At 66.1% G+C, this 54,409-nt stretch carries 57 protein-coding genes (2 of these 57 only partly in view); 20 read left to right on the forward strand and 37 right to left on the reverse strand.

Going from position 1 to position 54,409, the window contains the following annotated elements:
- The 4 genes from VFG17_RS06715 to VFG17_RS06730 all read right to left on the reverse strand — a co-directional run.
- Nucleotides 1-2,291 carry the 5' portion of a hypothetical protein gene (locus VFG17_RS06715; RefSeq protein ID WP_325028676.1) on the reverse strand. Its footprint begins 193 nt before the window's first position, so only the first 2,291 of its 2,484 coding nucleotides appear in the window; its start codon is at nt 2,289-2,291; its stop codon lies off the left edge, out of view.
- 140 nt (nt 2,292-2,431) lie between these two features.
- Nucleotides 2,432-3,235 carry a fimbrial biogenesis chaperone gene (locus VFG17_RS06720; protein ID WP_325028677.1) on the reverse strand — a complete coding sequence of 268 codons (804 nt, stop codon included), beginning with the start codon at nt 3,233-3,235 and terminating at the stop codon, nt 2,432-2,434.
- Nucleotides 3,236-3,332: 97 nt separating this feature from the next.
- Nucleotides 3,333-4,100 (reverse strand): hypothetical protein, encoded by a 768-nt coding sequence (locus tag VFG17_RS06725; protein WP_325028678.1) that lies wholly within the window; start codon nt 4,098-4,100, stop codon nt 3,333-3,335.
- A gap of 140 nt (nt 4,101-4,240) precedes the next feature.
- Nucleotides 4,241-4,765, reverse strand: coding sequence for a hypothetical protein (locus tag VFG17_RS06730; protein WP_325028679.1), 525 nt, complete (start codon nt 4,763-4,765; stop codon nt 4,241-4,243).
- A 526-nt stretch (nt 4,766-5,291) separates the two neighbouring features.
- Here VFG17_RS06730 and VFG17_RS06735 point away from each other — a divergent pair.
- The gene (locus tag VFG17_RS06735; RefSeq protein ID WP_325028680.1) at nt 5,292-5,972 is read left to right on the forward strand and encodes a helix-turn-helix domain-containing protein; all 681 of its coding nucleotides are present in this window, start codon (nt 5,292-5,294) and stop codon (nt 5,970-5,972) included.
- Nucleotides 5,973-6,045: 73 nt separating this feature from the next.
- Nucleotides 6,046-6,798, forward strand: a complete 753-nt coding sequence (locus VFG17_RS06740; protein ID WP_325028681.1) for a MerR family transcriptional regulator — start codon at nt 6,046-6,048, stop codon at nt 6,796-6,798.
- On the opposite strand, the gene queA is transcribed toward VFG17_RS06740, so the two are convergent.
- The 5 genes from queA to VFG17_RS06765 all read right to left on the reverse strand — a co-directional run bounded on the left by queA (nt 6,777) and on the right by VFG17_RS06765 (nt 10,438).
- Complete coding sequence (gene queA, locus VFG17_RS06745; protein ID WP_325028682.1) at nt 6,777-7,823, reverse strand: tRNA preQ1(34) S-adenosylmethionine ribosyltransferase-isomerase QueA; 1,047 nt, start codon at nt 7,821-7,823, stop codon at nt 6,777-6,779. The genes VFG17_RS06740 and queA overlap by 22 nt on opposite strands.
- Before the next feature lie 24 nt (nt 7,824-7,847).
- On the reverse strand, nt 7,848-8,654 hold the full coding sequence (locus VFG17_RS06750; RefSeq protein WP_325028683.1) for a peptidylprolyl isomerase: 807 nt from the start codon (nt 8,652-8,654) through the stop codon (nt 7,848-7,850).
- An 87-nt stretch (nt 8,655-8,741) separates the two neighbouring features.
- Nucleotides 8,742-9,248, reverse strand: coding sequence for a pantetheine-phosphate adenylyltransferase (coaD, locus tag VFG17_RS06755; protein WP_325028684.1), 507 nt, complete (start codon nt 9,246-9,248; stop codon nt 8,742-8,744).
- Nucleotides 9,248-10,168 (reverse strand): farnesyl diphosphate synthase, encoded by a 921-nt coding sequence (locus VFG17_RS06760; protein ID WP_325028685.1) that lies wholly within the window; start codon nt 10,166-10,168, stop codon nt 9,248-9,250. The genes coaD and VFG17_RS06760 overlap by 1 nt, the downstream gene beginning before the upstream one ends.
- A 6-nt stretch (nt 10,169-10,174) precedes the next feature.
- Nucleotides 10,175-10,438: an exodeoxyribonuclease VII small subunit gene (locus VFG17_RS06765; protein ID WP_325028686.1), complete on the reverse strand. Its 264-nt coding sequence runs from the start codon at nt 10,436-10,438 to the stop codon at nt 10,175-10,177.
- A 265-nt stretch (nt 10,439-10,703) separates the two neighbouring features.
- Between VFG17_RS06765 and VFG17_RS06770 the strand changes: the two genes are divergently transcribed.
- From VFG17_RS06770 to VFG17_RS06780, 3 genes are all read left to right on the forward strand, one after another.
- The gene (locus VFG17_RS06770) at nt 10,704-11,000 is read left to right on the forward strand and encodes a hypothetical protein (RefSeq protein WP_325028687.1); all 297 of its coding nucleotides are present in this window, start codon (nt 10,704-10,706) and stop codon (nt 10,998-11,000) included.
- A 350-nt stretch (nt 11,001-11,350) separates the two neighbouring features.
- Nucleotides 11,351-13,594 carry a phosphoribosylformylglycinamidine synthase subunit PurL gene (gene purL / locus VFG17_RS06775; RefSeq protein ID WP_325028688.1) on the forward strand — a complete coding sequence of 748 codons (2,244 nt, stop codon included), beginning with the start codon at nt 11,351-11,353 and terminating at the stop codon, nt 13,592-13,594.
- A gap of 142 nt (nt 13,595-13,736) precedes the next feature.
- On the forward strand, nt 13,737-14,474 hold the full coding sequence (locus VFG17_RS06780; RefSeq protein WP_325028689.1) for a DUF72 domain-containing protein: 738 nt from the start codon (nt 13,737-13,739) through the stop codon (nt 14,472-14,474).
- A 6-nt stretch (nt 14,475-14,480) separates the two neighbouring features.
- Here VFG17_RS06780 and VFG17_RS06785 read toward each other — a convergent pair whose 3' ends face one another.
- A complete protein-coding gene (locus VFG17_RS06785; RefSeq protein WP_325028690.1) occupies nt 14,481-14,819 on the reverse strand; it encodes a helix-turn-helix domain-containing protein in 339 nt (112 codons plus the stop codon).
- Nucleotides 14,820-14,956: 137 nt separating this feature from the next.
- On the opposite strand from VFG17_RS06785, the gene VFG17_RS06790 reads away from it, so the two are divergent.
- On the forward strand, nt 14,957-15,604 hold the full coding sequence (locus VFG17_RS06790; RefSeq protein WP_325028691.1) for a flavodoxin family protein: 648 nt from the start codon (nt 14,957-14,959) through the stop codon (nt 15,602-15,604).
- A gap of 45 nt (nt 15,605-15,649) precedes the next feature.
- Here the strand turns inward: VFG17_RS06790 and VFG17_RS06795 are convergent, their stop codons facing one another.
- The gene (locus VFG17_RS06795; RefSeq protein WP_325028692.1) at nt 15,650-16,429 is read right to left on the reverse strand and encodes a Coq4 family protein; all 780 of its coding nucleotides are present in this window, start codon (nt 16,427-16,429) and stop codon (nt 15,650-15,652) included.
- A 155-nt stretch (nt 16,430-16,584) separates the two neighbouring features.
- On the opposite strand from VFG17_RS06795, the gene VFG17_RS06800 reads away from it, so the two are divergent.
- Nucleotides 16,585-17,841: a DUF418 domain-containing protein gene (locus VFG17_RS06800; protein ID WP_325028693.1), complete on the forward strand. Its 1,257-nt coding sequence runs from the start codon at nt 16,585-16,587 to the stop codon at nt 17,839-17,841.
- On the opposite strand, the gene VFG17_RS06805 is transcribed toward VFG17_RS06800, so the two are convergent.
- From VFG17_RS06805 to panB, 6 genes are all read right to left on the reverse strand, one after another.
- Nucleotides 17,835-18,242, reverse strand: coding sequence for an Hpt domain-containing protein (locus VFG17_RS06805; RefSeq protein WP_325028694.1), 408 nt, complete (start codon nt 18,240-18,242; stop codon nt 17,835-17,837). The genes VFG17_RS06800 and VFG17_RS06805 overlap by 7 nt on opposite strands.
- Nucleotides 18,243-18,359: 117 nt before the next feature.
- Nucleotides 18,360-18,590, reverse strand: coding sequence for a sulfurtransferase TusA family protein (locus tag VFG17_RS06810; RefSeq protein WP_325028695.1), 231 nt, complete (start codon nt 18,588-18,590; stop codon nt 18,360-18,362).
- Nucleotides 18,580-19,965 carry a ribosome biogenesis GTPase Der gene (gene der, locus VFG17_RS06815; protein ID WP_325028696.1) on the reverse strand — a complete coding sequence of 462 codons (1,386 nt, stop codon included), beginning with the start codon at nt 19,963-19,965 and terminating at the stop codon, nt 18,580-18,582. Before der ends, VFG17_RS06810 begins: the two co-directional genes overlap by 11 nt.
- A gap of 48 nt (nt 19,966-20,013) precedes the next feature.
- Complete coding sequence (locus tag VFG17_RS06820) at nt 20,014-21,363, reverse strand: PQQ-binding-like beta-propeller repeat protein (RefSeq protein ID WP_325028697.1); 1,350 nt, start codon at nt 21,361-21,363, stop codon at nt 20,014-20,016.
- A gap of 1 nt (nt 21,364) precedes the next feature.
- A complete protein-coding gene (locus VFG17_RS06825; protein ID WP_325028698.1) occupies nt 21,365-22,138 on the reverse strand; it encodes a tetratricopeptide repeat protein in 774 nt (257 codons plus the stop codon).
- Between the two features lie 113 nt (nt 22,139-22,251).
- On the reverse strand, nt 22,252-23,115 hold the full coding sequence (gene panB, locus VFG17_RS06830; protein WP_325028699.1) for a 3-methyl-2-oxobutanoate hydroxymethyltransferase: 864 nt from the start codon (nt 23,113-23,115) through the stop codon (nt 22,252-22,254).
- A 127-nt stretch (nt 23,116-23,242) separates the two neighbouring features.
- Between panB and VFG17_RS06835 the strand changes: the two genes are divergently transcribed.
- From VFG17_RS06835 to VFG17_RS06845, 3 genes are read left to right on the forward strand one after another with little or no spacing between them, the layout of a single operon-like run.
- On the forward strand, nt 23,243-23,665 hold the full coding sequence (locus VFG17_RS06835; RefSeq protein WP_325028700.1) for a hypothetical protein: 423 nt from the start codon (nt 23,243-23,245) through the stop codon (nt 23,663-23,665).
- 39 nt (nt 23,666-23,704) lie between these two features.
- A complete protein-coding gene (locus VFG17_RS06840; RefSeq protein WP_325028701.1) occupies nt 23,705-24,130 on the forward strand; it encodes a hypothetical protein in 426 nt (141 codons plus the stop codon).
- Nucleotides 24,123-24,344 (forward strand): helix-turn-helix transcriptional regulator, encoded by a 222-nt coding sequence (locus tag VFG17_RS06845; protein ID WP_325028702.1) that lies wholly within the window; start codon nt 24,123-24,125, stop codon nt 24,342-24,344. Before VFG17_RS06840 ends, VFG17_RS06845 begins: the two co-directional genes overlap by 8 nt.
- Before the next feature lie 59 nt (nt 24,345-24,403).
- Here the strand turns inward: VFG17_RS06845 and VFG17_RS06850 are convergent, their stop codons facing one another.
- Genes VFG17_RS06850 through VFG17_RS06865 form a run of 4 tightly spaced genes read right to left on the reverse strand, consistent with a single transcriptional unit; the run spans nt 24,404 to nt 27,486 of the window.
- Nucleotides 24,404-25,333: an aldo/keto reductase gene (locus tag VFG17_RS06850; RefSeq protein ID WP_325028703.1), complete on the reverse strand. Its 930-nt coding sequence runs from the start codon at nt 25,331-25,333 to the stop codon at nt 24,404-24,406.
- Nucleotides 25,330-26,406, reverse strand: coding sequence for a glycerophosphodiester phosphodiesterase (locus VFG17_RS06855; protein WP_325028704.1), 1,077 nt, complete (start codon nt 26,404-26,406; stop codon nt 25,330-25,332). Before VFG17_RS06855 ends, VFG17_RS06850 begins: the two co-directional genes overlap by 4 nt.
- On the reverse strand, nt 26,403-26,753 hold the full coding sequence (locus tag VFG17_RS06860; RefSeq protein WP_325028705.1) for an ArsC family reductase: 351 nt from the start codon (nt 26,751-26,753) through the stop codon (nt 26,403-26,405). Before VFG17_RS06860 ends, VFG17_RS06855 begins: the two co-directional genes overlap by 4 nt.
- A gap of 55 nt (nt 26,754-26,808) precedes the next feature.
- Nucleotides 26,809-27,486, reverse strand: coding sequence for a cyclic nucleotide-binding domain-containing protein (locus tag VFG17_RS06865; RefSeq protein WP_325028706.1), 678 nt, complete (start codon nt 27,484-27,486; stop codon nt 26,809-26,811).
- Between the two features lie 268 nt (nt 27,487-27,754).
- On the opposite strand from VFG17_RS06865, the gene VFG17_RS06870 reads away from it, so the two are divergent.
- Nucleotides 27,755-29,128 carry a class II 3-deoxy-7-phosphoheptulonate synthase gene (locus VFG17_RS06870; protein WP_325028707.1) on the forward strand — a complete coding sequence of 458 codons (1,374 nt, stop codon included), beginning with the start codon at nt 27,755-27,757 and terminating at the stop codon, nt 29,126-29,128.
- Nucleotides 29,129-29,240: 112 nt separating this feature from the next.
- Here the strand turns inward: VFG17_RS06870 and VFG17_RS06875 are convergent, their stop codons facing one another.
- Both VFG17_RS06875 and VFG17_RS06880 read right to left on the reverse strand, forming a co-directional pair.
- A complete protein-coding gene (locus tag VFG17_RS06875; RefSeq protein ID WP_325028708.1) occupies nt 29,241-30,749 on the reverse strand; it encodes a M28 family peptidase in 1,509 nt (502 codons plus the stop codon).
- A gap of 66 nt (nt 30,750-30,815) precedes the next feature.
- Entirely contained in the window at nt 30,816-31,640 is an 825-nt protein-coding gene (locus tag VFG17_RS06880; protein WP_325028709.1) for a CoA ester lyase, read from the reverse strand.
- 84 nt (nt 31,641-31,724) lie between these two features.
- On the opposite strand from VFG17_RS06880, the gene VFG17_RS06885 reads away from it, so the two are divergent.
- Both VFG17_RS06885 and VFG17_RS06890 read left to right on the forward strand, forming a co-directional pair.
- Complete coding sequence (locus tag VFG17_RS06885) at nt 31,725-32,639, forward strand: SPFH domain-containing protein (protein WP_325028710.1); 915 nt, start codon at nt 31,725-31,727, stop codon at nt 32,637-32,639.
- A gap of 1 nt (nt 32,640) precedes the next feature.
- The gene (locus tag VFG17_RS06890; RefSeq protein WP_325028711.1) at nt 32,641-33,087 is read left to right on the forward strand and encodes an NfeD family protein; all 447 of its coding nucleotides are present in this window, start codon (nt 32,641-32,643) and stop codon (nt 33,085-33,087) included.
- Between the two features lie 20 nt (nt 33,088-33,107).
- Here the strand turns inward: VFG17_RS06890 and VFG17_RS06895 are convergent, their stop codons facing one another.
- From VFG17_RS06895 to VFG17_RS06915, 5 genes are all read right to left on the reverse strand, one after another.
- Nucleotides 33,108-33,698, reverse strand: coding sequence for an OmpA family protein (locus VFG17_RS06895; RefSeq protein ID WP_325028712.1), 591 nt, complete (start codon nt 33,696-33,698; stop codon nt 33,108-33,110).
- Complete coding sequence (locus VFG17_RS06900; RefSeq protein ID WP_325028713.1) at nt 33,695-34,258, reverse strand: hypothetical protein; 564 nt, start codon at nt 34,256-34,258, stop codon at nt 33,695-33,697. Before VFG17_RS06900 ends, VFG17_RS06895 begins: the two co-directional genes overlap by 4 nt.
- A 91-nt stretch (nt 34,259-34,349) precedes the next feature.
- Complete coding sequence (locus VFG17_RS06905) at nt 34,350-34,892, reverse strand: GNAT family N-acetyltransferase (RefSeq protein ID WP_325028714.1); 543 nt, start codon at nt 34,890-34,892, stop codon at nt 34,350-34,352.
- A 32-nt stretch (nt 34,893-34,924) separates the two neighbouring features.
- Nucleotides 34,925-35,485: a hypothetical protein gene (locus VFG17_RS06910; RefSeq protein WP_325028715.1), complete on the reverse strand. Its 561-nt coding sequence runs from the start codon at nt 35,483-35,485 to the stop codon at nt 34,925-34,927.
- 134 nt (nt 35,486-35,619) lie between these two features.
- A complete protein-coding gene (locus VFG17_RS06915) occupies nt 35,620-36,510 on the reverse strand; it encodes a metal-dependent hydrolase (RefSeq protein ID WP_325028716.1) in 891 nt (296 codons plus the stop codon).
- Nucleotides 36,511-36,568: 58 nt separating this feature from the next.
- Between VFG17_RS06915 and VFG17_RS06920 the strand changes: the two genes are divergently transcribed.
- From VFG17_RS06920 to sppA, 6 genes are all read left to right on the forward strand, one after another.
- Nucleotides 36,569-37,177 (forward strand): TetR/AcrR family transcriptional regulator, encoded by a 609-nt coding sequence (locus tag VFG17_RS06920; RefSeq protein WP_325028717.1) that lies wholly within the window; start codon nt 36,569-36,571, stop codon nt 37,175-37,177.
- 171 nt (nt 37,178-37,348) lie between these two features.
- Nucleotides 37,349-38,389 (forward strand): GTPase ObgE, encoded by a 1,041-nt coding sequence (gene obgE, locus VFG17_RS06925; RefSeq protein WP_325028718.1) that lies wholly within the window; start codon nt 37,349-37,351, stop codon nt 38,387-38,389.
- A 64-nt stretch (nt 38,390-38,453) separates the two neighbouring features.
- On the forward strand, nt 38,454-39,236 hold the full coding sequence (locus VFG17_RS06930) for a MipA/OmpV family protein (protein ID WP_325028719.1): 783 nt from the start codon (nt 38,454-38,456) through the stop codon (nt 39,234-39,236).
- Between the two features lie 53 nt (nt 39,237-39,289).
- On the forward strand, nt 39,290-40,396 hold the full coding sequence (gene proB, locus VFG17_RS06935; RefSeq protein ID WP_325028720.1) for a glutamate 5-kinase: 1,107 nt from the start codon (nt 39,290-39,292) through the stop codon (nt 40,394-40,396).
- Nucleotides 40,397-40,413: 17 nt separating this feature from the next.
- The gene (locus tag VFG17_RS06940; protein WP_325028721.1) at nt 40,414-41,310 is read left to right on the forward strand and encodes an NAD-dependent epimerase/dehydratase family protein; all 897 of its coding nucleotides are present in this window, start codon (nt 40,414-40,416) and stop codon (nt 41,308-41,310) included.
- Nucleotides 41,311-41,388: 78 nt separating this feature from the next.
- Entirely contained in the window at nt 41,389-43,371 is a 1,983-nt protein-coding gene (gene sppA / locus VFG17_RS06945; protein ID WP_325028722.1) for a signal peptide peptidase SppA, read from the forward strand.
- Nucleotides 43,372-43,400: 29 nt separating this feature from the next.
- On the opposite strand, the gene VFG17_RS06950 is transcribed toward sppA, so the two are convergent.
- From VFG17_RS06950 to VFG17_RS06960, 3 genes are read right to left on the reverse strand one after another with little or no spacing between them, the layout of a single operon-like run.
- Nucleotides 43,401-44,306, reverse strand: a complete 906-nt coding sequence (locus VFG17_RS06950) for an alpha/beta fold hydrolase (protein WP_325028723.1) — start codon at nt 44,304-44,306, stop codon at nt 43,401-43,403.
- A gap of 23 nt (nt 44,307-44,329) precedes the next feature.
- Nucleotides 44,330-45,640: an oxygenase MpaB family protein gene (locus VFG17_RS06955; protein WP_325028724.1), complete on the reverse strand. Its 1,311-nt coding sequence runs from the start codon at nt 45,638-45,640 to the stop codon at nt 44,330-44,332.
- Nucleotides 45,641-45,694: 54 nt separating this feature from the next.
- Nucleotides 45,695-46,306, reverse strand: a complete 612-nt coding sequence (locus VFG17_RS06960) for a trimeric intracellular cation channel family protein (RefSeq protein ID WP_325028725.1) — start codon at nt 46,304-46,306, stop codon at nt 45,695-45,697.
- A gap of 53 nt (nt 46,307-46,359) precedes the next feature.
- Here VFG17_RS06960 and VFG17_RS06965 point away from each other — a divergent pair, with 53 nt between their 5' ends.
- The gene (locus VFG17_RS06965) at nt 46,360-46,821 is read left to right on the forward strand and encodes a GFA family protein (RefSeq protein ID WP_325028726.1); all 462 of its coding nucleotides are present in this window, start codon (nt 46,360-46,362) and stop codon (nt 46,819-46,821) included.
- 4 nt (nt 46,822-46,825) lie between these two features.
- On the opposite strand, the gene VFG17_RS06970 is transcribed toward VFG17_RS06965, so the two are convergent.
- From VFG17_RS06970 to sucD, 6 genes are all read right to left on the reverse strand, one after another.
- Nucleotides 46,826-48,163 carry an amidohydrolase gene (locus VFG17_RS06970; protein WP_325028727.1) on the reverse strand — a complete coding sequence of 446 codons (1,338 nt, stop codon included), beginning with the start codon at nt 48,161-48,163 and terminating at the stop codon, nt 46,826-46,828.
- 26 nt (nt 48,164-48,189) lie between these two features.
- Nucleotides 48,190-49,587, reverse strand: a complete 1,398-nt coding sequence (lpdA, locus tag VFG17_RS06975; protein ID WP_325028728.1) for a dihydrolipoyl dehydrogenase — start codon at nt 49,585-49,587, stop codon at nt 48,190-48,192.
- Nucleotides 49,588-49,626: 39 nt separating this feature from the next.
- A complete protein-coding gene (odhB, locus tag VFG17_RS06980) occupies nt 49,627-50,871 on the reverse strand; it encodes a 2-oxoglutarate dehydrogenase complex dihydrolipoyllysine-residue succinyltransferase (RefSeq protein WP_325028729.1) in 1,245 nt (414 codons plus the stop codon).
- A gap of 34 nt (nt 50,872-50,905) precedes the next feature.
- Complete coding sequence (locus VFG17_RS06985; protein ID WP_325028730.1) at nt 50,906-53,728, reverse strand: 2-oxoglutarate dehydrogenase E1 component; 2,823 nt, start codon at nt 53,726-53,728, stop codon at nt 50,906-50,908.
- 82 nt (nt 53,729-53,810) lie between these two features.
- Entirely contained in the window at nt 53,811-54,101 is a 291-nt protein-coding gene (locus VFG17_RS06990) for a GIY-YIG nuclease family protein (RefSeq protein ID WP_414712934.1), read from the reverse strand.
- 68 nt (nt 54,102-54,169) lie between these two features.
- A protein-coding gene (sucD, locus tag VFG17_RS06995) for a succinate--CoA ligase subunit alpha (protein ID WP_325028731.1) crosses the window boundary here: on the reverse strand, nt 54,170-54,409 show its 3' portion. Its footprint extends 651 nt past the window's final position; only the last 240 of its 891 coding nucleotides appear in the window; its start codon lies off the right edge, out of view; the stop codon is at nt 54,170-54,172.

Consider the following 54,409-nt stretch of genomic DNA (forward strand, 5'->3'; position numbering starts at 1 on the left):
GTCTCGGTTGACTGCACATCGAGCAAGGTAACGCGACCGCCGATCAGCGACACGGGCTTGTCCGGCGCCAGAATCAACGTACCCATCGCGCTGGCGAACGCATCGGTGCCGATGCGCGCAGTATAGCCGCTCTTGTACGGCGGATGGACGCGGAACACGCCCGGACCGGTGTCATAGCCCGTCGGCGGGTCTTCGACGTCATATTGCACCGACTGGGTGGCGTAGGAGCCGAGGAAGTTGTTGACCGCTGCGCCGAGCGCCCCGCTCTTGCTGATATAATTATTCTCGGCGAGCGACTGGCCGGCGACCACGCTGCGCTTGCCGAGGTTCTTGTGCGGCGACAACAACATGAAGCTGTCGTTGATCCGCCGCCCGATGCCGAAGCTTCCGTCGGCAAAGGCCAGCGAGGTGCCGACCCGCACCGTCGTGACGTTGAGGTCGGCGACGTCCGACAAGCTGGGTCCGAATGTCGCGTGGCTGATCGACGCATCGAAGCGATTGGCTGAATAGGTCGCATAGCCCAGCGCGCGCGCGCTGTTGTCGTCGCGCGTGACGACCCCGCCGAAGCCGACGCTGTTAAGCTGATTGAGGCCGCTCTGATTGTACGAAATCTCACTCAGATTGTCGCGGCTCTCATATCGAGCCTCGGCGCGGCGGCGATAGTCGGGCTGGAACACGATGCCGATATTGAAGCTGACCCCGTTGCCGCGCGAGAAGGCCGACGGGAATTTGGCGTAATCGACTCCGGCGCGGAGAGTCCAGCGCCGGTCGAGGCGATAAAAGCCCGTCGCGCCGACGCGATAGCTATCGCCGACGTCGCCGCGCCCCTTGAGATAGGAAGCCGATGCCGTCGCGGTCAGGCGCATGGAAAGCTGCCGCGAATATTGTCCCGTCACCGTTGCCGAAGTGGTGTTGATCCCGTCGATATTGCCCAGGTTGGCAAAGCGGGGCGACAAATAATCGGCGCGCAGCGTGAAGCTGTCGGACAGCCCTTCGCGATCGATGAAATGTTCATAGCTGACCCCGCCGGCGAAACCCTCGCCCGCGGTTTTCGAATGGCTGCCGCCGGCATCGAGCAGCAGGCGGCCGCCGTTGGGAAGGACGAACTGGGTCTGTCCCGTCAGCGTCTGAACATCCTTGCTCGCCTGAAGGCCGACCCCGATCGCGGGACGGTTGAAAAAGGCCTTGCGAAAGAAGCCGGAGAAAGCGACCGGGCCGCGATAGTCGGGCGCGCCGCCGAAGGTCCGGCTGGTCGGACCGAAAAAGGCGCCATATTCATAATCGCCGGGATCGAGATCGATCGGGTCGAGATATTGCTGATACGAAAGGTTTTGAACCGCGCCGCTGTTGTCGGTGACCTGAATATCGACGTCGTTGCTGCCCGCGATCAGCGGCAGCGAACTGAAATCGTAACGGCCGGGCTGCAGCCGGACCTCGCGATAGAGCGACCCGTTGCGCAAGAAGCGGACGGTCGATTCGCGTTGCAGGATGAGCTGGCGATTGGCCTGAAGGATCGCCGAGCGGAAACTGTTGAAACGGCGGCGCTGGCGCAGCACGCCGATGCCGCCCATTTCGACGAAGGATTGCTGGCCGCGAATTTCGGGATCGAGATCGCCGAGATACCAGCGCCGGAAATCCTCCGGTTCGTCGTAAACGAGGCGCGCATAGTTGCGCGTGAATTTGTAGCTGTCCCCGGTCACGCCGAACTGTTGCCCCAGCTGGGCGTCGCCCTCGAAAACGAACCGGCCGAGCCGCACGGCGCCGTCGAAGTTGATCGTGGGCGGATCGGCCTGACCACCCTCCCACAAATAGCTCTGGATCGCGCTGAGGTTAAGGAATGCCGAAAACCCTGCGGGCTGCAACGACACATCGTTTGCGTCTTCGCGCGGCGGCGCGAAAATGTCCTTGATGGCGCGCTGTTCGGCCGACACCTCGACCACGACGACCGCCAGCGTGCTGGGGTCGTATGTCAGCTGAACCCCGGTCTTGCCGAGATCATCGGGACCGAAATTGGGCAGCGACACGAGGTGCGACGACAGTTCCGCATGCGCCTCTTCGTTCAGCACCGGCTGCATCAAGCGCAGAAAGGTCGCCGATTCGAGCAGAAAGCGGTCGTCCGCGGTGAGCAGCATCGGGATATCGCCCAGGCTGCTGCTCTGAAATGTCAGCGGCACCGTCATTTCGATGTCGCGGTCGTACGGATTGATGTCCGGCCGACCATGAGGTCCGATCGGAAGCTGCGGCATCACGGGCGTGGGTGCGGGGATCGGCGGAATCTGGGTGCCCGGCAACGGAATGGTCGTTGGTGCGCCGGGGTCTTGCGCGGGCGGTGAAGATCGCGGACCCTGCGGCAACGGAATCGACACCTGCGCAGCGGCGGTGCTTGCGCACAGCGCTGACAGCGCGACCGAGCACAGGGCGAATCCGGCTTTCACTGTTTGAACGAAAGCTTGATCGGGCCGGGGCCAAAGCCGGGAACCGGCACGCGAAAGACCCGTTCACCCTGGGCGGGCACATAACCGGTACCGACCGCCTGATTGAGTTCCTCGGGCGAGATATCGACGCGCAGCCATTTGCCGTCGGTGCCCGTGCCTTCCAGCTGCCAGCCGAAATTCGACATCATCGCGTGACGGCGGCCGTCGTTGCGCAGGGTGATTTCCACCCCGTCCTGCATCGGCGGCAATTCCTTCGATCCCGGCGGCGCGGGCGGCTGATACATCACCTGCTTGACCGTGGTCGCCTTCACGTCGGGTTTCGCGCCGGGAGGTGCCACGACCACCAGCGCGCGCATGTTGTAGAGCACTTGCACCTGTGCCCCGATCGCGTCGGCGGCGCCGGGTTCGAAGGCGACCGGCAATTGCTCGACCGAAACATAATAGGCCTGCGACGACGCGAGTTCGGCGCCACCCACCCATTGCAGGCGGACGACCTGACGACCGCCGGCCGGCAGCACGCCCTGCGGCGGGAAAACGAGGAAATCCTGGTCGGCGGGCGTTTCGACGATATTCCCGTCCTTGTCGATTTCCATTCGGAAAACGCGCGTCTGGAACGCCAGATTGCCGGGATTGATGTTCTGGACCTCGATCCGCGCCACCGCGTTGGTGCCGCGCGATTCCATTTCGACGACCATCGGCGACACGCGCATCGCCAGCGCCGGGGTGACAATCAATGCCAGCGCCGCAAACGCGGCCAACAGCGCGCGTGCATGACGCTTCATCGTCGCCAAAGCGGTCATGATCCCCATCCCCCTGTCCCGATCTGCGGACATAATCGCATTAAACCATAAAGAAAGGGGAAAGATCGCTCTTTCCCCTTTCCCTATTCAGCTACGCTTAGAGAGCGCGAAGCGTCAGCGTGGTCGTGCCGGTGTAGTCACCAGCGACCAAGCCCTTGTTCGTCACGGCCGGAGCGACAATGTCGATGTCCATGCGCGAACGCCATGCGCCCTGCTGCTTCTGGCCGGCGTTGCCGGTGGTCGGAACGTTGAGCGACTGCGGCGTGCCGGTGGTCTGCGCGTTCAGCGCAACGCCGGTCCACGAAGCGGTCACTTCATACGGGATGTTCGCCTGGAACTCGTCGGTGTCATAACCGCCCGGGTTCAGGTTCACGAGACCGCGAATGTCGTCCTTGTTGATTTCGACGACATTGTTGGTGTTGCAGCCGGCGGTCAGCGTGTCGATGTTGGCTTCGGCCGGGCCGACCATTTCGAACGCCGAGTTGACGTTTTCATTGTCGCCGGTGCGAACGCCGATGACACCGAAATCGATGTTGCGGGCGTTCGAGTTGTTGCCGGCGTAGAACGAGCAGTCACGGTTGACGGTGCCGCTCAGCGCGAATTCGACGTCGACGGTCGGGGTCGCCGTTTCGCTGTCGGCGGGAGCGTCGGCCTGGGCGCGGTAGCGCGTGCCGACTTCGGCTGCGACGCCAGCTTGGCCAGCGGCAATGCCGATCACGTTGAGCGGGAACGGAGCGTTCTGCGGGTTGGTGATCGTGTACGGGATCGGCGCCGTGCCAGCATAGTGAAGCTGGTTCGTCTGCGCGACGGCCGGCGTCGCGATAAGCGCGATGGCGGCGATGGTGCCGCTAAGGATCTTCTTCATAATCTTCTTCCCTCTATTATACCGCTTCGGCCCACTTGCCGGATTGCGGCCTAATACCTGCACCGGTCTGGTCGGAGACCGGGAGAGCAGCGGTGCCTGCCCTTCCGGCTACCGTCCGCGGTCGCCCGCGGACGAATTCGCTAAATCGGAGAGACGGTGATCGTGATCGTCTCCGAATATTCGCCGGCGAGCAGCCCGGCTTCGCCCGAAGGCTCGCCCAGTTCGACCGCCAGACGCATGCCGTCGGTGGCGATGCCGCCGTTGCTGGAAATGACGCCGCCGGCCAAAAGCTGACGACTGTTGAAGGACCGGCTCACCAACTGCCGCGACGGGTATCGCACCGGCATTTCGACGGCCAGATTATAGGGGAGAACGCCGCTGTACGGGCCCTGCCCGTTCGGCATCGTCGTGTGGGTCAGCCCGCCGCGAGCGCCCTTGATCGTCATCGTGAAAGGGACATTGCAATCGAACGCGACGCGCGTTTCGATACCGAGACCACGGCGTTCCAGATTGCCGAAATCCATGTCCTGGACGCTGCCCATCGCGCAATGCTGGCGGATGGCGCCGCTGACCGCGATGTCGAGCGATCGGACGTTCTGGATTTCTTTCGCGTTCGCGGGCACGGCGACAGCCGCCGCGGCGAGCGCAAAGAGCATGAACCTCATGACTCAACCCCCCAAAAAACCAAACGGTTTCCGGTCCCGCTTTGCGGATGACCTTTGGGCATCCCCCGACGCCCGGGGAGTCGCGACCCGACTCACCCCCCTCCGTTAAGAAAAACTTACTACAGAGATTAAGTTCGGTTCACACCCATAAAATGGTGCCGATCGAAAATCCGCCGGACGCCGATGCCCTTCAACTTCCAAGGAAATGCTGGATTCTAGCGGTTATCGAGGGTTAACTGCACCCGTGCGCCAGCGACCTCGAACCCAACAGCGTCCAAAATCGGGACAACGCGCTAGAAAATCTTAACTTTATTTTTCGATATAAGTTAACTTTTGACGGGCTGACAAAGCGAAAATCGTTGAAAATCTGCGGAAACACGGCGGTTGACCGGTCGCAATCGGCGCACGGTTCGGCTCGCGGGCGGCGGATCGATCTTGCTGAGCCATATCCCCGGGCGCATGGCTCCGCACTGCGCCCCCGCGCCTTAACCACTCCACAACCGATTGCCCCGCATAGGGCTGGCCCATGCCCATTCACGCTATGATCGAACAGAAAAAGGACGCCGGAGCACGCGGCGCCGCACGCATGCACATGCGGCTGGAAACCTTGGGATCGCTGGGCGGCCGGCAGGGCACCGCGGTCATCATCCACAATCTGTCGGCCACCGGCATGCTGATCGAAACCACCTCCGACCTCGACATCGGTCAGCGGATCGCGGTGACCCTGCCCGAAGCGCTCGACTGCACAGCCACCATCGTGTGGCGCAGCGAGGCGCTCGCCGGCTGCCGTTTCGACCGGCCGCTCTCGCGCGCCGCGCTCAGCGCCGCGCAGCTACGCAATCCGCTCCCGCAGGATGTCGATCCCGCCGGCGTCGCGGAGAATGACGAGATGCTGGCCGATCGGCTGCGCCGGTTGCGACAGGAACGCGGTCTCAGCCGCGTCGAACTGTCGAACCGGACGGGTTTCAGCAAGCCAAGCATCTGGGCGTGGGAAAGCGGCAAGACGATGCCGCGGCGCAGCAACCTGATCGCGCTCGCCGAGGTTTTTGGCCTATCCGAACGTGAACTGCTCGCCGGCGAGCCCGCCTCGGCCGATGCGCCGGGGGGAGCAAAGCGGCTGCACGCGCTGATCGAGACGAGCCGCGAAGAAATCGCCATGCTCGCCGGCGTAGAGCCCGGCAAGGTCCGGATCACGATCGAATATTAGGCGCGCGCAAAAAGGCTTGACCCTCACGCTGCGTCATCCCCGATAGACCCGTCCCACGATGAGGAGACGGTGAATGCGGACGGTTCGGCAGGTCGCAAGGGCGGCGGGCATCAGCGTCAGGACGCTGCATCATTATGATGCGATTGGCCTGCTGAAGCCCGGCCATGTCGGCGCCAACGGCTATCGCTACTATGGCAAGGAGGAGTTGCTGCGACTGCAGCAGATCCTCTTTTATCGCGAGCTCGGCCTGCCGCTCGCGGAGATCGCCGCGGTGCTTGACGACCCCGCGTTCGACCCGCTCGCGGCGCTGCATCGGCACCGTGCGGCGCTCGAAGACCGGATCGGCCACTACCACACCCTCATCCGCACCATCGATCGCACGATCGCATCACTGGAAAAGGACGAGGATATGGAAGACAACGACTATTACGCCGGCATCGCACCCGAGACGCGCGAGCGCTGGCAGCGTGAGGCCGAGGCATTCTGGGGCAAGGACGCCGTCGCGGCAGCACAGGCAAAGGCGCGCGCGTTCAGCAAGGAACAGGTCGCCGCGATCCAGGCCGAAATGGAAGTGATCCGCGCCGACTTCCAGCGCCTGTTCCGCGAAGGCGCCGATCCGGCGTCCGCCGCAGTGCAGGTGGTGACCGGCCGCCACTATCGGTGGGTCTCGCACAGCTGGAACCCCGACGCCGCGGCGTTCAAGGGCCTCGGTCGCCATTATGTCGAGAACCCCGAGTTCCGCGGCACCTATGATGTCGGGGAGTTGCCCGGCTGCCCCGAATTCATCGCGGAGGCGATGGCGATCTATGCCGACCGGTCGCTCTGACGCGGCAGCAGCAGGCTGGCATCGCCATAGCTGTAGAAGCGGTATTCGGCTTCGATGGCATGGGCGTATGCCGCCTGCATCGTCTCCAATCCCATCAGCGCGCTGACCAGCATGAACAAGGTCGAACGCGGCAGGTGAAAATTGGTCATCAGCCCGTCGATCGCCTTGAAGCGGTAGCCCGGAGTGATGAAGATCGCGGTGTCGCCTGCGAAGGGCGCGATCGTGCCGTCGTCGTCGGCGGCGCTTTCGAGCAAGCGCAGGCTGGTCGTGCCGACCGCGATCACGCGCCCCCCATTTGCACGCACCGCGTTCAGCCGGGCGGCGGTGTCGTCATCGATCCGTCCCCATTCGGCGTGCATGACATGGTCTTCGGTGTCGTCGGCTTTGACGGGCAGGAATGTGCCCGCGCCGACGTGCAAGGTCAGCGTCTCGGTCGCGATCCCCGCCGCGGCCAGCGCCTCCAACAGTCCGGGCGTAAAGTGCAGCGCCGCGGTCGGCGCCGCGACCGCACCATCCTCGCGCGCGAACATCGTCTGATAGTCGCTGCGATCGTCGGCGTCGGTCGCGCGCTTGCCCGCGATATAGGGAGGCAGCGGCATCGTGCCCGCGCGTTCGAGCAGCAGCTCGACCGGCTCGTCGCCGGCGAAGGCGAGGATGAAGCTGCCATCGGCCAGCCGCTCTTCGGCGACCGCCACGACCCCGGCGCCGAAATCGACGCTCTCGCCGACGCGCAGCCGCTTGGCGTTGCGCACAAACGCCTGCCAGCGGCGAAGGTCGATGCGCTTGTGCAGGGTGGCGCCGATTTTCGCGTCTCCGCGCCGTCCTTCGAGTTGGGCGGGAATGACGCGGGTGTCGTTGAAGACGAGGCAGTCGCCGGAGCGTAGCCACGCCGGCAGATCGCGCGCACCGGCATCTGTAATGTCCCCGCCATCGACGACGAGCATGCGCGCCGCATCGCGCGGCCGCGCGGGGCGCAGCGCGATGCGCTCATTGGGCAGTTCGAAATCGAAGGCGTCGACGCGCATAGGGGTTCGCGCGCCTCCCCGGGATTACTGGCTGATCGGCGCGTTGAGCTCGTCGACGCTCACGGTGGGCACCACGGCCGGTGCGGGCACCGTCTCGGTCAGCATCGATGCCGGTGGCACCGGCTTGTTGTCGGCGGCGACCGAGACCTGGACCATGCGCGACATCACTTCGGGCGGCTCGCCCTTATGGATCGCGTCGACATATTGCATCCCCGACACGACGCGGCCGAACACGGTATAGCGCCGGTCGAGCGAGAAGCGCGGCTGGAACATGATGAAGAACTGGCTGTTCGCGCTGTCCTCGCTCTGCGCGCGCGCCATCGACAGCGTGCCGCGCAAATGCGGGGTCGGGTTGAATTCGGCCTTGAGGTCGGGAAGCTGCGAGCCGCCCTGCCCGGTCGCGGTCGGATCGCCCGTCTGCGCCATGAAGCCGTCGATCACGCGGTGGAACTTGATCCCGTCGTAAAAGCCCGCGCGCGCGAGCTGCTTGACGCGCTCGACATGGTTCGGCGCGACATTGGGATAGAGCTGGATCACCACGCGTCCGCCCGTCGAAAGGTCGAGGTTAAGCATATATTCGGGGACGCCCATATATTGCTCGGCCGGCATCGCCGGGACCGCGGGCGCTTCGGCCGCCGGCGTTCCGTCCTCCGCCGCATCACCTGCGGGCGGGGCCTCGACCGGCGCGGGCGGCGGCGTATCAACGGGGGGAGCCGGCTGGCTCGTTTCGGGATTCGGCGAGGGCGCGGGCGGCGCGTCCTGCGCCACGGCCGCCGACGCGAGACCGAACACCATCGCCGTGAGAATCATGGGGCGGAAGGAAAATTTCATGCTGGATCGGCCCTTGTGTAACATTCCGGAATTGCGCCCCGTCCGGCGCGCCCTAGCTGGAAAAAGCTGAACGCTCAATGGATGGTGTCACCCTTCGCCTTGGCGAAGGCCGCGTTCGGCGATGCGCGTCGTGACCGCATCGCGAACCGCTGGCGTCACGAATTTATGGATGTCGCCGCCGAAGATCGCGATTTCCTTGACCAGCCGCGACGCGATCGGCTGCAAACCGACGTCGGCCATCAGGAACACCGTCTCGATCCGGTCGTTGAGTTGCTGGTTCATCCCCGCCATCTGATATTCATATTCGAAGTCGGCCACCGCGCGCAGCCCGCGCACGATCACGCTCGCGCCCTCACGTGTCGCAAAGTCCATCAGCAGCGAGTTGAAGCCGACGACGCGGATATCGCCCTCGATCGACGCGACCTCGGCCTTCACCATCGCGATGCGTTCGTCGTCGTCGAACATCGGCGATTTGGTGATGTTCGTCGTCACCCCGATGACCAGCCGGTCGACCAGCTTCGCCCCGCGCCGGATGATGTCCATATGCCCGAGCGTGATCGGGTCGAACGTGCCCGGATAAACCCCCACCCGCATCAACGGTCCCTTTCCACGACATAGCGCGCGATCGCGCGCAGCAGCGCCGCCTCTTCGCCGAAGCCGCCGAGATGCGCAATCGCCTGCTCGACGAGCAGCCCCGCCTGTTCGCGCGCGCGTTCGATCCCCATCAATGTGACGAAGGTCGCCTTGCCCGCCGCCACGTCCTTGTGCAGCGCCTTGCCGGCGAGCGCCTCGTCGCCCTCGATGTCCATGATGTCATCGGCGATCTGGAAGGCGAGCCCGATATCGCGGGCATAGCCGCGCAGCGGCCGGCGCCCCTCGGCCGGAATACGCGCGAGGATCGCGCCCGCCTCGACCGAGAAGGCGATCAGCGCGCCGGTCTTCAATTGCTGGAGCCGCGTCACGGTCGGCAGGTCGAAATTGGAGGTTTCGGCGGCAAGGTCCATCATCTGCCCCCCCGCCATTCCCGCCGGACCGGCAGCGCGCGCGAGTTCGCAGCAGAGCTCGGCGCGCACGAACGGGTCGGCGCTGGTTACCGGGTCGCACAGCCATTCGAACGCGAGGGCATGGAGCGAATCGCCCGCCAGCACCGCGGTCGCTTCATCGAACGCTTTGTGCACCGTCGGCTTGCCGCGGCGCAGGTCGTCATCGTCCATGCACGGCAAATCGTCGTGGATCAGCGAATAGACGTGCATCGCCTCGACCGCCGCACCGACGCGCAAGCTGAGCGCGCGATCGACGTGGAACAGGTCACCCGCCGCGCGAACGAGAAGCGGGCGCAGCCTTTTGCCGCCCGCGATCGCCGCGTGACGCATCGCTTCATAGAGCGGTCCGCGCGGATCGGCGGGCACGGGCAGCAACTGGTCGAACAGCCGGTCGATCCCGGCCACGACCTCGGCCTGCGTCGACAGCAGCAATTGCGTGCCCCGCGAAAGCTGATCGTCGGCGAGCGCCATCGTAGATCAGCTTTCGCCGAAGGGGGTGGTTCCCGTGGGCCGGCCGTCGGCGCCCAGGCTGACCTGCTCGATCCGCGCCTGCGCCGCGGCGAGCCGCGCTTCGCAATGGCCGCGCAGCGCATGGCCGCGCTCGTAGAGCGTCACCGATTCCTCAAGGCTGACGTCGCCGCTTTCGAGCCGCCGCACAATCGTTTCGAGCTCGCCCATCGCGGCTTCGAAAGAGAGCGAGGCGATGTCCGCGGCGACTGCGCTGTCGGGGGTATCCGTCATGGCCCTGCTTTGGCCTCTTCGGCCCCCTCCGGTCAAGTGCGGTCGAGTTTTACGCCCCTGCGCCGTGCCCGGTTCCATCGTCTTTGCCGCTGCCACGGCTGCGGCGGCTTGGAAGGGATGGGGCGATCGTCCCCCGGCATTCGCCCCCGCGCAATCCCGTTTCCATTTTTTGCAATTGCAGCCTGCCGCCGCGCCGGCCATGCTGCACCGCACAAGAAGAGAGGGGCTCGAAGGCAAGTTTTGTTCATTGACAAGGACTTGCACCATGAAAAACTATATTCTCCCTGCCCTCGGCCTGCTCGCGCTGGCGCCGACCGCCGCGCTCGCTCAGGACGAACCGGTCAAGCGTTTCGAACATGAAGGCGCGACCTACAGCTACACGATCACCAAGGTGGGCGACACCCGCGTGATCCACGGCGTCGAGGAACGCACCGGCAAGCCGTTCACGCTCCGCGTCGGCAGCCACCGGGTCCGCGGCACCGTCGGCTCGCAGCAGGTCAGCTTCTCGCTCCGCGACGTCGAACCGCTCAAAGTCGAGACGACCACCCTCGCCGCGCGCTGAACCCTCTCTCCGACCGCAGACCCCATGATGTTTTCGCATCATGGGGTCTGTTCGTTTTGCGCGGGTGCCAAGAACTTCCCCTCCCGAATTGGAAACGCCGTGATCGAGCCGGGCCGTTCGCTGGCAAGGAGTGGGGCGCCGCGCGGGCTGGTAGCCCGTGCAAGCGCCGCGACGCCGTCCAGCGGGCGGCCCGGCTCGACCCCGGAGGGGCGGGCCGATTTTGGCCCATTGCAGCGTTACTCGTCGGTCACAATGCAGCAACATTGCTCCCTCCTCGCGCCTTGCACTGGGCCAAAATCGACTCCGTCACGGCGCTTCCAATTCGGAAGGGGAAGCTCTAAAGGCGCGCCATGACTCAGCCCGCAACCGCCATCACCCCCGAAATCGTCGCCGAGCACGGCCTGTCTCCCGAGGAATATGATCGCGTATTGAATGCGATCGGCCGCGAGCCAAACCTCGTCGAACTCGGCATCTTCTCGGTCATGTGGTCCGAGCATTGCAGCTATAAAAGCTCGCGCCTCCATTTGAAGAAACTGCCGACCGAGGCACCGTGGGTGATCTGCGGCCCCGGCGAAAATGCCGGCGTCATCGACATCGGCGAAGGGCCGGACGGCAAGAAGCTCGCCGCGATCTTCAAGATGGAGAGCCACAACCACCCCTCGTACATCGAACCCTATCAGGGCGCGGCGACCGGGGTCGGCGGCATCCTCCGCGACGTCTTCACGATGGGCGCGCGCCCCGTCGCGAACCTCAACGCGCTGCGTTTCGGCCGCCCCGATCATCCGAAGATGAAGCATCTCATCTCGGGCGTCGTCCACGGCATCGGCGGCTATGGCAATTGCGTCGGCGTCCCGACGGTCGGCGGCGAGGTCAATTTCCACAAGGCCTATGACGGCAATATCCTCGTCAACGCGATGACCGTCGGCGTCGCCGAGCAGGACAAGATCTTCTATTCGGCCGCATCGGGCGTCGGCAATCCGATCGTCTATGTCGGGTCGAAGACCGGCCGCGACGGCATCCACGGCGCGACGATGGCGAGTGCGGACTTCGGCGAGGATGCCGAGGAAAAGCGCCCGACGGTTCAGGTCGGTGACCCCTTCACCGAAAAATTGCTGATCGAGGCATGCCTCGAGCTGATGGCGTCGGACGCGATCGTCGCGATTCAGGACATGGGCGCAGCCGGGCTTACGTCATCGTCGGTCGAAATGGCGTCGAAGGGCGGCGTCGGCCTCCACCTCAAGATGGACGACGTGCCGCAGCGCGAAACGGGCATGACGGCATACGAAATGATGCTGTCCGAATCGCAGGAACGCATGCTGATGGTGCTGAAGCCCGGCAAGGAAGAGTTCGCCAAGGCGATCTTCCACAAATGGGAACTCGACTTCGCGGTCATCGGCACCGTCACCGACACGGGCCGCATGGTGCTCGAACACCATGGCGAGATCGTCTGCGACATCCCGCTCGCGCCGCTCGCCGACGACGCGCCGCTCTATGACCGCCCGCACGTTCCGACCCCGAAGCAGGCCGAGCTGACGAACGTCCCCGAGACGAAGGACGTCGCCGCCGACCTCAGGACGCTGATGGGCACCCCCGACATCGCCAGCCGCCGCTGGATCTGGGAACAATATGACAGCCAGGTCGGCGCCGACACGGTGCAGACCGGCGGCGACGCCGCGCTCGTCCGCATCCACGGCACCAACCGCGCGCTCGCCATGTCGACCGACTGCACCCCGCGCTATTGCTACGCCGACCCGGTCGAGGGCGGCAAGCAGGCGGTTGCCGAAACCTGGCGCAACATCAGCGCGGTCGGGGCCACGCCCTTGGCGATCACCAACTGCCTGAACTTCGCCAACCCGCAGCGCCCCGAAATCATGGGTCAGATCACCGGCTGTCTCGACGGCATGGCGCAGGCGTGCCGCGCGCTCGACTATCCGATCGTGTCGGGCAACGTCAGCCTCTACAATGAATCGAAGGCTACCGGCGGCGGCAGCGCGATCCTGCCGACCCCCGCGATCGGCGGCGTCGGCGTGATCGAGGATCTGAACAAAGCCGTCGGCATCGGCTTCAAGCGCACCGGCGACATCATCCTCGCGGTCGGCGAACGCGCGGGCCATCTCGGCCAGTCGGTGTGGCTGCGCGAAATCCATGGCCGCGAGGAAGGCCCGCCGCCGCCCGTCGATTTGAAGGCCGAAAAGCGCACCGGCGACTTCATCCGCGGCGCGATCAACGCGGGCTGGATCACCGCCTGCCACGACGTCTCCGACGGCGGCATGGCAGTGACGCTCGCCGAAATGGCGCTGAAGTCGAACATCGGCGTGCTCGTCAGCGAAGAACAGCCGTTCGGCGTCGCCGAAAGCTTCTTCGGCGAGGATCAGGGGCTCTATCTGGTCACCGTCTGCGACACCTGCCTCGCCGACTTCCTCGACGCCGCGGGCCGTGCCGATGTGCCGGTCGATCCGGTCGGCCGCACGATCAAGGACCGCATCGTCTTCGAACTGGAAGGCAGCGACCATCAGGTAACGCTCGCCGAACTCCGCGAAGCGCATGAGGGTTTCTTCCCGAATTTGATGGGAGCCGACGCGGCGCTGGCGTAAGTCCCTAAGCCCCGCCGAACACTCTAACCCCGTTCGCCCTGAGCTTGTCGAAGGGCCGTTCTTTCTTTAGCCGTTGCAAAGAAGAACAGTGCTTCGACAAGCTCAGGGCGAACGGGTTTGGGGCGCTGAGGAGGAGAAGCCCATGAGCATCCATATCGGCATCGGCGGCTGGACCTTCGAACCGTGGCGCGGCCCCTTCTACCCCGCCGGCCTCCCGCAAAAACGCGAGCTCGAATATGCCGGGCAGCACCTGACAGGCATCGAGATCAACGGCACCTATTATGGCAGCCAGAAACCCGAAACCTTCGCCAATTGGGCGGCGTCGGTACCCGACGGCTTCAAGTTCAGCGTCAAGGCGTCACGTTTCACGACCAACCGCAAAGTGCTGGCCGAGGGCGCGGCGTCGATCGAGAAATTTCTGACGCAGGGGCTGACGCGGCTCGGCGACCGGCTCGGCCCGATCCACTGGCAGTTCATGGCGACGAAGAAGTTCGACCGCGACGATTTCGCGGGCTTCCTCGACCTGCTTCCCGACACGCAGGACGGGCTGAAGCTGCGTCACGCGATCGAGGTCCGCGACGAAAGCTTCCGCGATCCGGCCTTCATCGACCTGCTGCGAGAACGGAACATGGCGGTCGTCTATGCCGACAGCGACGAATTCCCGTGCATCGACGAACAGACCGCCGACTTCACCTACGCGCGGCTCCAGCGCAGCCAGGAAGACGTCGAAACCGGCTATGACGACAAGGCCCTCGACAAATGGGCAAAGCAGGCGCGCGAGTGGGCCAAGGGCGACCGCGATGTCTATCTCTTCTTCATATCGGGCGCGAAGGTCCGCAACCCGGCCGCCGCGCAGGCGCTGATCGCGAAGCTCGCCTGACCAACCTCACCGACCGCCGGTGCTCGGCGGTTGCAGATTATGTTTCCCCCATTCGCATAGCGGCGTCAGCGCTTCGTTGAGCGACGCCCCCAGCGGGGTGACCGAATAATCGACGCGCGGCGGGACCTGATGGAACATCTCGCGGTGGACAAGGCCATCGGCTTCCATTTCGCGCAATTGCTGGATCAGCATCTTTTCGCTGATCCCGGCGATGCGGCGCTTGAGTGCCCCGAAGCGCACGGGCGTATCGTGAAGCTCCCAAAGAATCAGGGCCTTCCACTTCCCGCCGATAATCCCGAACACCGGCCCGAGGCCGTCATTATAGGGTTGATTGCGTGTCGTCATGATCGCCGATTCTTACATGAAGGTGAGTATATGACAAAATAGTAGGTAGTTGATCAATCGAAAGTATCACGCCACCCCCTTTGCGATCAACCGGAGGCGGCAGCCATGCCGCATCCAACGCGAAAGGATCGGTCGATATGCCCGAAAAACTGCTCATTCTTGTCGGAAGCCCGCGCCGGAACGGAAACAGCGCGACGCTTGCCGACGCCGTCCGGCGCGGCGCCGAGGCGGCGGGCAGCGATGTCACGCTGCGATTTCTGGACGACCATATTTCGGGGTTTCTGCGCGATTGCCGCCAATGCCGCCGTTCCGACGGCGAATGCGCCATCGACGACCCGTATCGCGCGCTGTTCTTCGAGGAGTTTCTGCCCGCGCGCGGCGTGATTTTCTGCTCGCCCATCTATTGGTACGGCGTGTCCGCCCAGATCAAGGCGTTCTTCGACCGCAGCTTTTGCTATTATGCCGCTTCCTATCCGGGCTCGCAGGACGCGCTTGCCGCGATGGCGCACAAACGCCTCGGCCTGGTACTGGCGTCCGAGGAGACATATCCGGGCGTGGCGCTCGGCATCGTCCACCAGATCCAGGAATTTTCCCGCTACACCGGTTCGGACTTTGTCGGCGTGGTGCGCGGAGCCGGTAACAGCCGCGGCGAGGTGCGCCACGATCCGGCGAACCCGCTCGGCGACGCCGAACGCCTCGGCCGGGAGATATTTTCCCGATCCTATTCGGATTATCGGCTGGAGACGCCGCGCAGCCCGCGCGTCTGGCCGGAAAGCGTATATTAGGCGCTGCCCCCGCCCCGGCTTTTGCCGGGAAGCGGGGTGCGACGTTCAGGCGGCGACGGCCTTCGCCGCGAGGAAGTTGTAGGGGTCGATGCCGCGGTTGCGATACGCACGGTGCGCTTCCTCATAGAGCGTCGGCTTGGCGATACCGAGGCGCGCGCGGGCGGCTTCGAGCGGTTCGGCGAGCAACGCGCGGATGTCCTGTTCGATGATCGCCTTCGCCGCCTGGCCGTGGCGCTGGCCCTGGCGGATCGCGCCGAACACCGGGGCGTCGCTCTTGACGCCGCGCTTCACTTCGTAACCGCCGGCATAGGCGATGAAGAAATTGCCGTAATTGCCCGTCTGGCCATAGGTGAAGCCGAGCACGCATTGTTCGCCGAGCGCGTCGCGGCCATAGCCGGTGAGGATGTGGAACAGGTCGTGCGTGTCGCGCAGCCGGTTCGAATACCATTGCACCTGATCGTCAAATTGCGGGCGGCCCATCTTGTCGCTCTCGGCGACGAGGCCCGCGGCCGACAGGCCTTCGCGGCGCATGAAGGTGACATAGGCGTGGCCGACCGTCCCGTCGGGCAATTCGTCGATCCAGCCATGATCGTCGAGCAGGTCGGGCAGATAAGGCTCGCGCTCCATCAGCTTCCGGCCGAAATCGCTTGTCACGAAGGCGCGCGCGTCGTCCATGAACCCCTTGCGCGGCAGGTTTTCAAAGATGTGGAAGACTTGTTCGGTATCTTCCTTATCCTTGATCAGCTTACGGAAGTGCTGGAACGCCTTGAAAGGGCGGAACTTCTGCGGCTGACGGTCGGGGTGGGAGAAGATGGTCGGGATCATGGCGGTTCTCGCTCGAATCATGTGATGCAGCGGAGATAGCATTACTGACACAGATGTCAATAATGCTTTAACGCGCACCGGCCCGCGCAAGAAACCGCTCGACGCTCCTCGTCGCCCGCGATACCCCACGCCGCTCGGCCGAAGGGGAAAGCGGCATGGAAGGACAGGCGGCGGTGACGCGTTACGAAAGCCTCGACGCCATTCGCGGCGTTGCGGTGATGGGCATATTGGCGATGAACATCGTCGCCTTCGCCCTGCCCTTTCCGGCCTATGCGAACCCCGCCGCCGGCGGGCCGCCGGACAGCGCCGACGTTGCGACCTGGTTCTTCAATTTCGTGCTCGTCGATTCGAAAATGCGCGGGCTTTTCTCGATGCTGTTCGGGGCGAGCACGCTGCTTGTCGTCGACAGCGCCGCGTCGGCCGGGCGCAGCGCCGCGAGTGCGCATTATTCGCGCATGGTCTGGCTCGCGATCTTCGGCCTCCTCCACTTCTACCTGATCTGGTTCGGCGACATCCTCTTCCTCTACGCGATGTGCGGGCTGCTGCTCTTCCTGTTCCGCGACCTTTCGGTGAAGGCGCTGCTGCTCTGGTCGATCCCCTTCTTCCTCATCGGCATCGCCTTGCCGGGCAGCTTCTGGGCGTCGCTCGCGATGGCGCAGGCGGGCGCGCTGCCGCCCGAGGTCGCGGCGAGCATGAAGGAGGCGCTGACCCAGATGAGCGCCGACATGGGCCCGTCGACGCCGGCCTATGCGAAGGAAATGGCGCTCCATCTCGGCAGCTATGCGAGCATCGTCACGCACCGCACCGGGGAGATGGGAAGCGACCCGCTCTTCTTCCTCGGCATGTTCGCGTGGGAAACGATCGGGCTGATGCTGATCGGCATGGCGCTGTTCAAATCGCGCATGCTGACCGGCGAATGGGAGGCCGCCCGCTACCGCAAATGGGCGCTGATCTGTTTCCTCGTCGCGGCTCCGCCGCTGGCGGGCCTTGCTCTTTACCAGATGAATACGGGCTATGACGCGGTGGCGATCTTCGGATCGACGATCGCGCTATCGATCCCGTTCGACACGCTGATGACCGTCGGCTGGGCGGCGCTGATCATGCTGCTGATCCAGACCCGCGCCAGCGCCGCCGTGCGCGCGCGCCTCGCCGCGACGGGGCGCATGGCCTTCACCAACTATCTCGTGACCTCGATCGTCATGACGACGATCTTCTATGGCTATGGGCTCGGCCTGTTCGGCAGCGTCGGCCGCCTGCCGCTCTATCTTTTCTGCTTCGGCATGTGGGCCGCGATGCTGCTGTGGTCGAAGCCGTGGCTCGAACGCTACCACTATGGGCCGCTCGAATGGCTGTGGCGCAGCCTGTCGCGATGGCGCATTCAGCCGATGAAGAAAGTCGCGATCGCTCAGTAACTGCTGACGGCGCGGCCGAAGCCCGAGGGACGCCGCTGGACGAGCGGATTGGCTTCGCGCTCGAGCGCGGCCAGCGTTTCTTCGAACAGCCGGCGCAGGTCGACGACGCGCGGCAGATATTCGTCGGGACTGGTCTGGCTTTCGACGCAGGCCCGCGCGAACATCTCGATGTCCTCGGCCAGCGCGCCGAGCTTCTCGCCGCCGAACTGGCGCGCTTCGCTCTTCAGCGTGTGCGCGGGCATGACGAGACCCCGCGCGTCGCGGGCGCGCATCGCCTCTTCGATCGCGGCCACCGATTTGGTGCCGTCCTCGCGAAAATAGCCGAGAATCCGTACGAAAGCGGCGCCCAACTGGGCCCGCGTCGCGCGGAACTCATCCCAATCGACCAGAATTTCGTCCAATGCCTTAGTCCCTTGGTGTTCATATTCGGCCGTGGTCCCGGCCGTTCCATGCCCAACTTGGGTAAAAAAGACGTTACAATGACGGCTCGCTCGCGGCCAAAGCCGCCCCGTTTTGGATCAACCGCGCCGCACGCGCCAGCGCCCCGCGTCGGCCGAAGCCGCATCGCCTTCGACCAGCCAGCCATGTTCGTCCGCCAAAGCCGCCACCTCGCGTCCCGCCTGCGGATCGTCGGCGATCAGCAGCACCTCGTGCGCGTCGCGCATCGCGCGGGCGAGGCGCAGCGCGGGCCAGGGACAGCGCATCCCGCGCGCGTCGACCGTCACCGGCGACGCATCATCACTCGTCATAGGGATTGCGCGAGTTGCGGAAATTGAGCCGCACCGGCACGCCTTGGAACCCCAGCTCCTTGCGCATGCCGTTGACCAGATAGCGTTCATAGCTTCCGGGCAAGCTGTCGGTGCGCGAGCCGAAGACCACGAAGGTCGGCGGCCGCGTCCGCGCCTGCGTGATATAGCGCAGCTTGATGCGTTTGCCGCCGGGTGCCGGGGGCGGATTCGCGGTGACGGCGCCCTCGAACCAGCGGTTGAGTCGCGCGGTCGACACGCGGTTCGTCCAGATCTCGCGCTGCTCGAACGCGACGCGCACCAGCGTGTCGATGCCCTTCCCCGTCGCGCCCGAGATGCTGAGCACCGGGACGCCCTTGACCTGGCTGAGCCCGTCGTCGAGCGCGGTGCGGACGCCGTTGAACAGCGCCGAGGGATCCTCGGCGATATCCCATTTGTTGAGCGCGACGATCAACGCGCGGCCTTCCTGCAGCACCTTGTCGGCGATGCGCAGATCCTGCGCCTCGAGGCCTTTCGTGGCATCGAGCAACAGCACGACGACCTCGGCGAAATCGACCGCATGCAAAGCATCGGCGACCGACAATTTCTCCAGCTTGTCGACGACCTTCGCGCGCTTGCGCATGCCGGCGGTGTCGAACAGCTGGATCTCGTGAACTTCGCCGTCCTTTTCCCATTGCCAGTCGACGCGGATCGAATCGCGGGTGATGCCGGCCTCGGGACCGGTGATCAGCCGGTCTTCGCCGATCATGCGGTTGATCAGCGTCGACTTGCCCGCATTGGGGCGCCCGACGATCGCGAGCTTCATCGGGCCGAGCGGGGCGTCCTCATCCTCGTCGTCCTCCACGAGCGGCAGGGCGCCGGCGTCCTCGGCATCATGACCCTCGACGATCGGGCGGAGCGCGTCGAACAGGTCGACCACGCCTTCGCCATGTTCGGCGCTGAGCGCGATCGGATTGTCGAAGCCGAGCGAATAGGATTCCATCAGGCCGTTCTCGCCCTGCTTCCCTTCGGCCTTGTTGACGAGGAGGATGATCGGCGTGTCCTCGCTGCGCAGCCAGCGCGCGATTTCCTCGTCGAGCGGGGTGACGCCCGCGCGGCCGTCGATCATGAACAGTGCGGCATCGGCCTCGCGCACCGCCTTTTCGGTCTGCACGCGCATCCGGCCGGGCAGTGTCGCCGCGTCCTGGTCCTCGAACCCCGCGGTGTCGACGATCCGGAATTCGAGCCCGAGCAGCTTGGCGTCGCCCTCGCGCCGGTCGCGCGTCACCCCCGGCTGATCGTCGACGAGCGCGAGGCGCTTGCCGACGAGCCGGTTGAACAGTGTCGATTTGCCCACATTGGGTCGGCCGACAATGGCAATCGTCGCGTGTCGCGACATCGGTTCATTCCCTGTATTCAGCCGGGCCGCCTCGGCCCGGACGCCGTATCAGCGCCAGGCGGTGATCTTCCCGTCGTCCGCGAGGACGTACAAGATGTTGTTCGCGACCACCGGGGACTGCGACAGCGACGAATCGAATTCGGTCGAGCCGAGCAGCGACCCGTCGGTGGGCGAATATTCGGCCAGCGTCCCTTCGCTGTTGACCGCGATCAGCCGCCCGCCGGCCAAGATCGGCCCCGTCCAGCGGATCGGATCCTTCTTCTTCTTTTCGGTTTCGATGCGGAAACGCGCAAGTTGCTGCAGCCAGCGGACCTTGCCCGACGAGCGCGCGACGCAGAGCAGCTTGCCGTCGTCGGTCATCGCATAGACCCACTCGCCGACCACATAGGGGGTCGAAATGCCCGCGATCGAGATTTCCCAGCTGCGCTGGCCGGTAACGAGTTCATAGCTCGCCATGCGGCCGCCCTGGCCGAGCGCGAAGACATGGCCGCGGTCGATGACCGGATCGGCATCGACGTCGGTGAGCGTCGACACCGACAGCGCCATCGAGGTGCGCGCGAGCGCGTCTTCCCACAGGTCGCGGCCATTCTCGTAACGATAGGCTTGCACCTCGCCCGACGAGAAGCCGGCGACGATCGTCCCCTGCCCCGCCGCGGGCGACGCCGCGCCGAACACGCTGCCGGCCTCGGTCGATGCCGTCGCCTGCCACTGCACCGCGCCATTGGCGGCATTGAGCGCGTAAATCTGGTTGTCCTGGCTGATCACATAGACGCCGCCGAACGCGATCGTCGGTGCGCCGCGCAGCGGGCCGGTCGGCTTCACCTTCCAGATCACCGAGCCGTCGGCGGCGTTGAGCGCCGCGACGTCGCCGACGCCGCTCGTCGCATAAACGACATTGCCGTCGACCGCGGCGCCGCCGCCGAACAGCGAATCCTTGAAATCCTTGCCGGTGCTGCCGATCGCCGCGCTCCACAGCTTCGCGCCGGTGTCGGCAGCGAAGGCCGTCACCACCGCGTCGGTATCGACGACGAACAGCCGGTTGTCGGCGATCACCGGCGACGAGGCGAGGCGCTGCTTGTTGGTGCTGCCCGCGATGCTCGCTTCCCACAGCTTCGCCCGCGTCGCGCCGAGCGCCGGATGACCCATCGATTTCGATGCGTTGCCGCCCGACTGTGCCCAGGCGGCGTTCACCGCGGGCTCGGGCAGCACGACCGCCATCGCGGCGGTGGCCGGGTCGACCTTGATGCTGTTGTCGTTCGAAAGGATCGACACGCGTTCGCCGACCGTCGGGGTCTTCGGCGGACCGTCGCCCTTGAACACCCCGCACGCCGCAAGCGGCAGCGCCAGCAGCGTCGCATAAAGTCCGTACCGCGCGCTGCGCATAATATCTGGCCGCATATTAATTGGCTTTCTCAGTCTTGGCGGCTGCCGCTGCCTTGGGGGCGGCATTGCCTTTCTCTTCGGCGGCGGCGCTTTCCGCTGCCTTGTCGGTAACCGCGTCGACGCCGAGCATGCCCGCCATCTGCACCGAGCGCGATTGCAGCGACCGCGTGACATCGGGCAATTTGGCGATGCGGCCATAGAGCGCGCCGGCCTGGTCGAACTGACCGAGCTGATAATGCGCCGTCGCCGACAGTTCGGCGGCGCTCGCGAACCAGCTCGACGCCGGATCCTTGGCATCGACCATCGGCTTCATGCGCGCGATCACCACCTCGGGCTTCAGCGTGTCATATTCGAAGGCGGTCTGACGGATCAGCGCGAGGTCGCGCAGCGCCTGGTCGAGCTTGGTGTCGGCGGCGACCTTGGCCATCAGGGCGGCGGCGGCCTTGAGGTCGCCGGCCTGCGCCTTGATGTTCGCTTCCTGCATCTGCGCGACCGCGCGATAGGCGGGGCCGCCCTCGGCCGCGATCTTCTCAAGTTCGGCGGTCGCGGCGCGCGGCTGATTGGTGGCGAGCTTTTCGAACGCCGCGATCAGTTCCTCGGCCTGTTCGCCGCGCGCGGCGTCCTGCCGATGGTCCCAGAAGAGATAGCCGCCGAACGCCAGCAGGGCGGCCAGCACGCCGCCGATGATCCACCGGCCGTAACGCTGCATGATCGTGTCGAGCCGGTCCTTGCGGACGGCTTCGTCGACTTCCTGCAACAGCGCGGCGTCATTCGTCGGGCTCAGGGCCAATCAAACCTCCATAAACTCAATGCGGCGCTGGGCCGGCCCGCTTCCTTAGCGATGGCACGGGGAAAGGCCAAGCGTTTCACTTTGGGTCGTCGCCGCGCCGCCAGCCGGCGCTATCAACCCGCGTAGGTCTGATCCTCGGTCGGGAATGAACGGGACCTGACTTCGTCGGCATAGTCCTTGACCGCGCTTTCGACGACGCCGGCCATATTCCCGAAACGCTTCACGAATTTCGGGACGCGTTCGAACATGCCGAGCATGTCGTCGGTGACGAGCACCTGGCCGTCGCACTGCGCCGAAGCGCCGATGCCGATCGTCGGGCAATCGACCTTGTTGGTGATCTCGATCGCGATCGATTCGAGCACGCCTTCGATGACGATCGAAAAGGCGCCGGCCTGCGCGACGGCGACCGCGTCTTCGACGATCGAGCGCGCTTCCTCCACGCTCTTGCCGCGCACGCCATAGCCGCCGAGGATGTTGACCGCCTGCGGCGTCAACCCGACATGGCCCATCACCGGGATGCCGCGCTGGGTCAGGAATTCGATCGTCGGGGCGAGCACCTTGCCGCCTTCGACCTTCACCGCCGCTGCGCCGGTTTCCTTGAGCAGCCGCGCGGCATTGTCGAACGCCTGCTCGGGGCTGCCCTCATAGCTGCCGAACGGCATGTCGACGATCACCGCGGCATGATAGCTGCCGCGCACGACGGCGGCGCCGTGCAGCGCCATCATGTCCATCGTCACGCCGACCGTGTGCGGCAGACCATAGATCACCTGCGCGAGCGAATCGCCGACGAGCAGCATGTCGCAATGCGGGTCGAGCAGCTGCGCCATGCGCACCGTATAGGCGGTCAGCATCACGAGCGGTTCGCCGCCCTTGCGCTGGCGGATGCGCGGCACGGTCAGGCGCTTCATCGGCTGCGGCGTCGGATTGGCGCGGCTGGTCGATGTGTCGAGGGTGAGCGTTTTGGGGAGCGTGGACATGGCGCGGGGACTTAGCGGCTAAAGGTCGGGCGCGAAAGCGGCAAAGCCTCTTCATGTTATCTAGAATTGACTCTATGTTAAAAATATCTGACATAGAGTTCGAATCACATGACATGGAGCGCGACGAATGTCCTTTCGGGAAAAGATTCACTGGGCGACGCTGGTGACGATGATTCTGGCCTTCGGCTGGTATTTCCTCGTTTACCCATGGCAGATCGTCGGAAGCCCGGCGGGGGTGATGGCGTCCGCCGGCATGCTGGTGCCCGTGACTATCGCGATCATCGTGGCGATGACCGCGGCGACCGCCTTTCTGGCGATCCGCAGCCCGCGCGAGGTCGACGCTAGCGAGGATGAACGCGACCGCAGCTTCCATATGCGCGGCACCCATTTGGGCTATTATCCGCTCGTCGTCGGGATCTGGATCAATATCCTCCTGATATTCTCGGGCATCGGGCAGGCGGCGCAGCTCAATGTGATGATCGCGACGCTCGTCGTGGCCGAAGTCGTGCGGATCGGCGCCCAGCTCTATCTCTATCGCCGGGGCTATTGAGCCATGGCCCATCTCATCGCAGATGCCGGAGACCATCAAATGAATTTCCGCGAAAAGACCGCCTGGCTGAACGTCATCGCGATGGTTGCCGCCTACAGCCTCTATTTCGGGCTCCTCCTCTCCGGACATCCCGCCGGGCGCGAAATATTTCCGATGCTGTGGCTGTTCGGATCGATCGCCGTGGCGCATGCGGTCACCGTCATCGTCGGCACCGTCATCCTGTCGGCGCAGGCACCGAAGTCGGAGCGTGCTCGCGCCGACGAGCGCGACCGCGCGATCCGTCGGCGCGGCGCGACAATGGCTTATTATGTCCTGCTGGTGGGGATGATGATCGTCGGGGTCTACATGCCCTTCATCGAGAGCGGGGTGCCGCTCGCGAATGCCGGCCTGTTCGCGATCGTCGCCGCCGAGCTGGTGAACAGCGCCGTCGTGCTGATGAGCTACCGGAGGGGCTGGCATGGCTAGACCGCCTTTCACCAACGATATCCGCACGCTTCGCTTTCTGGCCGGCGAGATGACGCAGGGCGATCTCGGCGACCGCGTCGGCGTCACGCGGCAGACGATCGCGGCGATCGAGCAGGGCAAATATTCGCCGTCGCTCGAGGTCGCCTTCCGCATCGCGCGCGTCTTCGACAAGCCGCTCGAGGCGGTCTTCCAGTGGAGCGACGAAGAGGGTTGAGACAGCGCGGCCGCGCGGGCCCGGACCGGCGCCTCCCCCCGGTGGCACCGGTCCGGGCTTCAGGCTTGGCTCAGCGCCGCGAGTTGCTGGTCGTTCAGGTGAAGATCGAGGCTGCCCATTAATTCGTCGAGTTGCGCGGCCGTTGTCGCGCTGGCGATCGGCGCGGTGACGCCGGGCTGCGCGGCGACCCAGGCGAGCGCGATCTGCGATAAGGTCGCGCCGGTTTCGGCGGCGATGCCATCCATCACCGCGAGCACCGCCGGGCCCCCTCCTTCGAGATAGGGTTTGACCCGTGCCCCGCGCGGGCTCTTCCCGAGATCGTCGGGTTCGCGATATTTCCCCGATAGATAGCCCGAGGCGAGGCTGAAATAGGTGACGACGCCGAGTCCCTCGGCGATGCACAGCTTCTGCAGCGCGCCTTCATACTGATCGCGGTCGAGCAGGTTGAGTTCGGGCTGCATCGCGGTGAAGCGCGGCAGGCCCTTGTCGTCCGCCACGCGCAGCGCCTCTGCCAAACGCCCGGCCGAATAGTTGGACGCGCCGATCGCGCGCACGACCCCCGCATCGATCAGCTCGGCAAAGGCGCCGAGCACTTCGTCGAGCGGCACGTCGGGATCGTCCTTGTGCGCGAAATAAAGATCGATGACGTCGGTGCCGAGCCGGTCGAGCGAGCCCTGCACCGCCTCGCGAATGCGCTCGGGCTTCAATCCGCCGGGCATCATACCGACCTTGGTCGCGATCGACACCCGGTTGCGCGCACCGCTTTCTTTCAGCCACGCGCCCATCATGCTTTCGGATTCGCCGCCCTTGTGCCCCGGAACCCACGCCGAATAGACGTCGGCGGTATCGATCATCCCGCCGCCATGCTCGACGAAGCGGTCGAGCACCGCGAAGCTCGCCTCGCGCCCCGCCGTCATGCCGAACACATTGCCGCCGAGGACGAAGGGCCGGACCGAAAGCCCGCTCGCACCCAAAGGTCTTTCGGTCATCGCCCGCTTCCTTTCCTCGCCGCGATCACCGCCTCGCGCGGGTTGTCGCTGAACAGGCCGTCGACGCCGGCGGCGAGATAGGCGTCGATCTCACCCGCCAGGTCGCCATGGCCCGCGGGATTGATACTGCCCTTGTCGCCGAGTGGCAGGAAGTAATTTTCGCGGCGAAACGTCCAGGGATGCACTTTGAGCCTCGCGGCGTGGGCGTCGCGCACCAGCGCGGTCGGCTTGCCGAGCCGGCCGAGCGTTGCGCGCGGAATCACCATCGCCTTGTTCGGGCCGATACCGTCGGCATAGCCGGCGATCATCTTGAGCCCCGCGGGCGACGCCATGGCGGCATAGCTGGTGCCCGGCCGGTCGGCGGGCCCGCCACCCGCGTCCATCAACTGGATCAGCGGCAGATCGCTCTTCGCGCGCAGGTCGATCAGATTGCCGACCTCGAAGCTCTGGATGAACACCGGCGCGGTGCGGCCGCGATAGCCGAAGCGGCCCAGCATCGCGAGCAAAGGCGCTTCGTGCGGCAGGCCGATCGAGACGAAATAGCCCGGATGCTTGGTTTCGGGATAGACGCCGACGGGCTTCTCGCGTTCCTTGTTCACCTCGGCGAGCAGCGTCAAAATCTCCTCGAAGGTCGGAATCTCGAACTGTCCGTCATAGTCGGTGCTGCGCAGCCGCGGCAGGCGTTCGCGCGCGCGCAACGTCTTCAGTTCGGCGAGCGTGAAATCCTCGGTAAACCAGCCCTCGACCTTTTGTCCGTCGATCGTCTTCTCGATCTTGCGGCCCGCGAACTCGGGATGGTCGGCGACGTCGGTGGTTTCCGAAATCTCGTTCTCGTGCCGCGCGACGAGGATGCCGTCCTTGGTCAGCACCAGATCGGGCTCGATAAAGTCGGCGCCCTGCTCGATCGCGAGCCGGTAGCTCGCCAGCGTGTGCTCGGGCCGTTCGCCCGATGCGCCGCGATGCGCGATCACGATCGGCGGCTGTCCGTCGAGGGTCGGCTGCGCCGTCACGACGTCAGTCGTGCAGCCTGTGGACAGCATCAGCGCCGCCACGACCACAGCCGATCGGATCATGCGGCAAAACGCGCCTGCCAGTCCGCGGCCGAAAAGCCGACGCTGATTTCGCCGCCATTTTCGACGACCGGGCGGCGGATCATCGCCGGCTGCTCGAGCATCAGTGCCTTGGCCGAAGCCACATCGATCCCCTGCTTCTGCTCGTCGGGCAGCTTGCGAAAGGTCGTTCCCGCCTTGTTGAGCAGCTTTTCCCAGCCCACCGCGTCGATCCAGCCCTGCAGCCGCGCCGCGTCGAGCCCGTCCTTGCGAACATCGTGAAAGCGATAGGCGACGCCCTGCTCGTCGAGCCAGCGCCGCGCCTTCTTCACCGTGTCACAGTTCGAAATGCCATAGAGAATCATCGTCATGCGATGAGGACTAGCAGGCGGCGGTTGCAGATTCGAGGCCGCGAAGCAGCCGCGCTCAAGAAATCGGCGGCGGGTCCGCGATGCGTGTGTTCGCGCTGGCCAGCTTGCCGCGCAGCGCGCGCGCGAAGCCCTCGTGCAGCGCGCCCGCGATTGCGGGATTGGCGGCGAGATAGGCGCGCAGCGCCGCTGCGGGCACGAACCATAGCCGCGCGTTGCTGCCGAGCACGACGGTGCCCGTCGCATGGGTCCCATCGAGCGCGGTCGCTTCGCCGATCAACGCACCGTCGGACAATTTCCCGACTTCGATACCGTCGCGCAGGACCGCCGCCTGCCCTTCGGCCAAATAAAAGAGGCTCGGCGCAGCCTGATTCTCGCGGATGAGCACCTCGCCGCGTTTCGCCGAAATCCAGTGTCCCTGGTCGATCAGGTCGCGCGCCGCCGCCGCGCCCAGCCCGTTGAAATGCTCGCGGCGCAGCGCCTCTTCCTCGGCCGAAAAGCTGACATTCGTTCCGCGCAACCACAGGCGCGACAATATGCCGATATTGACCGCCAATATCGCGAGCACCAGCAGGCTGTAGCCGAGGTCCGTCCCGCGAAAGAGCGTCAGCGGCAGCGCGAGGAGGGCGGCGGCGGCAAGGCCGATGCGCGCATAGTCGATGCGGACGACGAAGCTCGTCGCCAAAAGGAGCAGCAGCGCCCCATAGAGAAACCACGCGGAATCGAAATTCGCCACAGCCAATCGCTCGCATCCGACCCGCCCCGCCCATTGGGGCCTCGGTCACTGGGTGGTTGACGTTACCGATAGCCAAAAACCTTGGCTGCGCGCGCCCATCGCCGCATCAAGGTCCGCAATAAACTATCAGTTCCTGGCCCTGAAGAAAAGCATAGGTGCGCAAATGTCACGATAATGCTAATTTTCCGGTTTGCCCGTTCCGGAAACATTGCTTCGGGCGGGCATCCGCGCCATGGGGCGCAGGATTCGAAAGCGAAAAGACAAGCAGATGACGAAAAATTGGCAACCGCATAGCTGGCGTTCGCACGAGGCCCGCCAGCTTCCTACCTATCGCGACGCCGATGCGCTCGCGGCCGCCGAACGCGAGCTCGCAAATTATCCGCCGCTCGTCTTCGCAGGCGAAGCGCGCGAGCTGACGAGCGAACTCGGCCGCGTTGCCGAGGGGAAGGCCTTTCTGCTTCAGGGCGGCGACTGCGCCGAAAGCTTTGCCGAATTTCATCCGAACAACATCCGCGACACCTTCCGCGTCCTGCTCCAGATGGCGGTCGTGCTGACCTTCGCCTCGAAGATGCCCGTGGTGAAGCTCGGCCGCATGGCGGGCCAGTTCGCCAAGCCGCGCTCGGCCGATCTGGAAGACGTGGATGGCGTCTCGCTGCCGAGCTATCGCGGCGACATCATCAACGACATCGCGTTCGAGGAAGCGGGCCGAGAGCCCGACCCGCAGCGCATGGTCAAAGCGTACAACCAGTCGGCGGCGACTCTGAACCTGCTGCGCGCCTTCGCGAACGGCGGCTATGCCAATCTGCATCAGGTCAACGCCTGGACGCACGACTTCATGGACCGCAGCCCGTGGGCGAAGAAATATCAGGAAACCGCGGCGCGCATTTCCGAGGCGCTCGCCTTCATGGAAGCGTGCGGCGTGACCCCCGAAACCGTCCCGCAAATCAAGGGCACCAGCTTCTACACCAGCCATGAGGCGCTGCTGCTCCCCTATGAGCAGGCGCTCACGCGGCAGGACAGCCTGACCGGCGGCTGGTACGACACGTCGGGCCACTTCCTGTGGGTCGGCGACCGCACCCGCTTCGAGGGCTCGGCGCATATCGAATATCTGCGGGGGATCGGCAATCCGGTCGGCATGAAGTGCGGCCCGAGCCTCGAGCCCGATGCGCTGCTGCGCCTGCTCGACACGCTCAATCCGAACCATGTCGCGGGCCGCATGACGCTGATCACGCGCTACGGCCACGACAAGATCGAGGCGCATCTGCCCAAGCTCGTGCGCGCGGTGAAGGAATCGGGGCATCCCGTCGTCTGGTCGTGCGACCCGATGCACGGCAATGTCATCAAGACGCCGAACGGCTACAAGACACGCCCGTTCGATCGCATCCTCGCCGAAGTGCGCGGCTTCTTCGCCGTCCACCGTGCCGAGGGCACGCATGGCGGCGGCATCCATATCGAGATGACCGGCCAGAATGTCACCGAATGCACCGGCGGCGCGATGGACGTGACGCAGATGGATCTGGCCGACCGCTATCACACGCATTGCGACCCGCGTTTGAACGCCGGGCAGTCGCTGGAGTTGGCGTTCCTGCTGGCCGAGATGCTCAATCAGGAAATGGCGGACCGGGCGAAGCAGGCGGCGTAAAGCCGAGCATTTTTTTGGGTGCGCCCCCGCGAAGGCGGGGGCCCATCTCCCGCCGCCTAATTCCGGAACAGCCGGTGATGGGTCCCCGCCTTCGCGGGGACACACGCATTATCTATTTGGCGTCACCCGGCCACCGCTTGGCATCGGCAAACGCCCGCCCCAACGCCACATGCAAATCGGCATCCTCCGCCGCGCCGCCGAGCGGAATCTTGTCCGAGAAATTGTCGGCCGCCTGATGATAATCGCTGCCAAGAAACGCTTCGAGCAGCTTCATGTCCGAAAAGCTGCCGCCGACCATCAGCGACGTCACCCCCTTGGCGCCGAGCGCCCAGCCGTCCTGCCGCTGGATGAAGGCATCGGCCTCGCCATCCTCGTCGAGCTTGCGGCCGAGCTTGGTCGCTACCTCGCGCACCACCGCGTCATAGGCGGGCTTGCCGCGCCCGATCGTCGCCACCGGCGTGCCGCGCGGCGAAATCGCGATCGTGTCGACGTTGAGCGCGACGGTGATGTCGGACAGCGGCACCACCGGATGATCGGCGAAATAATGCGCGCCGAGCAACCCCTTTTCCTCCGCGGTCGTCGCCATGAAATAAATGTCGCGATCGGGCCGCGCGCCCTTGCCCAGCCGCTTGGCGACCTCGATCAGCACCGCGATCCCGCTCGCATTGTCGACCGCGCCGTTGCAGATGCGATCGGCAGCGCCTTCGGGTTCGCAGATGCCGAGATGATCCCAGTGGCCGAGGAACAGCACCGTCTTGCCATCGGGCTTCGCGCCCGGCAGCTTGGCGATGATATTGTGGCTGGCAAAGGGACGGACGGCCGATTGCGCAGTAAAGTCCGCCGTCAGTGGCAGCGCGGCGCCCTTGTAATCGGGCGACTTGGCGGCCTCGCGCAGCGCGGCGCCGTCCTGCCCCGCCGCCTTGAGCAGCGTGTCGGCGGCTTCGGGCGAAAGGAAGCCGCTGACCGGCGCGCCCGACTTGGCGCTGGCAAGCCGGACCGCCTTGCTGCCCGCGCTTTCGCGCAGCGTCGTCCACGGCACCGCATCGGTCGCGATCACGAGCACCGCGCTCGCCCCCGCATCCGCCAGCATCTGCCGCCGCTCGCGATAGCGCGGCAATTTGTCGCCGAAGGGCGCATTGTCGAACAGCATGATCGCGAGCTTGCCCTTGACGTCGGCATTGAGCTTGCCCGCGCCGTCGACGCCATAGCCGACGAAAACCACCGGCAGGTCCGCCAGCGCGACCGACGCATCGCGTCCGGTCACGACGATTCCGTCGTCGCCCAGCGCGACATCGCGGCCGCCCGCTTTGAACGTCGCGGTGCCGCCGAGCGCCTGCGTCTCGACAAAAGGCACCGGCTGGACCCACGGCGTCGCGCTGCCCGGCACGGGTTCGAGCCCGGCCTTCGCCCATTCGCCGACGACATAGGCGATCGTGCGATCCTCGCCCTCGGTGCCCGGGGCGCGGCCCTCGAACGCATCGTCCGCGAGCACCTTGATATGCGCGGCGAGCTCGGCCTCGGTGACCGGAGCATCGCCCCTGGCGGGCGCGGCCGAAACGGCGGGGGTGACGGAAAGCAGGGCGACAGCCGCGATCGCGGCGCGGAAGGAGCTATGTCTCATGGACGCGCCGCATCGCATGCCCGCGGCATCCCGGCAAGGCGGTTCGTCGAACGACGAACGACGGCGTCAACCCCGCCCCGCTCGCTCCAGCAAAGCCCTTGCCGCCGCGACATGCATATCCTCGATCATCCGCCCTTCGTGCCGCTGCGCGCCGCCGGTCGCCGCGGCGACGAGCGCTTCGGCCGCCGCGATCTCGTGCTCCGACGGAGCGAAGGCGGTGTTGCACGGGTCGACCTGCGACGGGTGGATCAGCGTCTTGCCATCGAAGCCGAGCCGGCGTCCTTCCGCCGCCTCGGCCGCGAAACCCGCGGCGTCGTCGATCGCATTATAGACGCCGTCGAAAGCCCAGACCCCGCCCGCGCGCGCGGCGAGTATGATCGCCTGGATCGCATGGCTCATCGCGCCGCGGTCCATGCCGTCGGGCAGCTTCAGTTCGTGCGCCAGATCGTTGAGCCCCGCGATCAGACCCGCCACCGCCTGATCGGCGGCGATATCGCGCGCGGCATAGATCGCCGCGGGGGTTTCGATCATCGCGAGGATGGGCAGGCCGAGATCGCGCAGGGGGTCGAGATCGGACGGCGCATCGACCTTCGGCAGCACCACGGCATCCAGCGCCAGTCCGGCGAGCGCGGCGATGTCGTCCGCCTGCTCGGCGCTGCCCGTCGCATTGACGCGTACCGCGACGCGCTTCCCCGGAAAGCCCGCCGTCACCGCCGCGCGCATCGCGGCGCGCGCCTCGGCCTTACGATCGGCGGGCACCGCATCCTCCAGATCGATGATCAGCATGTCGGCGGCGAGCCCGCCCGCCTTTTCGAGCGCGCGCGCGTTCGATCCGGGGACATAGAGCAGCGAGCGCGGCGGAGTGTCGGCGGAATAGTCGCTTGGGGTCATGCGCTTTTCTGTGGCGCAACCCCGCCCTTGCCGCAATAAGGAAGCGGGTTTGCAGAGACGCAATTTGCAAAGAGGGGATGATCGATGGAATTCGCACTCGCACTGGTGGTTCTGGCGCTGGTGTTCCTGATCTGGGCGCTGACGCCGGTGCGGCAGGGCTTTGCCTATACGATCGAACGCTTCGGCCGCTACACGCACACCGCGCAGCCCGGGCTCAACTTCATCATGCCGATCTTCGATCGCGTCGGTCGAAAAGTGAACATGATGGAGCAGGTGCTCGATATCCCGGGTCAGGAGATCATCACCAAGGACAATGCGATGGTCGCGGTCGACGGCGTCGTCTTCTTCCAGGTGCTCGACGCGGCCAAGGCGGCCTATGAGGTCAGCGACCTCTATCTCTCGATCATGAACCTGACGACGACGAACCTCAGAACCGTGATGGGGTCGATGGACCTCGACGAAACATTGTCGAAGCGCGACGAGATCAACACGCGGCTGCTGCACGTCGTCGACGATGCGACGACGCCGTGGGGGGTCAAGATCACCCGCGTCGAGATCAAGGACATCCGCCCGCCCGCCGACATTTCGAACGCGATGGCGCGGCAGATGAAGGCCGAGCGCGAAAAGCGCGCGAACATCCTCGAAGCCGAGGGCAGCCGCGCGTCCGAAATCCTCCGCGCCGAGGGGCAGAAGCAGAGCCAGATCCTCGAGGCCGAGGGCCGCCGCGAAGCTGCCTTCCGCGACGCCGAGGCGCGCGAGCGCGAGGCCGAGGCCGAGGCGAAGGCGACGCAGATGGTGTCGGACGCGATCGCCGGCGGCAACGCGCAGGCGATCAACTATTTCATCGCGCAGAAATATGTCGAGGCGGTGAGCCAGTTCGCGACGAGCCCGAACAGCAAGACCATCCTCTTCCCGGTCGAGGCGACGCAGCTGATCGGCACCCTGGGCGGCATCGGCGAACTCGCCAAGGATGCGCTCGAACGCAAGACGGGAGCCTGACATGCCCGACTGGCTCGCCAATATGGAACCGCATTGGGCGTGGCTCTCGCTGGGCGTGCTGCTCGCCGCGGCCGAGATCGTCGCGCCGGGCTTCTTCCTCATCTGGGTCGGCGCCGCCGCGGTCGTCACCGGCATCATCGCCTGGATCGTGCCGCTCAGCGTCCCGCTCCAGCTCGGCATCTTCGCGGTGCTGGCGTTCGTCGCGCTTTATGGCGGACGCCGCTGGCTGAAGGCGAACCCGATCACGACCGCCGACCCGCACCTCAACCAGCGCGGCGGCCGCCTTGTCGGCGAGGTGCTGACGGTAACGAAAGCAATCGAGGACGGCCGCGGCCGCGCCAAGGTCGGCGACGGCGAATGGCCGGTGCGCGGTCCTGACGTCGCCGAGGGCGCGAAGGTCCGCGTCGTCAGCGCCGACGGCGGCGTGCTCGTCGTCGAACCCGCCTGACGTAGAGAGCGGGCTCGGGGTCAGCCGGCCGCGGTCGGCACCACCACCTCGACCCGCCGGTTCTTCGCGCGCCCCGCCGGGTCGTCGGCACCGCTTGCATTCTCGTTCGGCGCGATCGGGACGCTCTCGCCCTTGCCCGACACGCGGAATTCGCGCTGGCGGACGCCGATCTGCCGGCCGAACCAGTCCGCAACCGTCCTTGCCCGCGCTTCGGACAGCGTCTGGTTATAGCTGTCGTCGCCCTTGCTGTCGGTATGGCCGATGATCTGGATCGCGCCGGGCGGGCTCTGGCGGATCAACGCCGCCGCCTTGCCCAGTTCGATCTCGGCGGCGGGGGTCAGCACCGCCTTGTCATATTCGAACAGGGCATCGGACGGCAGGTCGATGACCGTGCCCATGTCGGTGACACGGGTATTGAGGCCGCTGAGCTTGCCCGACAGCGGGCTGACCTTTGCGCGCAGCCCCGGCGCGGAAGGCACCGCCTTTGTTTCGCTGACGACCGCCGTCGGTGCCGCCTGTTTTTCGCCGTCGCCGGCCGCATCCGCAGGCACATTGCCCGAACAGCCGGCAAGCAGCGCCAGCGTGCCAAGCGAGACGATCGCCCGCCTCATCGCTGGACGGCTATGCCATCGAACGGTGCGATATTGGGAAAATTGATCGAAACCGTCTTGCTGGTCGCCGGCGGCGCCGCGAATTTGGCCCACATCACGCCGGGTTTGGAGGTGCAGTCGACGCCCATCGTGTCATAGTCCGAATTGCTGCTGCGGTTGAGGTTTGACACCATCGCGCCGCCTTCATTGTCCTTGAGCACGCCGATGCGCTGCGACGTGGCATCGTCGATCACGCTGATCTGCGCGACGCGTAGCGATTCGCGATTGTGCTTCTCCTGGCTCGAACAGCGCAGGGTGACGGTCAATATGTCGCCGGTGACCTTGACCGAGAGAAGGTCGACCTGCGATCCGTCGGGGCCGGGCTGCGACTGGATCACGGTGGCGGCGGGCATCGGCGTCACCGGCGGCCCCTCCGGCTCCTCGGCCTCCATTGCTTCGCGCGCGACGCCGCCGCTTTCGGCGACCTCCGGGGCGGCCGCCTTGTCCTTGTCCTCCTGAACCGTACAGGCTCCCAGCGCCAGCGCAGCCGCGCCCGCCAGCGTAAACATCTTCGATCGCATGATATTCCTCCCGGTCGAACTCTGGCCGAATACGCGCGGCCGCGAAGGAAGGTTCCTCCGCCGGGCGCGCGGCGAGGAGGACGAAAAGAGCCTAACCCCCGCGCGGCCGCGAATAGATCGCGACGACATGCCCGAGCGCGTCGCTCTCGCCGATACGCCGGAACCCCAGCTTCGCCGCCACACGCTCCGACGCGTCGTTACCGAGGTCGATGATGCAGCGCACATCCTTCGCATCGAGATTCGCATCGGCCCAGTTCAGCGCCGCGGTCATCGCCTCGGTGGCATAGCCCGCCCCCCAATGGTCGGCGTCGAACGCCCAGCCCGCCTCGGGCCGCCCTTCGAGCTCGGGGATGCCGCGGCAGAAATAGCTGAGCCCGCCCATGCCGATCAGCGCGTCGCTCGCGCGGTCGGCGAACACCCAGTAACCGAAACCCATCACCGGCCACAGCCCCGCCGAGCTCAGGAACTTGCCCCAGCTGACGTCGGGCGCGCGGGGTTCGCCGCCGATGAAGCGCGTGACGCGCTCGTCGGCCCACATGGTGATGTGAACATCCTTGTCGGCAAGGCGCCCGGGGCGCAGGCGCAGGCGGTCGGTTTCGATGGTGGGCGGGGCGCTGAAGGTTTCGGAAGCCATGGGCGCGGGTGTGCCGAAGCGCGGCGAAGCGGTCAATCGGGGTCGAGATAATGGTCGAACAGGTCGTGCAGCACCGCGGTGCCGTCGACCTGCCGCTTCGCGCGCAACACGCCCAGCCCGTCGACGCGCGTCAGCACCTCCACATGGCGCAGCACCGCATGATAACGCGGCTCGTCGTTGAAATCGCGGAACAGGAAAACGCAGTCGGGCTTGCAGTGGATGATCGACTGCAACAGGCAGGCGACGCGGAAACGCCCGGCGATCGACACCGCATCGGGGCTTCCGCCCATGCCGCGCCAGATATGGCTGTGATAGCGCGGCCAGTCGCGGATGCGGCTTTCGCCAGCGGGATAGCCCCCCTCGCCGACCGGCCCGATGTCGATACGGACCGGAGTGAATTCGACCGCTTCGCGCGCGATCTCGTCCTGCGTCTTGCCGAGCCAAGCGGGATCGCTGTCGATGCTGACGATCCGCCGCACCTGCCGCGCCGCCACCAGCGTGGCTTCGCCGCAGCCGAATTCGAGCAGCGAAGACAGCCCCGCAAGTTGCAGCTCGATCTGCGCGATCTCGGCAGCGGTCAGATGTGGTCGCATGGTCCCCTCCCCACCCCATGACCGATATGGGAGGAGCGGCGCGGCGTCCAGCCGCGATCGGCACATTATCGCCGCGAAGGCGGGCTCCCGGAGAGGGGAGAGAGAATACCGCTCCGGGTGCCCGCCTTCGCGGGTCAGGCTGCCGCCGCAGCCAGCTCGGGTTTCGATGAATGCGCCGGCATGATCGCGTCGGCATAGTCGCTTTCATATTTCTGGATCAGCGACCGGTCGTCGTGGTTCCACGGGTGGAAACCCGGCATGAAATAGGAAAGCCAGGGAAAGAAGCTCTTGCGCAGCACGCCCGGGGTGCCGAGCAGATACCACCAGATGCGCGCCGTGACGCGCCAGCCGGTCAGCCCGTCCTGTTTGAGCAGCGCCTTCATCCCTTTGACGCGCTTGGGCCAGAAACGCGCGGTGACCAGCAGCATCATCAGCGACTTGGCGCGCCAGCGCCGGAAGCGGCTCCAGTCCTTCGTCGCGTGCAGCCAGGTGTCGTAAGCGACGCCCTTATGCTCGATCTCCTCGATCGCGTGCCATTTCCACAAGGCGGCCCATTCGGGCTCGGCGCCCGCATACATGCTGTCTTCGCGCAGCATCACCGCCGCCATCATCGCGGTATAATGTTCGAGCGCGATCGTCGCCATCAGGTTGACGATCTGCGGGCGCGTCTTGATCAGGTCGAGCACCTGGTTGACGTCGTCCTCGAGCTCCGAAAGATCGTAACCCGCCTCCGCCGCCTTTTTGTTGAAGACGACATGCTCGCGGCTGTGGATCACTTCCTGCTGCGTAAAGGCCCGGATTTCGCGCGCCAGCTTGTCGGGAACGCCGTCGCGGTGCGCCTTCACCGCCTCGATGAACATCGCCTCGCCGCGCGGAAAGGTCACCGACAGCGCGGTGTGAAAGGCCGAGGCGATCGGATCGCCGTTCAGCCACCAGCGGCCCTGCCGGTCGTCGCGGCCGAAGCGCATATCGCGCGGGGTGATCGAAAGATCGGCAGGGGTCGGCGACCGGGAAAGGCTGGACATATGGCTCATACCGTCGAAAAGGGTTGTCGGGGCCAGCAAATAGGGTTTACTTACATATATGTCAATAGTGAAGAAGCGTTTGAGTCCCGAGGAAAGCCGGTCGGCGGCGCTCGAGGCCGCGCGCCAGATATTGGTCGAAATGGGGCCGGCGGCGGTGACGTTGAAGGCCGTAGCAGCGCGGATCGACCGGACGCACGCCAATCTGCTCCACCATTTCGGCAGCGCCGCGGGGCTGCAAAAGGCGCTCGCCGCCTATCAGGCCGAAACCGTATGCGACACGATCGGCCGGAAAATGGCCGAATCGCCGCCGGGTGAACGCAATGTCCGCGAAATCGTCGACCTCGCCTTCGACGCCTTCAACGAAGGCGGCGCCGGCGCGCTCGCGACCTGGATGGCGGCGACGGGCAACGACGACGCACTCGACCCGATCGTCGATGCGATCCACCGCCTGATCGACGGCATGGCCCCCGACGCGCATGAAAAGCGCCTGATGCACGAAGATACGCTCGCGCTGGTGCTGATGGCCTTGGGCGACGCGCAGCTCGGCGGCCCGATGGCCGAAGCGCTCGGCCTGCCGCGCGACACCTCGCGCGTGCTCGCGACCGAACTGATCACCGGACGCATCGCCAAATTCTGGGCCGAACATGGCGGAAAGCCGGGCGCCTAAGCCGCTGGCAATTTTATTGCGCACACGCTAAGGCGCCGCCTTCCCACTCCCGCTCGCATCGAGCGAAGTCGAGATACCTCTCGGCTGGCGCCATATTGCGAGGTGTCTCGACTTCGCTCGACACGAACGGGAGTTGATGTGTAATCAAGTTTACGCCCTGAAGGCCCCGCCATGCATTTCCTCGACCAAGCCAAGATTTTCATCAAGTCCGGCGACGGCGGCCCCGGCGCCGTGTCGTTCCGGCGCGAGAAATATATCGAATATGGCGGCCCCGACGGCGGCAACGGCGGCAAGGGCGGCGATATCATCTTTGAAGCGGTCGCCGGCCTCAACACGCTGATCGACTTTCGCTACACCCAGCATTTCAAAGCGAAACGCGGCACCCCCGGCGCGGGCCGCGACCGCACCGGCGCGGGCGGCCCCGACCTCGTCATCCAGGTGCCGATCGGCACCCAGATCCTCGACGACGACGAGGAGCGCAGCCTGCTCGCCGACCTGACCAAAGAGGGCGAACAACTCGTCTTCCTGCGCGGCGGCGATGGCGGGCGCGGCAATGCCAGCTACAAGACCTCGACCAACCGCGCGCCGCGCCAGCACGGTCCGGGCTGGCCGGGCGAAGAGGCATGGGTATGGCTCCGCCTCAAACTGCTCGCCGACGCGGGCCTCGTCGGCCTCCCCAACGCGGGCAAGTCGACCTTCATCAACGCGGTGACCAATGCGCAGGCCAAGGTCGGCGCCTATGCCTTCACCACGCTCCGCCCGCAGCTCGGCGTCGTCAGCCACAAGGGGCATGAATTCGTCATCGCCGACATTCCAGGGCTGATCGCGGGCGCCGCCGAAGGTGCCGGCGTGGGCGACCGCTTCCTCGGCCATATCGAACGCTGCCGCGTCCTCCTCCACCTCGTCGACGCCAATGACGAGGATGTCGCGACGAGCTACCGCATCGTCCGCGACGAACTCGAAGCCTATGGCGCCGATCTGATCGACAAGCCGGTGATCGTCGCGCTCAACAAGACCGACACGCTCGACGACGAGCTGATCGCCGCACTCTCGGCCGAGCTCGAAGCCGAAAGCGGCCACCCGGTGATGGCGCTCTCGGGTGCCAGCGGCTCGGGCGTGCCTGCGGTGCTCGACAAGCTGCTCGAGGCGATCGGCCATCCCGAGCCCGGCGAAGACGAAAGCGAAGAATCGGCTGATTGGTCGCCGATTTAGCGCCCTGTCTCCGGGAACGAAATGCCGCCGCAGGGAATTTCATGCGGAACAACAAGGATTTCGCATGACCGAACGCAACCCGCTTTCCGCCCTGCTCCTCATTGCGCTCGCCGCGGCGGCCGCCCCGGCGAATGCGCAGGAAGGCGACGAAAATGCCGAAAAGCGGACGCGCATCATCCTCGGCCCGCAACTGTCGCCGTCATGGCCAGGCGCCGACAAGTTCAGCGTTGGCCCCTATATCGACGTCACGCGCACCCGCGACAGCGAGTTCGAATATGAGGCGCCCGACGAAAGCTTCGGCCAGCCGCTCGTCCACACCGGCGATTTCGCCTTCGGTCCCGCGCTCGGCTTTATCGGCAAGCGCAAAGCGTCCGACATCGGCGCCGACCTGCCCAAGGTCGGCTTCACGGTCGAAGCGGGCGGTTTCGCGCAGGCCTATCTGACGCCTTCGCTCCGCGTCCGCGCCGAAGGGCGCAGGGGCCTCAGCGGCCACAAGGGCTGGGTCGGCGAAATCAGCGCCGACTATATCGCGCGGCAGGGCGACGACTGGCTCTTTTCGATCGGCCCGCGCGTCACGCTCGGTGACGCCAAATACCATCGCGCCTATTTCGGCGTGACCCCCGCCGCAGCCGCCACGTCGGGCCTCCCCGCCTATGATCCGGGCGGCGGCGTCCAGTCGGTCGGCGTCACCGCGGGCTATCACCGCATGCTCGGCAAGAATTGGGGCATCGCCATCTACGGCCGCTACGACCGGCTCGTCGGCGATGCCGCCGACTCGCCCGTCACGCGCCAACTCGGCTCGCGGAGCCAGCCATCGGGCGGCATCGCGCTCAGCTATACGTTCTAGCGTAGCTAACGTAGAGATTGGCGCGAGCTTCGGCACGCGCTATCGGCGGCGGCATGAGCCTGTTTCCGCCCGCCGCCTGTCCCCGGTTGATCGTCAAGATCGGATCGGCGCTGCTCGTCGATCCGTCGGGCGCGGTCCGGCGCGACTGGCTCGCGGGGGTCGCGGCCGACATCGGCGAGCGGACGCGGGCGGGCCAGCAGGTCGCGGTGGTGTCGTCGGGCGCGATCGCGCTCGGGGCGCGGCGGCTGGGGCTTTCAAAAGGCGGGCGCGGAACGCTCGAGGATGCGCAGGCGGCCGCCGCGACGGGGCAGATCGCACTGAGCCAGGTCTGGGCCGAGGTGCTCGGCGCCGAGGGGCTGACCGCGGCGCAGATGCTCGTGACGCTCGACGATCTCGAGCATCGCCGCCGCTATCTCAACGCCGCGGCGACGCTCGACCGGCTGCTCAGCCTCGGCGTCGTCCCGATCATCAACGAGAATGACAGCGTCGCAACCGAGGAAATCCGCTTCGGCGACAACGACCGCCTCGCCGCGCGCGTCGCGCAGGCCGCGGCGGCGGGCGGCGTGATCCTGCTATCCGATATCGACGGGCTGTACGACCGCAATCCGGCTCGGGAAGGCGCCGTCCATATCGCGCGCGTCGAGCGTATCGATACGGCGATCGAGGCGATGGCCGACACGGGCTCGGCATCGGGCATGGGATCGGGCGGCATGGTGTCGAAGATCGCGGCGGCGCGCATCGCCAATGCCGCGGGCGCGCATCTCGCGATCGCGTCGGGGCGGATCGACCGCCCGCTGTCGACCGAGGCCCGGCACACGCTGTTCGCCGCCGAGCGCGGCGCGAGCGCGCGCAAGGCGTGGCTCGCCGGCGGGCTGACCGCGAAGGGCCGGGTCGAGATCGACGCGGGCGCCGCCAAGGCGCTGCAGGGCGGCGCGAGCCTGCTCGCGGCGGGTGTCACCGCGGTCAGCGGCAGCTTCGCGCGCGGCGACATTCTCGACATCGCGGGGCCCGACGGGCGCGTCATCGCGCGCGGCCTCTCCGAATATCCGGGCGCCGACGCCGCGAACATCGTCGGCCTCGGCCGCGACGCGCAGGAAGCCGCGCTCGGCTATGCCCCCAGAAGCGCGATGGTCCACCGCGACCATATGGTGCTCCTCTGACCTCGCCCATTCTCGCGATGACCGGCGCGACCGGCTTCGTCGGCGGCGCTACGATGCGGCGGGCGGTCGCGGCGGGCTGGCACGTCCGCGCGCTCATCCGCCGGCCGCAACCCGAACGCGACGGCGTGACGTGGGTCGCCGGCGCGCTCGACGACAAGGACAGCCTGGCGGAAATGGCGAAAGGCGCCGACGCCGTCATGCACATCGCGGGCGTCGTCAACGTGCCCACCCGCGCCGCTTTCGAGGCGGGGAACGCCACCGCGACCGCGAACGTCATCGATGCCGCACGCCACGCGGGCGTGACGCGCTTCGTCCATGTCTCCTCGCTCGCGGCGCGCGAACCCGGCCTCTCCAACTATGGCTGGTCGAAGGAACGCGCCGAAGCGGCCGTCATCGAAAGCGGGCTCGACTGGACGATCGTGCGCCCGCCCGCGGTCTTCGGCCCCGGCGATACCGAGATGCTCGACCTGTTCCGCATGGCGCGGCGCGGCATCGCGCTGGTGCCGAGCGGGCGCATGTCGGCGATTTACGTGCACGAACTCGCACGACTGCTCGTCACGCTCGCCGCCGACCGCAGCGTCAGCATCGGCCAGATTTACGAGCCCGACGACGGCAAGCCGGCGGGCTGGTCGCACCGCGGCTTTGCCCGCGCCGTCGCGCGCGCCGTCGGACGCCAGCGCCTGTCGACGCTCGCGACCCCAGCGCTGCTGCTCAAGGCCGGCGGGCGGCTCGACACGCTCGTGCGCCGCGGCCGCGCCAAGCTGACCCCCGACCGCGCGCGCTATATCGCGCATCCCGACTGGGTCGCGACCGAGGGAAAATGCCCGCCCGCCGAACTGTGGCGCCCCGAGCTGGACACCGACGACGCGCTCGCCGAAACGGTGCGCTGGTATCGCCGCGAGGGCTGGCTTTGACGTCGCCGGTATGGCTGCACCGTTCGCCCGTCGAAGCGTGCATTGCCAAGGGCGAGGCGCGTCCCTAGGTTTGCGGGCATGACCGATAGCACCGCGCCCACGCCCAACGACCCCGCCGGCCCTTGGGCCATCCCCGTCCGCCGCCCGCTGCCCGGCGACGACAAGCGCAAATCCACGACCAGCTTCCCGCGCAAGGTCTGGCACCTGCTCGTCGGCATCAAGGACGCGCTCGCGCTGATCTTCCTGCTGCTCTTCTTCGTTGCGCTGTTCGGCCTGCTTGCCGGGCGGCCCAATGCCGGCCTTCCGGTCAGCAAGGGCGCGCTCGTCATCGAGCTCGACGGGATCGTCAGCGAACAGCCCGCCGAAGTCGACCCCGTCGCGGCGCTGTCGGGCGGCGCGCAGCTCAAGGAAGTCCGCGTCCGCGACGTCGTCCATGCGCTCGAAGTCGCGGCCGACGACCAGCGCGTAACCTCGGTCGTGCTCGACCTCGACCGCTTCCTCGGCGGCGGACAGGTGTCGCTCGCCGAAATCGGCGCCGCGATCGACAAGGTGCGCGCGAAGAAAAAGCCCGTGCTCGCCTTTGCCACCGCCTACACCACCGACAGCTATCAGATCGCGTCGCACGCGAGCGAGATCTGGGCCGACGGCATCGGCGGCGTCGCGATCGCTGGCCCGGGCGGCTCGCGCCTCTATTACAAGGGGCTGATCGACCGGCTCGGCGTCACCGCGCATATCTATCGCGTCGGCACCTTCAAAAGCGCGGTCGAGCCTTTCCTGCGCAGCGACCAGTCGCCCGAAGCGAAGGAAGCCAACCTCGCCTATGCCGGAGTGCTCTGGGAAAACTGGCTGACCGACGTCAAAAAGGCGCGCCCCGCCGCCAAGCTCGATGCCTTCATCGCCGACACCGCGGGCGCGGTGAAGGCGGCGGGCAACGATCTGTCGAAAGCGTCGCTCGACGCGGGATTGATCGACAAACTCGGCAGCCGCATGGCGTTCAACCGCCGCGTCGCCGAGATCAGCGGCGCCGCCGACGACAGCAAGCCGTGGGAATATAATGCGATCCCGCTCGAAAACTGGGTCGCGGCCAATCCGCCCGCCACGAAGGGCAGCGCGATCGCGGTCGTCCCCGTCGTCGGCGAGATCGTCGACGGCGAGGCGCCGAGCGGCGTCGCGGGCGGCGAGACCGTCGCGCAGCACATCCTCGACGCCGCCGCCGACAGCAGCATCAAGGCGATCGTGCTGCGTGTCGATTCGCCCGGCGGGTCGGTGCTCGCGTCGGAAGAAATCCGCCAGGCGCTGCTCGCGGCCAAGGCGAAGAAGCTGCCGATCGTCGTCTCGATGGCGAATGTCGCCGCGTCGGGCGGCTATTGGGTCTCGACCCCGGCCGACCGCATCTTCGCCGAGCCCGAGACGATCACCGGTTCGATCGGCGTGTTCGGCATCTTGCCGAGCTTCGATCAGGCGCTCGCCAAGATCGGCGTCACCGCCGACGGCATCGCGACGACGCCGCTGTCGGGCCAGCCCGACGTCTTCGGCGGGGTGAACGACGAGTTCAACGCGCTCGCGCAGGCAAGCGTCGAGGACATTTACGCGCGCTTCACCGGCCTCGTCGCCAAGAGCCGCAAGCAGCCGATCGACAAGATATTGCCCATCGCTGAAGGACGCGTCTGGGCGGGCGGCACCGCGCGCCAGATCGGGCTCGTCGACCAGTTCGGCGGCCTGCCCGACGCGCTCGCCGCCGCCGCGAAGCTCGCCAAGATCGACGGCGATTTCCACGCCAAATATTTCGAGGACGAGCCGAGCGAATTTTCGAAGCTGCTCGCCAGCTGGTCGGGCGCCGAAGAGGAAACCGCGGCCCTGCCGCGCGGCTGGTTCGGCATCGCGGCGATGAACCGCCAGCTCACCGAGCGGCGGCTGATGCAGGATCTGACGATGCTGACGCAAACGGGTTCGGTGCAGGCGTCGTGCCTCGACTGCCGCGCCTACCTCCCCGCCGTCCCGCGGCCGGGAACGGCCGAAGCGAAGGGCTTCTTCGCGACGCTGGCGCTGCTGCTGAAGTAATTCCCCTCCCGCTTGCAGGAGGGGAGAGGTTACGCCGCGACGGTCGCCGTTGCTTCGATGTGCTCCGCAATCGCGTCGGCCAGCGTGTCGACGAGCGCGAGCGGCAGGTCGTGGCCCATGCCGGGGATCGTCTTGAGCCGCGCGCCCGCGATATTGTCGGCGGTATCGCGCCCGCCCGGCAACGGCACGAGCGGGTCGTCCTCGCCATGGATGACGAGCGTCGGCGCCTTGATGTCCTTCAGCATCGGACGCCGGTCGCCGTCTGCGACGATCGCCGCCATCTGGCGCGCGACGCCCTGCGGATACCAGCCGCGCTCGAAGTCGGCGCGCACCCGGCGCTGCAGCCGGTCCTCGGCGGAGGGATATCCGGGACTGCCGATCACCCGCGCGGCATTGACCGAATAAGCGATCAGTGCCTCCTTGTCGCCGCTCATCGGCCGGTTCGCGAGCACGCGCATCGCCTCTCTCTGCGCGCGCGGCAGGCGGCGGTTGCCCGTCGTTGACATCACCGATGTCAGCGACAGCACGCGCTGCGGATAGCGCGCGGCGATATGCTGCGAAATCATGCCCCCCATCGACACCCCGACGACATGCGCGCGGTCGATGCCGAGATGGTCGAGCAGGCCGATGCCGTCGGCGGCCATGTCGGCGAGCGTATAGGCGGGCCGCACCGGCAGGCCGATGGCGGCCTTCACGAACATCCATTTGAGGTTCGGCACACCCGCCGCCTCGAAGCGTGTCGACAGGCCGACGTCGCGATTGTCGTAACGGATGGTGCGAAACCCGCGCGCGTTCAGGGCATCGACGAACTCGTCGGGCCACAGCGTCAATTGCCCGCCGAGGCCCATGACCAGCAGGATGACGGGCGCATCCCGCGGTCCCTTGTCCTCATAGGTGATGCTGATGCCGTTGACGGTCGCCTGTTCGGTCTGCATGAAAATCCTTTGGTTCGAAAAGCCTAGCTCGCCGTCGCGGGCTTATAGTGCGCGGCGTCGGAGGTGAATTCGGCGCGGCCATATTCGGCGAGCTGGCGCTCGATCCGGTGAACGAGGCGGCGGTCGGCGAGATGGCGGATCACCGGCAGGCGCGATGCGACGCGGTACGCCGCCATGCGCCCCGCGATGCCGAGCATCGTCGCGCCATAGATCAGGTGATCGCGGCGCCGCACCGGCACGCCGACAGTCGCCGCGCGTGCCTCATCGCCGGCGAGGAAGGCTTTCACGAAGAAGACGCGGCTGACCGAATATTCTAGCCGGCGCTTGACCTGCCCCTTGGGCGAGCGGTCCTTCGACAGCTCGGCGTCCATCGTCGCGCGGAGCAGCCCGCCGCAGACCTGGTCGTCATATTCGTAACGCAAGGTCGCGCTGCGCGTGCGCCAGATGCGGACGATCTCCTGCGGCGTGTCCGCGAGCAGATCCTCGGGCAGCCCCAAAAGATAGCAGCGATAGCGCGCGAGTTCGACGCGGCCGCGTTCGAGCCGCGTAAAGCGCGTGCGCCCCTTCGCCAGCACCTCCTGCGACAGGAAATAGACGGGGATCAGCCCCGCGGGCATCTGGTCGAGCTGCGGGATCGGCATGCCATAGGTGTCGGCGTCCCACATGCCCGGCCGCGACAGCACGTTGACGCGCACCATCGAATGCATCAGCCGCACCATCGCCGCCGCCTTGAACCCCGCCCCGAAGCGATCGAGCGCGCCGGGAAGCGCGGTGGTGGCAAAGAAGGTCGCGGTTTCCTTGACCCGCCGCGCCGCGGTCGCCTGACCGAGCGTGCCGGTCAGCGCCATCGGCAGCGCCGAATATTTGTTGAGGAAGGTCGCGATGAAGGCGCCGCGGATCAGGAAGGGCGACAGGTTCGCGGTGGCGTTGCGCTCGTAAGCGGCGCCCTCCTCGACCAGCTCCATGTCGAGCCAGTCGGGCTTCTCCTCCATCTCCCGGATCAGCGCGGTGAGTTCGGCAGGCGCGTCGTCGACCGCCTCGATCCCCTTGTCGCATGCGTCGACGAGCATCGCGACGGTGCGCTGGAAGCCATAGCGCGGCATCAGCGCGGCGTAGGCGTCGCCGGTGCGGTCGCCGAGCATCGTATATTCGCGGATGCGGCCGAGCAGATCGGGATCGTCCAGATAGGCCGCGCGGTCGATGCTGCGGACGCGACTGAGCTCGCTCACCGCGTCGGCCTCGGGCGCCCAGCGCTCGGGCGCCTTGTCGAAATCGAAGCGGCCGAACAGCTCGGGCAAGGCGTCGGCCTGGCCCCGCACCCGGCGGGCGATCATGCTGACATCATTGTTCATAAGGCGAACCTGCCACAGATTCGCGATTTGGCAAGCCTAGGGTTCGCGATAGGCGGGCAATGCGAGTGACCAGCGGATCGCAGCGCCGCGCAGGATGAAACCCGCGACCGCCCCGGTCACCGCCGCGACCGGCGTCCCGGCACCAAGCCACAGCAGGATCAGGAACAGCCCCGACGCGAGCGCCGCCGCGGTGACATAGATTTCGGGCCGGACGATGATCGAGGGGACGCCGGCGAGGATATCGCGGATCGTGCCGCCGACGCATCCCGTGATGACGCCCATCAGCAATGCGGGCGCGGGCGGGACGCCCCATGCCATCGCCTTCGCCGTCCCGAACACGGCATAGGCGGCGAGCCCGACCGCGTCGGCCCATTCGAGCAATTGGCCCTGCCACCAGCGTTCGGGGGTCAGCCAGACAATCAGCGCGATCGCGATGCACACCGCGGCGATCGCGCCGTCCTGCACCCAGAACACCGGCGCTCCGATCAACAGGTCGCGCACGCTGCCCCCGCCGACGCCGGTCACCAGCGCAAAGAAGGCGGCGGTCACGAGCGTCTGACGCAGCCGCACCGCCATCAGCGCGCCCGACAGCGCGAAGACGCCGATGCCGACCAGATCGAGCAGGCGGACGAGCGTTTGTGTATCCATCGCGCGCGGGGCTATCATCGCGCGCGAAAACGCACAATGGAGAGGAGCAAGCCATGGAAGGCCGATGCACCTGCGGCGCGGTTCGTTACCGGATGACCTCGCCGCCAATGATCGTTCATTGCTGTCATTGCCGTTGGTGCCAGCGCGAGACCGGCAGCGCCTTCGTGATCAATGCGGTGATCGAGAGCGACCGGATCAAGGCCGAAGGGGCGCTCGACCATGTGATGACCCCCTCCGAAAGCGGCCAGGGGCAGGAAATCATCCGCTGTCCGACGTGCCGGGTCGCGCTTTGGAGCCACTACCCTGTCTCGGGCCGCCGTTCCTCCTTCGTCCGCGTCGGGACGCTCGACGACCCCGACCAATACCCGCCCGACGTGCATATCTTCACGCGCAGCAAGCAGCCGTGGGTCGTCCTTCCCGCCGATGCGAAAGTCTTTCCCGATTTCTACCCGTCGCCCGAAGGCGTGTGGACCACCGACGCGCGGCGCCGGTGGCAGGTGATGATGGCGGGTTGAAGCCCTATTTCGCCGCCGGTCGCACCCCGCCGATGATCGACAGCATGATCGCGGTCACGGCATTACGGATCGCCGGTTCGGCCTTGGGCGCGAAGAAAGGCGAGTGGTTCGTCGGCGCGGGTTCGCCCTTCGCCTTGAGGTCGGCGAGCACGGCGGGATCGTAACCGCCGATGCCGAAGAAAAGCGACGGCACGCCCGCATCGACAAATTCGGAATAATCCTCGCTCCCCGACATCGGCGTCGCGCTTTCGGGAGCGAAGACCAGCCCCTTGCCGAACGCGGGCGTCAGGGCCGCAACCGCGGCCTTGGCCATCGCCGGGTCATTCATCATGATGCCGGTGCCGCCGATATAGCGGATCGTCGGTTCGGGCGCGCCGCCCATCGCGGCCGCCGACTTCGCGACGCGCGCGGTGCCGTCCTGAAGCAGCTTGCGCACCTCGGGCGACTGAGAACGCAGATTGACCTTCACCTCGGCGCTGTCGGGGATGATGTTGGGCGCGCTGCCGGCGTTGATCGCGCCGATCGTCAGCACGCCGAACGCCGCCGGATCCTTCTCGCGGCTGATCACCACCTGCGTATCGGTGACGAAGCGTGCGGCGATCGGAATCGGATCGATCGTCGCCGCGGGCATCGAGCCGTGGCCGCCGCGGCCGTGAAAGGTGATCGCATAGCTGTCCGAAGCCGACGAGGACGGTCCCGCCTTGATCGCGACGACGCCCGCGGGAAGATTGGTAACATGCGCGGCAAAACCGAAATCGGGCTTGGGAAAGCGTTTGAAAAGCCCGTCGTCGAGCATCGCGCGCGCGCCGCTCAGCGGTTCCTCGGCGGGCTGGCCGATCAGCACCACCGTGCCCGACCAGCTATCGCGCATCGCGCCCAAGGCCTGCGCGACGCCGACCAGATAGGCGACATGCGTGTCGTGGCCGCACGCGTGCATGACGGGCACATCCTTGCCCTCATAGGTCGCGCGCGCCTTGCTCGCCCAGGCGAGCCCGGTCTTTTCCTCCATCGGCAGCGCGTCCATATCGGCGCGCACGAGGATCGTCGGCCCCTCGCCATTCTTGAGCACACCGACGACGCCGGTGCCGCCGACCTTCTCGGTCATGGCAAAGCCCGCGCCGCGCAGATGCTTTGCCAGGATGCCGGCGGTGCGGACCTCCTGCATCCCGAGTTCGGGATGCTGGTGCAGATCCTTGTAGAGCGCTTCGAGCGCCGGGTAATTCTTGTCGAGCAGCGCGCTCAGCCGCGCGTTGGCGGCGGTAAGGTCGGGCGCCGCCTGCGCGCCGGTCGCGGTGAGGGAGAGGAGCAGCGAAGCCGCTGCCCAGAGCCCGTGCTTCGCCATCATATTCTCCCCCAATTTTATCCGTGTCAGATGTGGATCGGCTTGCCCGTCACCGCCATCGCGGCTTCCTTGATCGCCTCGCTGTGCGTCGGATGCGCGTGGCAGGTGTAGGCGATGTCTTCGGACGTCGCGCCGAATTCCATCGCCTGCGCCGCCTGCGCGATCATCGTGCCCGCGACGCTCGCGATGCACCACACGCCGAGCACGCGGTCGCTCTTCGCATCGGCGATGACCTTCACGAAACCGTCGGGTTCGTGGTTGGTCTTGGCGCGGCTGTTCGCCATCATCGGGAACTTGCCGACCTTTACCTCGCCCTTTTCCTTCGCCTGCTCTTCGGTCAGACCGACGCCGGCGATTTCGGGCCAGGTGTAGACCACCGACGGGATGACATCGTGGTTCACGATGCCCGTCAGCCCCGCGATATTCTCGGCGCAGGCGATGCCTTCGTCCTCGGCCTTGTGCGCGAGCATCGGGCCGGGGATGACGTCGCCGATCGCCCAGATACCGGGGACCTGCGTGCTGAAGTCATGATCGGTCTCGATCTGACCGCGCTGGTTGACCGCGAGGCCCGCCTTGTCGAGGCCGAGGCCGTCGGTGTTCGGACGGCGGCCGATCGAGACGAGCACGACATCGGCTTCGAGCGTTTCGGCGTCGCCGCCCGCCGCGGGTTCGAGCGTCAGCACCGCCTTCTTGCCCTTGACCGCAGCCGACGTGACCTTGGTCTTGAGCTTGAATTCCATGCCCTGCTTCTTGAGGATCTTGTTCGCTTCCTTGCGGACGTCGGCGTCCATGCCGGGCAGGATCTGGTCGAGGAATTCGACGACCGTGACCTTGGCGCCAAGGCGGCGCCACACGCTACCGAGTTCGAGCCCGATCACGCCGCCGCCGATCACGACCATATGGCCCGGCACCTTGGCGAGTTCGAGCGCGCCGGTCGAATCGACGATGACCTGCTTGTCGTTATCGACTTCGACACCCGGAAGCGGGGTCACCGACGAACCGGTCGCGATGATGATATTCTTGGCGCGATAGGTCTTGCCCGCGACCTCGACGGTATCTTTCGAGGTGAACTGGGCATAGCCCTTCAGCCAGTCGATCTTGTTCTTCTTGAACAGGAATTCGATACCGCCGGTCAGGCCCTTGACCGCATCCTTGCGCTGGCCGTGCATCGCGGGGAGGTCGAGTTCGGGCTTCACCTTGATACCCATCGCCGCCATCGCGCCGCCCGCTGCGGCCTCGAAATATTCGGATGCGTGGAGCATCGCCTTCGACGGGATGCAGCCGACGTTGAGGCAGGTGCCGCCGAGCGTCTCGCGCCCTTCGGCACACGCGGTCTTCAGGCCCAGCTGCGCCGCGCGGATCGCCGCGACATAACCGCCGGGACCGGCACCGATGACAAGGACGTCGTAGTCGTAATCAGGCATTTTTCGTTCCTTTACCCCTCGGGGGACGGGGTGAAATCTTTAGAGATCGATCAGCAGGCGCGTCGGATCCTCGATCGCTTCCTTGATCGTCTTGAGGAAGGTCACCGCCTCGCGGCCGTCGATCAGGCGGTGGTCATAGCTCATCGCGAGATACATCATCGGGCGGATCACGATTTCGCCGTCGCGCACGACCGGGCGATCCTCGATGCGATGGAGGCCGAGCACCGCCGACTGCGGCGGGTTGATGATCGGAGTCGACATCAGGCCGCCGAACACGCCGCCGTTCGAGATGGTGAAGGTGCCGCCGGTCATGTCGTCCATCGTCAGCGTGCCGTCCTTGGCGCGCTTGCCGAGGTCGGCGATCGCCTTTTCGATGTCGGCGAAGCTCATGCTGTCCGCGTTGCGGACGACCGGCACGACGAGGCCGTTCGGCGCGCTGACCGCGACCGAGACGTCGAGATAATTGTGATAGACGATCTCGTCGCCGTCGATCCGCGCGTTGACCGCGGGAATGTCATGCGCGGCGAGCGCGACCGCCTTGGTGAAGAAGCTCATGAAGCCGAGGCGCACGCCATGCTTCTTTTCGAAGCTGTCGCGATATTTCTCGCGCGTCGCCATCACCGCCGACATGTCGACGTCGTTGAAGGTCGTCAGCATCGCCGCGGTGTCCTGCGCCGCCTTGAGCCGCTTGGCGATCGTCTGGCGCATGCGCGTCATCTTGACGCGTTCTTCCTGGCGGCCCGGCGCAGCGGCGGCAGGCGCCGACGGCGCGGCAGCGGGCGCGGCAGCGGCGGCGGGCGCCGCGCTGGCGGCGGCGAGCACATCTTCCTTGGTCAGACGGCCGTCCTTGCCGCTGCCCTGGATCTTCGTCGGGTCGACGCCATGTTCGAGAACGAGGCGGCGGACGGCGGGCGACATGGTCGTGACCGTGTCGACGCTCTCACCCGCCGGAGCCGCAGTCGCGGCAGGCGCCGGGGCGGCCGCTTCGGCCTTGGCGGGCGCGGGTGCGGGAGCAGCAGCGGCGGGGGCCGGAGCGGTCGCAGCGCCGCCGGCTTCGACGGTCGCGATCGTGGCGCCGACATTGACGGTGTCACCGACCGCAACAAGCTGCTGGCCCATCACGCCGGCCACCGGCGACGGCACTTCGACCGCGACCTTGTCGGTTTCGAGGCTCGCGATCGGCTCGTCGAGCGCCACGGCTTCGCCGGGCTTCTTCAGCCATTCGCCGATCGTCGCTTCGGTGACGCTTTCGCCCAGCGTGGGGACTTTGACTTCGGTGCTCATAGGTGCAGTTCCTTGGGGGGCTTAGGCTTTGGGCTCAGGCTTTTTTCTTGGTGCGGCGGATTTCGGCGCGGACCGACAGGCCGAGCGCGTCGGCGACGAGCGCCGATTGTTCGGTCTGATGGCGGCTCATCAGGCCGGTCGCGGGCGACGCGGCGGCGGCGCGGCCGGCATAGCGCGGACGCATGCCCTTGTGGCCCGCCTCGATCAGCGATTCCTCGATCAGCTCGCCCGCGAAGAACCATGCGCCATTGTTGCGCGGTTCTTCCTGCGCCCAGACGACATCTTCGAGCTTCGGCATCCGCTTCAGGCGAACCGCGAGCGCCTCGCCCGGGAAGGGGTAGAGCTGCTCGATGCGGATCACCGTCGTGTCGGTCAGGCCCGCGGCGTCGCGCGCTTCCATCAGGTCGTAACCGACCTTGCCCGAACAGAGGACGACGCGCTTGATGTCCTTGTCGGCGGGCGGCGTGCGGTCGGACATGATGCGGCGGAAATGCGCATCGCCGATGAAGTCCGACCGCTGCGACACCGCCAGCTTGTGGCGGAGCAGCGACTTGGGCGTCATGATGATCAGCGGCTTGCGGAACGAGCGCAGCATCTGGCGCCGCAGGACGTGGAAATAGTTCGACGGGGTCGAAATATTGCACACCTGGATATTGTCTCCTGCGCAAAGCTGGAGGAAGCGTTCGAGGCGCGCCGAGCTATGCTCGGGCCCCTGCCCCTCATAACCGTGCGGCAGCAACAGCACGAGGCCGTTGGCGCGCAGCCACTTGGCCTCGCCCGCGGCGATGAACTGGTCGATCATGATCTGCGCGCCGTTGGCGAAGTCGCCGAACTGCGCTTCCCAGAGCACGAGGCTCTTCGGATCGGCCATCGCATAGCCATATTCGAAGCCGAGGACGCCATATTCGGAAAGCGGGCTGTCGAGCACCTCGAACCGGCCGTGCGGCACGGTCGTCAGCGGGACATATTTCTGCTCGCTCTTCTGATCGACCCAGACGGCGTGACGCTGGCTGAACGTGCCGCGACCCGAATCCTGACCCGACAGACGGACCTGATAGCCCTCGCTGAGCAGCGTGCCGAAGGCGAGGCTTTCGGCGGTCGCCCAGTCGAACACTTCGCCGTCCTTCTTGTCGGCGAACATCGCGCCGCGCGCGTCGATGACGCGGCGCAGCGTCTTGTGAACCTCGACATCGGCGGGGATGGTGGTCAGCGTGCGGCCGATCGAATCGAACAGCTTTTCCGACACGCCGGTCGCGACGTTGCGGCGGGCGTTTTCGGGGTCGGCGGGGGCGTGCAGCCCCGACCAGCGTCCCGCGAACCAGTCGGCCTTGTTGGGCTTATAGGTCTTCGCCGCCTCGAAGTCGCCTTCGAGCCGCGCGGTGAATTCGGCGCGGCGCGCGTCAGCCCAGCCGGCGTCGATCACGCCTTCGGCTTCGAGCTTTGCAGCGCAAAGCTGCGACACCGGCGGATGCTGGCGAATGCTGGCGTACATGAGCGGCTGGGTGAACGAAGGCTCGTCGCCTTCGTTATGGCCGAAGCGGCGATAGCACCACATGTCGATCACGACGTCGCGCTTGAATTGCTGGCGGAAATCGATCGCGAGCTTGCACGCGAAGGTCACCGCTTCGGGATCGTCGCCGTTGACGTGCAGGATCGGCGCCTGAACGCCCTTGGCGACGTCCGACGGATAGGGGGACGAGCGCGCGAACTGCGGGCTGGTCGTGAAACCGATCTGGTTGTTGACGATGAAGTGGATGCAGCCGCCGGTGTTGTAGCCGCGGATCCCCGAGAAGCCGAGGCATTCCCAGACGATTCCCTGCCCCGCGAAGGCCGCGTCGCCGTGGATCAGCACCGGCAGCACCTGCGTATGTTCGGCGAGGTCGTCGCGCACCACCTGCTGCGCGCGCACCTTGCCGAGCACGACCGGATCGACCGCCTCGAGGTGCGAGGGGTTGGGTACCAGCGACATATGCACCGAAACCCCGTCGAACTCGCGGTCGGTCGAGGTGCCGAGGTGATATTTGACGTCGCCCGAGCCGCCGATGTCGTCGGGGTTGGCCGAGCCGCCGGCGAATTCATGGAAGATCACCTGATAGGGCTTGGCCATGACGTTCGCGAGCATGTTGAGCCGCCCGCGGTGCGCCATGCCATAGACGATTTCCTTCACGCCATATTGGCCGCCATATTTGATGATCGATTCCATCGCGGGGATCATCGATTCGCCGCCGTCGAGCCCGAAGCGCTTGGTGCCGACATATTTGCGCGCGAGGAATTTTTCCCATTCCTCGGCTTCGATCACCTTGTTGAGGATCGCGCGCTTGCCTTCCTGGGTGAATTCGACGCTCTTGTCGGCGCCCTCCATCCGGTCCTGCAGGAACCGCCGCTCCTCGACATCGGAGATGTGCATATATTCGAGGCCGACATGGCCGCAATAATTGGCGCGCAGAATCGCGACGATCTCGCGGATCGTCGCCTTTTCGAGACCCAGCGTTCCGCCGATATACACCGGCCGGTCCTGATCGGCGCCGACGAAGCCGTGATATTCGGGCGTCAGGTCGGCGGGCAGCTCGCGCTGGCTGAGTCCGAGCGGATCGAGCGTGGCGGCAAGGTGCCCGCGCACGCGATAGGTGCGGATCAGCATCATCGCGCGGATCGAATCGTCGGCGGCGCGCTCGACCTCAGCGCTCGACAGCGCGGCGCCCGCCTTGGCGGCGGCGGCCTTCACCGCGACCTGCATCTGCTGCGGGTCGAGCGCGGCGGTCAGGTCGTCGCTGTCGATCCGGGGCCAGTTCTTCGGCGCCCAGCTCGGGCCGGCCTGCGGCTCGTCGATGTCGAAGCTTTGTCGTTCGAGGTTCATAATCTCACACTCGCAGTGCCCCTGCGAAGGCAGGGGCCCATCTCCTGGGGCCTAAACATGGTGCCGACGGCGCCGATTTTCATCAGCCCTGAATCTCGAACCACAAATCCCGCCAATCGGGATTTGTCTCTTCGATCATCCGCACCTTCCAACTTCGTTTCCAACGCTTGATCTGCAGTTCACGCGCACGCGCTTCCTGCAAATCCTCGTGCACTTCAAACCACACCAGCTTCACGCAGCCATGAGTCTGCGTGAAACCTTCGATCACCACCTCGCGGTGCTGATAAACGCGCTGCACCAGCTTGGAGGTTGAGCCGGTATAGATGGCGCCGTTTTTGCGGTTCGCCATGATATAGACTGCACCGCTCTTCACGATTCACCGCTTCGGGTGATGGGCCCCTGCCTTCGCAGGGGCACAAGCATGAAAGAGCGGCACAATAATCAGACGCGTTCCTTGAGCACTTCGGCGAGCGTCGTGCCGAGTTCCGACGGGCTCGCCGACACCTTGATTCCTGCGGCTTCCATCGCCGCGATCTTGCTTTCGGCGTCGCCCTTGCCGCCCGACACGATTGCCCCTGCATGTCCCATGCGGCGGCCCGGAGGGGCGGTGCGGCCCGCGATGAAGCCGGCCATCGGCTTTTTGCGGCCGCGCTTCGCCTCGTCGATCAGGAACTGTGCCGC

Source organism: Sphingopyxis sp. (assembly GCF_035686825.1).
Classification (GTDB): Bacteria; Pseudomonadota; Alphaproteobacteria; order Sphingomonadales; family Sphingomonadaceae; genus Sphingopyxis.

What these genes read in the sequence shown, in the direction of transcription:
- VFG17_RS06750 (WP_325028683.1), bottom strand. Translation starts at nt 8,654, where the DNA reads ATGAAATTTTCCTTCCGCCCCATGATTCTCACGGCGATGGTGTTCGGT.
- VFG17_RS06785 (WP_325028690.1), bottom strand. Translation starts at nt 14,819, where the DNA reads ATGACGACACGCAATCAACCCTATAATGACGGCCTCGGGCCGGTGTTC.
- VFG17_RS06835 (WP_325028700.1), top strand. Translation starts at nt 23,243, where the DNA reads ATGTCCTTTCGGGAAAAGATTCACTGGGCGACGCTGGTGACGATGATT.
- VFG17_RS06940 (WP_325028721.1), top strand. Translation starts at nt 40,414, where the DNA reads ATGACCGGCGCGACCGGCTTCGTCGGCGGCGCTACGATGCGGCGGGCG.
- panB (WP_325028699.1), bottom strand. Translation starts at nt 23,115, where the DNA reads ATGTCCACGCTCCCCAAAACGCTCACCCTCGACACATCGACCAGCCGC.
- VFG17_RS06900 (WP_325028713.1), bottom strand. Translation starts at nt 34,258, where the DNA reads ATGCGATCGAAGATGTTTACGCTGGCGGGCGCGGCTGCGCTGGCGCTG.
- VFG17_RS06885 (WP_325028710.1), top strand. Translation starts at nt 31,725, where the DNA reads ATGGAATTCGCACTCGCACTGGTGGTTCTGGCGCTGGTGTTCCTGATC.
- VFG17_RS06965 (WP_325028726.1), top strand. Translation starts at nt 46,360, where the DNA reads ATGGAAGGCCGATGCACCTGCGGCGCGGTTCGTTACCGGATGACCTCG.
- VFG17_RS06955 (WP_325028724.1), bottom strand. Translation starts at nt 45,640, where the DNA reads ATGATCGCCCGCCGGGTGCGGGGCCAGGCCGACGCCTTGCCCGAGCTG.
- sppA (WP_325028722.1), top strand. Translation starts at nt 41,389, where the DNA reads ATGACCGATAGCACCGCGCCCACGCCCAACGACCCCGCCGGCCCTTGG.
- VFG17_RS06875 (WP_325028708.1), bottom strand. Translation starts at nt 30,749, where the DNA reads ATGAGACATAGCTCCTTCCGCGCCGCGATCGCGGCTGTCGCCCTGCTT.
- VFG17_RS06850 (WP_325028703.1), bottom strand. Translation starts at nt 25,333, where the DNA reads ATGACCGAAAGACCTTTGGGTGCGAGCGGGCTTTCGGTCCGGCCCTTC.
- VFG17_RS06820 (WP_325028697.1), bottom strand. Translation starts at nt 21,363, where the DNA reads ATGCGGCCAGATATTATGCGCAGCGCGCGGTACGGACTTTATGCGACG.
- queA (WP_325028682.1), bottom strand. Translation starts at nt 7,823, where the DNA reads ATGCGCGTCGACGCCTTCGATTTCGAACTGCCCAATGAGCGCATCGCG.
- VFG17_RS06915 (WP_325028716.1), bottom strand. Translation starts at nt 36,510, where the DNA reads ATGTCCAGCCTTTCCCGGTCGCCGACCCCTGCCGATCTTTCGATCACC.
- VFG17_RS06905 (WP_325028714.1), bottom strand. Translation starts at nt 34,892, where the DNA reads ATGGCTTCCGAAACCTTCAGCGCCCCGCCCACCATCGAAACCGACCGC.
- VFG17_RS06765 (WP_325028686.1), bottom strand. Translation starts at nt 10,438, where the DNA reads ATGACGGATACCCCCGACAGCGCAGTCGCCGCGGACATCGCCTCGCTC.
- lpdA (WP_325028728.1), bottom strand. Translation starts at nt 49,587, where the DNA reads ATGCCTGATTACGACTACGACGTCCTTGTCATCGGTGCCGGTCCCGGC.
- VFG17_RS06920 (WP_325028717.1), top strand. Translation starts at nt 36,569, where the DNA reads ATGTCAATAGTGAAGAAGCGTTTGAGTCCCGAGGAAAGCCGGTCGGCG.
- VFG17_RS06970 (WP_325028727.1), bottom strand. Translation starts at nt 48,163, where the DNA reads ATGGCGAAGCACGGGCTCTGGGCAGCGGCTTCGCTGCTCCTCTCCCTC.
- VFG17_RS06985 (WP_325028730.1), bottom strand. Translation starts at nt 53,728, where the DNA reads ATGAACCTCGAACGACAAAGCTTCGACATCGACGAGCCGCAGGCCGGC.
- VFG17_RS06735 (WP_325028680.1), top strand. Translation starts at nt 5,292, where the DNA reads ATGCCCATTCACGCTATGATCGAACAGAAAAAGGACGCCGGAGCACGC.
- der (WP_325028696.1), bottom strand. Translation starts at nt 19,965, where the DNA reads ATGTCGCGACACGCGACGATTGCCATTGTCGGCCGACCCAATGTGGGC.
- obgE (WP_325028718.1), top strand. Translation starts at nt 37,349, where the DNA reads ATGCATTTCCTCGACCAAGCCAAGATTTTCATCAAGTCCGGCGACGGC.
- VFG17_RS06930 (WP_325028719.1), top strand. Translation starts at nt 38,454, where the DNA reads ATGACCGAACGCAACCCGCTTTCCGCCCTGCTCCTCATTGCGCTCGCC.
- VFG17_RS06780 (WP_325028689.1), top strand. Translation starts at nt 13,737, where the DNA reads ATGAGCATCCATATCGGCATCGGCGGCTGGACCTTCGAACCGTGGCGC.
- VFG17_RS06810 (WP_325028695.1), bottom strand. Translation starts at nt 18,590, where the DNA reads ATGACGAGTGATGATGCGTCGCCGGTGACGGTCGACGCGCGCGGGATG.
- purL (WP_325028688.1), top strand. Translation starts at nt 11,351, where the DNA reads ATGACTCAGCCCGCAACCGCCATCACCCCCGAAATCGTCGCCGAGCAC.
- VFG17_RS06950 (WP_325028723.1), bottom strand. Translation starts at nt 44,306, where the DNA reads ATGCAGACCGAACAGGCGACCGTCAACGGCATCAGCATCACCTATGAG.
- VFG17_RS06855 (WP_325028704.1), bottom strand. Translation starts at nt 26,406, where the DNA reads ATGATCCGATCGGCTGTGGTCGTGGCGGCGCTGATGCTGTCCACAGGC.
- odhB (WP_325028729.1), bottom strand. Translation starts at nt 50,871, where the DNA reads ATGAGCACCGAAGTCAAAGTCCCCACGCTGGGCGAAAGCGTCACCGAA.
- VFG17_RS06730 (WP_325028679.1), bottom strand. Translation starts at nt 4,765, where the DNA reads ATGAGGTTCATGCTCTTTGCGCTCGCCGCGGCGGCTGTCGCCGTGCCC.
- VFG17_RS06895 (WP_325028712.1), bottom strand. Translation starts at nt 33,698, where the DNA reads ATGAGGCGGGCGATCGTCTCGCTTGGCACGCTGGCGCTGCTTGCCGGC.
- VFG17_RS06880 (WP_325028709.1), bottom strand. Translation starts at nt 31,640, where the DNA reads ATGACCCCAAGCGACTATTCCGCCGACACTCCGCCGCGCTCGCTGCTC.
- VFG17_RS06800 (WP_325028693.1), top strand. Translation starts at nt 16,585, where the DNA reads ATGGAAGGACAGGCGGCGGTGACGCGTTACGAAAGCCTCGACGCCATT.
- VFG17_RS06790 (WP_325028691.1), top strand. Translation starts at nt 14,957, where the DNA reads ATGCCCGAAAAACTGCTCATTCTTGTCGGAAGCCCGCGCCGGAACGGA.
- VFG17_RS06870 (WP_325028707.1), top strand. Translation starts at nt 27,755, where the DNA reads ATGACGAAAAATTGGCAACCGCATAGCTGGCGTTCGCACGAGGCCCGC.
- VFG17_RS06720 (WP_325028677.1), bottom strand. Translation starts at nt 3,235, where the DNA reads ATGACCGCTTTGGCGACGATGAAGCGTCATGCACGCGCGCTGTTGGCC.
- VFG17_RS06840 (WP_325028701.1), top strand. Translation starts at nt 23,705, where the DNA reads ATGAATTTCCGCGAAAAGACCGCCTGGCTGAACGTCATCGCGATGGTT.
- VFG17_RS06890 (WP_325028711.1), top strand. Translation starts at nt 32,641, where the DNA reads ATGCCCGACTGGCTCGCCAATATGGAACCGCATTGGGCGTGGCTCTCG.
- VFG17_RS06770 (WP_325028687.1), top strand. Translation starts at nt 10,704, where the DNA reads ATGAAAAACTATATTCTCCCTGCCCTCGGCCTGCTCGCGCTGGCGCCG.
- VFG17_RS06910 (WP_325028715.1), bottom strand. Translation starts at nt 35,485, where the DNA reads ATGCGACCACATCTGACCGCTGCCGAGATCGCGCAGATCGAGCTGCAA.
- VFG17_RS06860 (WP_325028705.1), bottom strand. Translation starts at nt 26,753, where the DNA reads ATGACGATGATTCTCTATGGCATTTCGAACTGTGACACGGTGAAGAAG.
- coaD (WP_325028684.1), bottom strand. Translation starts at nt 9,248, where the DNA reads ATGCGGGTGGGGGTTTATCCGGGCACGTTCGACCCGATCACGCTCGGG.
- VFG17_RS06795 (WP_325028692.1), bottom strand. Translation starts at nt 16,429, where the DNA reads ATGATCCCGACCATCTTCTCCCACCCCGACCGTCAGCCGCAGAAGTTC.
- proB (WP_325028720.1), top strand. Translation starts at nt 39,290, where the DNA reads ATGAGCCTGTTTCCGCCCGCCGCCTGTCCCCGGTTGATCGTCAAGATC.
- VFG17_RS06740 (WP_325028681.1), top strand. Translation starts at nt 6,046, where the DNA reads ATGCGGACGGTTCGGCAGGTCGCAAGGGCGGCGGGCATCAGCGTCAGG.
- VFG17_RS06960 (WP_325028725.1), bottom strand. Translation starts at nt 46,306, where the DNA reads ATGGATACACAAACGCTCGTCCGCCTGCTCGATCTGGTCGGCATCGGC.
- VFG17_RS06760 (WP_325028685.1), bottom strand. Translation starts at nt 10,168, where the DNA reads ATGGCGCTCGCCGACGATCAGCTTTCGCGGGGCACGCAATTGCTGCTG.
- VFG17_RS06725 (WP_325028678.1), bottom strand. Translation starts at nt 4,100, where the DNA reads ATGAAGAAGATCCTTAGCGGCACCATCGCCGCCATCGCGCTTATCGCG.
- VFG17_RS06845 (WP_325028702.1), top strand. Translation starts at nt 24,123, where the DNA reads ATGGCTAGACCGCCTTTCACCAACGATATCCGCACGCTTCGCTTTCTG.